The organism is Streptomyces sp. NPDC047014 (assembly GCF_040644195.1).
In the GTDB taxonomy this organism is placed as follows: Bacteria; Actinomycetota; Actinomycetes; order Streptomycetales; family Streptomycetaceae; genus Streptomyces.
Map to the genome: position 1 here is coordinate 172,031 of NZ_JBEYVX010000001.1, position 56,435 is coordinate 228,465.

Consider the following 56,435-nt stretch of genomic DNA (forward strand, 5'->3'; position numbering starts at 1 on the left):
GTGCAGGTACGGGTAGTAGGGCGAGCCGTCACCGAGGAGGATGGCCGTCGCCAGTCCCGACGGCTGGTCGATCACGTCGTCCGCGGTGAGCTCCGTCCGGCCCTCCGCCCACGCGTCGGCCGCCGGAGCGCAGGACTGCTCCTGAACCATGAGGAACCGCGGCATCCGGTCGAGTTCGCCGAGGGCCAGGTACTCGCGCATCCCCTTGTGTGCGGCGAGCATGCCCATACCGCTGCTCACGGCCTGCACCACGACGTCAGGGGTACGGTCCATCGCGTCCAGGGCCTCCAGGTAGGCCAGCTTGAGACCCTCGCGCCGGGCCCAGTTGAAGAACCCGGCGTCCAGGTGGAGCCCGCGCGCGGCGGCGAACCGGCGGGCCTCGGCGGACGCCGCCACATAGCTTCCCGCGACCACGGTCAGTGAGGTCCGTTCGTCCTGCGCCACGGCGTGGTTGCGGACGAAGTCCTCGCCGCAGAAGAAGTTCCCGCGCATCGCGGGATCCATCTGCACCGCCCGCGCGAGAGCGGTCGAGCTGTTCCCCGTGCTCGACGCGACGAATTCCTTGACCCCGAACTGACGCAGCACGGCCGGCACCAGCGCGGCGAGACGGTCCTTGGTGGTACGGGTCGGCTGCTGGGACTCGTCCTTGACCCACAGGTCCGGGACCCCGATGGCCGCGCCCAGCCGCGGCGCCGGCCGGCAGGGCGTCCGCCTGGTGACGCCGCTGTCGAGGAACTCCCGCGCCGTCAGCGGCAGGAGGTCGAAGTAGACCTGCTCCGGATCCGCGTGCTCGTACCGGGTCAGCCGGTCCAGCGTGTACCGGGGCTCCAACGCGCCCGAGCAGCTCGGACATCGGTACACGAGGGCGGGCGGGAACACGCTCTCGCAGAGCAGGCAGACCAGGTCGAACTTCTCGGCCGCTTCGACGTGCTTCGTGGCAACCATGGAGGTGCGGGGTCCCTTCGGAGGGGTGCAGCGGGGCACAAAGGAGGCAGGGAAACGAGAACGCCCCCCGGTCCTGGCCGGGAGGCGTTCTCGTGGAGGGAGCGGCTCAGCCTTCGCCGTTCCAGGAGCGCCACAGGGCGGCGTAGGGCCCGTTCGCGGCGGTGAGCTCGTCGTGCGTACCGAGCTCGACGATGCGGCCCGCCTCCATGACCGCGACGCGGTCGGCGTCATGGGCGGTCTGCAGGCGGTGTGCGATGGCGATGACGGTGCGGTCCGAGCGGACGGCGGCCATGGCCCGCTCGGCCTGACGGGCGGTCGTGGGATCCAGCAGGGCCGTCGCCTCGTCGAGGATCAGCGTGTGCGGATCCGCGAGCTGGACCCGGGCGAGCGTGAGCTGCTGCGCCTGGGAGGCTTCCAGCTCGACCCCGCCCGCGCCCAGTACGGTGTCGAGCCCGTCGGGGAGGTCCCGTACCCAGTCGGCCTCCATCATGGCGAGCGCCTCGAGGACGGCCTCGTCGTCGGCGTCCGGGGCCGCCATCGTCATGTTCTCCCGGAGGGTGCCGATGAACACGTGGTGTTCCTGAGTGATCAGGACGATACGGGTGCCCAGCTCGCCGGATGCGGCCAGATCGGCGACCTTCACACCGCCGACCAGCACGTCACCGGCGTCCGGCAGGTCCACCCCGGACAGCAGCCTGCCGAGGGTGGACTTGCCGGCTCCCGAGGGACCGACCACCGCCAGCCGCTCACCCGGTCGTACCTGCAGGCCGACATCGCTCAGCACGTCCCGAGCGCCCGTGTAGGAGTAACGCACACCGCTGACCGTGATGCGGTCGTCCTCAGGCTTCCGGACCTCGGACCGCGGCTGCTCCGCCACCAGGCCGACGCCCTTGATCCGGGCGAAGGACGCACCGCTGCGCTGGAGCTGCTCGACCCAGGCGAGCGCACGGTCGAGGGGGTCGACCAACTGCCACATGTACAGGCTGCCGGACACGACCGCGCCCAGGCTCAGCGTCCCGTTCAGGTAACTGAGGCCGCCCACCAGCAGGATGAGCGCCATGGGCAGCGAATGGGCGAACTCGGTGACGGGAAACAGCACGGTCCGCAGCCGCAGGGTGCGCACGCCCGCGGCGTACGTCGTGTCGACGGCCTGGTCGATCGCACCGTTCTGCCGGCGGCGCAGCCCGAACGCCTCGACGGTCCGGGCACCGTGGGCGGTGGAATTCAGGGCTTCGGCCACGCCGCCCGCGGCCGCTCCCTCGGCGAGGTAGGCGTCCCGCGCACGGGCGAGGTACCAGCGGCTGACCCACCACACCATCGGCAGGCCGACGAGCGAGCAGAGCCCCACGAGGGGGTCGAGGAGGAACACGGCCACGAAGATGAACAGCACCTGGACGCCGGCGATGAACACATCCGGCGCCGCGTTGCGCAGCGTGGCGGCCACCGTGCCGACGTCGAGCGAGGAGCGCGTCACCAGGTCGCCGGTGCTCACCCGGTCGACGACACGCGCCGGGAGCGCGAGCGCGCCGTCGATGACCTCCTCACGGAGCCGGGCGAGCGCGCGCTCGCCGAAACGGTGCGAGAAGTAGCGTGCGTAGCGGATCAGGACCAGCTGCGCCAGGGCGAAGGCGAGCACGGCGGCCGCCATCCCGTCCACCTGCGAGACGGTCATGTCCCCGGCCTCGATCCGGGTGACGATCCGGCCCAGCAGCCAGGGGCCGGCCAGTCCCGCGAGAGAGGCGAGGCAGGTCAGGACGAGAATGCCCGCCATGGACCGCCCGTCGTCCTTCAGGAGCCGCCAGCTGGCCCGGCGTACCGTCGCGGCATCGGCGACCGGGAGGGTCCTGGCCTCGTCGGTACGGCTCATCGGGAGTCTCCTTCTCGGGCGGGCGCCGTACTGGCCGCGGGGACGCCCTCGCTGTCACCGCGGAACACGAGCGCCGCGTATCCGGGCTGGGTGGCGAGCAGTTCGCCGTGACTGCCGGTGGCCGCCACCTTGCCGTCCACCAGGTGGACGACCTCGTCCGCATGTCCGAGCAGGAGTGGGGACGTACCGACGACGAGGGTGGTGCGCCCCTGGCGGAACGCGCCGACCCGGGTCGCGACCGTGGCCTCGGTGTGCGCGTCCAGGGCCGAGGTGGGCTCGACGAGTACCAGTACCTCGGGATCGGCGAGCAGCGCCCGCACGAGACGGAGCCGCTGGCGCTGTCCGCCCGAGACGTTGCGGCCCTGACTGTCCAGAGGGGAGTCGAGGCCGTCGGGCATCGACGCCACGACGTCCTGCGCCACGGCGGCGTGCAACGCCCGCTCGATCTCCTCGGGGGAGTGGTCGTCGTGAACGGACAGGGCGGTCCGCAGCGGTCCGCCGAAGAGGTAGGAGTCGTTGTCGGACACCAGGAGCCGGCGCCGCAGCGAGGCGAGCTCGATGTCGGACAGCCTCGTGCCGCCCCAGGTGGCGTCGGATTCCTGATAGCCCGCCAGCCGGTCGACCACGGCCCGCGCCTGGTCGGGCCGGGCGCTGACGAGGGCGGTCAGCCGCCCGGGCCGCAGGGTCAGCCCGGACGCCGGGTCGTGCAGTGGGGCGGGTCCGGTGGGCGCGGCCACCCGGGCGTCGTGCCGGTCGGAATCCGGCGCGAGCGCCAGGATGTCGACCACCCGCCGGGCGGACACGAGGCCGCGGGGCAGGTCGTCCGCACCCTCGATGAAGAAGGAGACCGGGACCAGGAGCGCCGCCACGTACCCGTACACGGCCACCAGTTCACCGACCGTGATCGAACCCTCGGCCGCCATGCGGGCGCCGAGCCATGTCACCAGTGCCAGGAAGAGGAGCGGCAGACAGGCGCCGAGCGCCTGGACCCAGCTCGTGAGCGCGGCCACCCGGTATCCCAACGGAACCAGGGCCTGCGAGCGTTCGCGGTAGCGCCGTGCGAAGAGCGGCTTGCCGCCCATGCCGTTCAGCACGCCGAGCCCGGTGACCATGTCACCGGCGAGGGCGGTCAGTACGCCCTGCTGTTCCCGGTAGTCGCCCTCGGCCCCGTGCAGCCGTTCCAGGAGGGGGCCGACGGTCACCGCGAGCAGCGGGACGCCGAGCAGGACGACGACCGCCAGCACGGCTGAGATGTTGAACAGGAGGACGGCGGTGGCGATGTAGGCGACCGCCGCGCCGACCCCCGGGCCCGTGATGGTCAGGGTCTGCGCGATCCGGCTGATGTCGCCGGCCTGCAGATGGGTCAGCTCGCCCGCCGAGACATGGCGCGGGAGGGTGGAGCCGAGTCGGGTGACATGCCGGGTGATGACCTGCACGGTCCGGTAGGCCGCGTCGACCCGTATGAAGGTCATGGTGCGGTGCCGCAGGATCCCGAGGACCGCGATGGCGGCTCCGGCCACGAGGACCGCCGCCACCCAGCCGGCCAGCGCGCCGGTGTCCCGGGCCCGCAGCCCCTCGTCGATCGTCCTGGACATGAGGTAGGGGGGCAGCATCAGGGCGCACATCCAGGTGCTGCCCCACAAAGAGCCGAGCAGGACCCGTTTGCGCTGCCGCACCGTCAGCCACCACAGGTAGCGCATCGGGCTGCGGTGATCGGGCTCCCCGGGATCGCTGTAGGGAACCCGGTGCGCACCACCGGGCAGGTCTGGTCCGTCGGTCATCGCGGTCGTCCTTGGGTTGGTTCGGATCGGCCGATACCGCTGTGTCGGCACGGGCCGCGGGAGCGAGTCTGTCCGGGAGTGACGGTCCGGTCCCGCTGCGGCGGGGACGGAGACCGGCAGGTGCCGGCAACAGGCGGCAGGGGACATGAAGACGTCACCGCCGGCCCCGTCGTCCCTCGCGATGAGGACGACGGGGCCGGCGGTGACGGAGGAGGGGCGCGGGCGATGCCCGGCGGAAGGAGGCCGGCCCGACAGGGCGGATCACGCACGGCCCCGGAACGCTGGAGAGCGGTCTGACGGAGCCGAGTTCCTGCGCTGCGCACAATGCGCCAGCTTGCGATCCATATTCTTAGTGCGACCCGAGCTTGTCAACGCCTGATTTGCGGTGAGCGGCCGAAGGGTGCTGCGCGGGCGCCTGCGGCTCAGTGGGCGCCGGGGGCCCCGGTCGGGGCGGGAGCGACCACGTCGCCCCGCTCGAGCCCGCTCCCGTCGGGCGCCTCCGCAGGGTCGTGTCCGGTCAGGGACACCCGGTTGCGCTCGTCGACGAAGACGACCCGCGGCTTGAGCCCACGGGCCTCCTCGTCGGGCACCTGGGCGTAGGCGATGATGATGACGAGGTCTCCCGGGCTGATGAGCCGGGCGGCGGCCCCGTTGATGCCGACTATCCCGGAGTCCCGGGGTCCTTCTATGACATAAGTGGACAGGCGGGCGCCGTTGTTGATGTCGACGATGTCGACTTTTTCGCCCGGCAGCAGATCGGCCTCCTCCATCAGATCGGCGCTGATGGTCAGGGACCCCACGTAGTGGAGGTCGGCCTGGGTGACGGTCGCCCGGTGGATCTTGGACTTCATCATGGTGCGGTACATGCTGGTCAACCCTCGAATCGTGACTGGGATGAACGGGCCGTCGCGCTCGACGGCGACGGCGTGGAAGACGCGGCGGGCCCGCACGGGAAGTCGCGGGACGGGCCGCTGGGCGCAAGGGTGCGCCTCTGGCCAGGTGGAGTCCTGCCCGCGGATTCCCGGGCCGGCGTGCGGCTCGGGACCGGTGTTCGGCAAAGGGCAGGAAGACGCAGTGGGCGGCGGTCCGGCCCACGGGAGCCGACTATAACCGGCGGTGTGAAGGTGCCCGGCCGCCCGGCCGCGGCCGCCCGATCGGCGACGGGCCCCCTTGACAGGGCCGCGGGCGGCCTAAGAATATGCACGTCAAAGTGGCCCAGCTGTGCCGCCGTTCGGTGGCGCGCGGTGCGGCCGACGGCCCGCGCAGCCTCGCGCCTGCGCGCCGATGCGCTCCCTCGTGCCGCGATCGCGGCCGTCCCCGCCTCCCGGACTCGCCGATTCCGGCGGGGATCCTCACAGGTGCCGGAAACTCTCCGAAGATCAGAAAGTACCTCTGTGTCCAAGTTGTCTCTTGTCTGCGTCCCCTTCGCGGGTGCCGGTGCCTCCTACTACCGCTCGTGGCGGGCTCACGCGGCTCCCGACATCGAGCTCGTGCCCGTACAACTCCCGGGCCGGGAGCGCCTGATCGAGCAGGAGCCGGTACGGAGCATCAGCGAGGCGGTGGCCACCGTCCTGCCCCAGCTGCTGTCGAGCGTCGAGGGAACCCGGGTGGCGCTCTTCGGGCACAGCAGCGGAGGCGTCCTGGCCCTGGCACTGGCCCAGGAGCTCGCGACGCGCACCGATGTCGAGGTGGCCCGGCTCTTCGTCAGCGGAGCGCCTGGGCCGGGCCTGCGCCGGGCCCGGCGCGCGACGGGCCTGCCGGACGAGGCGTTCATCGAGCGCGTCGAGGAGTTCGCGGGCTACCGCCATCCGGCTCTGGGCAACCCCGAGATGCGGGAGCTGATCCTGCCCGCGCTCCGCGCCGATGTGGAGATGTACGAGGGATACGCCCACGATCCGGCCGTCGGCCTCCCCGTGCCGATCACGTCGCTGCGCGGCCGGGACGACGACAACGTGACCCTCGACGAGGCACAGGACTGGCGGAACGCCACCAGCCGCGGCTTCGAGTTCGTGGAAATGGAGGGCGGCCACATGTACCTCAACCAGGCGGCACCCGAGGTACTCCGCATCGTCCGTCAGTCCACCGCGCTCACGGCCTGACCCCGGCCCGTCGACCCGACGGCGCCTGACGGACGAGAACCCGGTCCAGGCGCCGTTTCCTGCGCGCTCGGAAGAGCCCCACCTGGCTTGGGGCGGACCGGTACCGGAGATCAGGCCGCGACGAGTTCCTGCTCGCGGTCCGGTGCCTTCGCCCTGGGCTTCCTGTTCGGCAGCGAGAGCCGGAAGACCTTGTGCCACGCGGAGAACACCTGCTTGGGCAGCGGCCCGGTGACGTACTCCAGCTCGTACTTCTCGAACAGTGCGCGGACCTTCACCGCGACCTCGGCGTACCGGTTGCTCGGCAGGTCCGGGAACAGGTGGTGCTCGATCTGGTGCGACAGGTTGCCGGTCATGAAGTGCATGGCCTTGCTGCCGCTGATGTTCGCCGAGCCCATCATCTGGCGCAGGTACCACTGGCCGCGGGTCTCGCCCTTGATCGACCGGCGCTCGAAGACCTGCACGCCCTCGGGGAAGTGCCCGCACATGATCACCGAGTGGGTCCAGATGTTGCGGACCAGGTTCGCGGTGAACGTGGCGGCGAGCGTGTGGAGGAACGACGGGCCCGACAGCAGCGGGTGGATCACGTAGTCCTTGAGCACCTGCTTGCGGATCTTGCGGCCGACGGCCCTGGCCCGCGCGCGGAACTCGGGGTTGTTGCGGCGGCGCTTGTGCAGGTTCTTGCCGAGCTCCAGGTCGTACGCCGCGATGCCGTACTCGAAGAAGCAGGCGTTGATGAAGTTCCACAGCGGCTGGCCGAGGTGGAACGGGTGCCACTTCTGGTCCTCGTCGACGCGCATGATGCCGTAGCCGAGGTCGTTGTCCTTGCCGATCACGTTGGTGTACGTGTGGTGCAGCTCGTTGTGCGAGTGCTTCCACTGGTCGGACGGCGAGACGTGATCCCACTCCCAGGTGGTGGAGTGGATCTTCGGGTCCCGCATCCAGTCCCACTGTCCGTGCAGGATGTTGTGGCCGATCTCCATGTTGTCCATGATCTTCGCCACGGACAGTACGGCGGTGCCGATCAGCCACGCGGGCGGGAAGATCGAGAACAGCAGTACGCCCCTGCTGACCAGCTCCAGCTTGCGCTGCGCGGAGATGACCTTGCGGATGTAGGCGGCGTCCTTCTCCCCCCGGCTGGCGATCACCTCGTCACGGATCGCGTCGAGCTCGCGGCCGAGCTCCTCGATCTGCTCCGCGGTCAGGTGCGCGGTGGGGTCGATGGCGGTCAAGGTGCTCCTACCGTTCGATGTCGCAGGGGCCCGCCGCGGCGGACACACAGGTCTGGATGAGGACGCCCGGCTCGGCCTCGGTGATCTCGCCGGTGCGCAGGTCGCGGACGGAGCCCGCCTTGAGCGGCGTGACGCAGCCGAAGCAGATGCCCATGCGGCACCCGGACGGCATGAGCACGCCGGCCTCCTCGCCGACGTCCAGCAACGGCGTGGCGCCGTCCGCGTCGACGGTCTTGCCGGTGGTGCTGAACGTGACCTCGCCGCCGTCACCGGCGACGACGATGCCGGCGCGGAAGCGTTCGGTGTGCAGGCGCTCCGGCACGCCGTGTGCGCTCCAGAACTCCTCGGCGGCGTCGAGCAGGCCCGCGGGCCCGCAGGCCCAGGTCTCGCGCTCGGCCCAGTCGGGTACCAGTGCGTCGAGACGGGTGACGTCGAGTTTGCCGTCCGTGTCGGTGTGCACCTCGGTGAGCCGCAGCTTCCTGTCCGCGACCATGCCGTGCAGTTCGTCGCGGAAGATCACGTCCTGCGGCCGTGGCGCGCAGTGGACCATGACGACGTCGTCGAACTCGGTGTCACGCAGCATGCCCATCACCGGCGTGATGCCGCTGCCGGCCGTCAGGTAGAGCACCTTGGCGGGCTTGGTCTGCGGCAGTACGAAGTCACCGGTCGCCTGGTCGAGCTGGACCAGCGTGCCCGGCTTCGCCCGGCGGACCAGATGGTTGCTGACCTTGCCGTCCGGGATCGCCTTCACGGTGATCGTGACGCGGCCGTCCCGGCGGTCGGTCGGCGAGGTGAGGGAGTAGGCGCGCCACAGGCGCCTCCCGTCGACGTCGACCCCGATCCGCACGTACTGACCGGCCGTGTGACCGCGCCAGCCCCGTCCCGGCCTGATCACGATGGTTGCGGCGTCACCCGTCTCGGGGTGCACGGCCTCGATGCGCCCCCGCAGGTCGGCGCCCGCACGTAGCGGGCTGACCAGGTCGAGGTAGTCCGACGGCAGCAGCGGCGTCGTGACCATCTCCAGCAGTTTCCACGCCCCACTGCGGAGGGCTGCACTCGTCATGAGCTCAGCTTGGTCTGCCTCAGGGCGTAAAGTCCTGACCGTAGGACGTGAATCTGGACAGCTGATTTGTTCGCAGGGAATAAAACATGAGCAACCCCATCCGGAGGGTCACCGAACTCGCACTCGATGAGACGACGGTCACCGCACTCCGGGCCGCGCTGAGGACCACCGCCGACGAGGTGGTCCAGGCGATCATCGACGAGGTCCCGCCGTACGCCAACGCCCTGTCGGGCCGCATGGGCGTCACCATCCGGCGAGCCGTCCGCACCGCCCTGGGGCACTACCTGGACCTCGCGAGCGGGCACGCCACGGGCGGCGATGCCGGTGACGCGGCCTACGAACTCGGGCGCGGCGAGGTGCGCGACGGCCGCTCGATGGACGCCCTGCTCGGCGCCTACCGCGTCGGCGCCCGCGTGGCCTGGCGATGCCTGGCCGCGGGTGCCGTACCCGCGGGTCTGCCCGCCGCCGAGGTCGCCAGGTTCGCCGAGCTGACCTTCGCCTACATCGACGAGCTCTCCGCCGCGAGCGCCGCGGGCCACGCCGACGAACTGGCCGCCCGGGGCCGGGAGCATGAACGCCACCTGGAACACCTGGCCCGCGACCTCCTCGCCGGCGCGAGCCCGGACGTGCTGCTGGCCTCCGTCCAACGGGCCGGGTGGCAGCCGCCGGCCTCGCTGACCGCGGTCCTGCTGCCCGCCGCCCATGCCCGGCCCGCCTACCGCGTGCTCGACCCGGGCACCCTCGTCCTCGACGATCTGCCGGACGCCTCCGGTGTGCTGCTCGTCCCCGATGCCGACCGGCCGCACCTCCTGCGGCAGCTGGCCGGCCGCGCCGCCGTGGTCGGTCCGGCCCGGCCGTGGACGCGTGCGTCCGCCTCGTACGAACGAGCCGCACGCGCCCGCTCCCTCTCCTCCGACATCCGCGACACCGAGGACCACCTGCCCGAGCTGGTGCTGAGCGCCGACGTGGACGCGTTCGCGGACCTGCGCGCCCGAGCCCTCGCACCCTTGCTGACCCTGCCCGCAGCGACCGCACGGCGGCTGGAGGAGACGTTGCGGGCGTGGCTGCTGCACCAGGGCAGGCGGGAGGAGGTGGCGGCGGCGCTGTTCGTCCACCCCCAGACCGTCCGGTACCGGATGTCGCAGGTGCGGGAACTGTTCCCGGATCTCGCATCGCCCCACCGGGTCCTCGAACTGACGCTGGCGGTCGGTCTGCCCGACGGGCACTAGCCCCGTCAGGCGCCGCTCCTCGCGCTCCTAGAAGAGGCCGACCTGCTGGGGGGAGTAGCTGACCAGGAGGTTCTTCGTCTGCTGGTAGTGCTCCAGCATCATCTTGTGGGTCTCGCGGCCGATGCCCGACTGCTTGTAGCCGCCGAAGGCCGCGTGCGCCGGGTAGGCGTGGTAGCAGTTCGTCCAGACGCGGCCCGCCTGGATCGCCCGGCCCGCGCGGTAGGCCGTGTTGATGTCGCGGGTCCAGACGCCCGCGCCCAGGCCGTACGCCGTGTCGTTCGCGATGCGGATCGCGTCGTCGAAGTCCTCGAAGGAGGTCACCGACACCACCGGGCCGAAGATCTCCTCCTGGAAGATCCGCATGCGGTTGTCGCCCTCGAAGACCGTCGGCTGGAGGTAGAAGCCGCCCGCCAGTTCGCCGCCCAGGTCCTGGCGCCGGCCGCCCGTGAGGATCTTCGCGCCCTCCTGCCGGCCGATCTCCACGTACGAGAGGATCTTGCGCAGCTGCTCCTCCGACGCCTGCGCCCCGATCATCGTCTCCGTGTCCAGCGGGTGCCCCGGCGCGATCCGTTCCGTACGAGCCACCGCCGCGTCCAGGAAGTCCCCGTACCGGCCGCGTTCGATGAGGGCGCGAGAGGGGCTGGTGCAGACCTCGCCCTGGTTGAGGGCGAACATCGTGAAGCCCTCCAACGCCTTGTCGCGCAGGGCGTCGTCCGCGGTCCAGATGTCGTCGAAGAACAGGTTCGGGCTCTTGCCGCCCAGCTCCAGCGTCACCGGCTTGAGGTGCTCCGCCGCGTACCGCATGATCAGCCGGCCGGTCGAGGTCTCCCCGGTGAAGGCGATCTTCGCCACCCGGGGGCTGGACGCGAGCGGCTTGCCGGCCTCCTCGCCGAAGCCGTTGACGATGTTGACCACCCCCGGCGGCAGCAGGTCCGCGACCAGGCTCAGCCAGTGGTGCACCGAGGCGGGCGTCTGCTCGGCGGGCTTGAGGACCACCGTGTTCCCGGCCGCCAGCGCCGGCGCCAGCTTCCACACCGCCATCAGGATCGGGAAGTTCCACGGGATGATCTGCCCGACCACGCCCAGCGGTTCGTGGAAGTGGTAGGCCACCGTGTCCTCGTCGAGCTGGCTGAGCGCCCCCTCCTGGGCGCGCAGGGCGCCCGCGAAGTAGCGGAACTGGTCGATCGCGAGCGGGATGTCGGCCGCCAGCGTCTCGCGCACCGGCTTGCCGTTCTCCCAGGTCTCCGCAACCGCGAGGGATTCCAGGTGCTGTTCCATCCGGTCGGCGATCCTCAGCAGGACGGCGGAACGCTCGGCCGCCGGCGTACGCCCCCACGCGCGCGCGGCGGCGTGCGCCGCGTCCAGCGCGCGCTCCACGTCCTCGGCCGTGCCGCGCGCCACCTCGGTGAACACCCGCCCGTCGACGGGGGAGGGGTTCGCGAAGTACCGGCCGCGGACCGGCCCGACGTACTCGCCGCCGATGAAGTGGTCGTAGCGGGACGCGTACGACATCACGGAGCCTTCGGTTCCGGGCGCGGCGTAGCGTGTCATGAGTCCTCCGGTCGCCGGGCGCCGGCCGCCGTCGGACAGCGCTCGGGAGGAGGCTAGGAGCCGGTGGGTTGCGGCGAGGTTGCGTGCCCGGCACCCAGTTCCTCGTCCAGGGCGCGTACGCGGGCCAGCGCGGCCGGCCGTCCGCCCGGCGGCAGCGCCGCGGCCAGCGCCCGCCACACCTCCAGGTCGTCCGCGCCCCGCGGCCCGCAGACCCAGTCGGCCAGCAGCCCCGGATCGGCGCGGGCGATCACGGCGGCCCGCGCCTGGTCCTCGATGCGGCGGCGCAGCCGGACGATCCCCGGCGCCGTGGAGGCGGGCAGCAGCGGCCCCGGATAGCGGTCCAGCGCGGCCGGCACGGCACCCGCGGCGAGGTGCCGGGTCACGGCGGTGAAGTCCGCCTCCAGCGGGGCGGCCGTCCGGTACGGGCGGGAGAGCAGGGCCCCCGCGCCCAGCAGCCCGCGCAGCCGCGCCAGCTCCGCCCGCAGGGTGACGGGGCGGACCGACTGGTCCTCGTACAGGGCGAGCGACAGCTCCTCGCCGGACAGCCCCTCGGGGTGCTGCGCGAGCAGCGCCATGATCTCGCTGTGCCGCCGCCCGAGCGGGATCCGCCGGCCCCCGCGGGTCAGCAGGGCGGTGTCGCGGCCCAGGGCGGTCAGGGTGTCCGGGGCGCCGGCCGGAGCCGGGTCGAGCAGGGCGAGCTGGGCCTCCGCCGCGCGGGCCACCGCCTGGACGAACGCCAGCGAGTGCGGGTGGGCCAGCCCCTCGCCGCCCGTGATGTCCACCGCGCCGAGCACCCGGCCGGTCCGGGGATCGCGGACCGGCGCCGCCGCGCAGGTCCAGGGGTGGACCCGCCGGCTGAAGTGCTCCGCCCCGAAGATCTGCACCGGCTCCCCGAGGGCGACCGCCGTCCCGGGGGCGTTGGTGCCCATGGCCGACTCCGACCAGCGTGCGCCGGGCACGAAGCCGAGGGCGTCGGCGCGCCGCAGGGTGCCCGGCTCGCCCTCCACCCACAGCAGGCTGCCGCGCGCGTCGCACACCGCCAGCAGGTGGGAGCCGTGCGCGGCGAAGGCCCCGACGAGATCCCGGAACAGCGGCAGCACCCGCGCCAGCGGATGGTCCTGCCGGTAGGCGCGCAGATCCGCCTCCGCCAGGTCCACGCCGGGCGCGCACTCCGGGCTGAGCCGGGCCCGCGCGCACCGCCGCCAGGACTTCGCGACGACCGCCCGCACCGGGGGCTCCATCCGCCCGTCCCGCGTGAACACGGCGTGCGCCCGGCGCAGTTCCCGCGTGCGTGCGGCCGGATCGGCCCCGCCGGGCAGCGCCACCGACGGATCACCCATGCCGTCCTCCCCGAGGTGCCGTGGTCCCGGAGCCCCCCCATCGTGGCCGCGCCACGGGTCCCCGGCAAGCGGTACGACGACGGGCGCGGCGGCGGGAACGCGGGCGGGGGGCGGAGCGTTGAGGGGGTAAGGGTCGACGGCAGGAGGAGGTGTCCGCGGATGTCCACCAGCGGAAAGGTCGCGGTTGCCGGGGTCGTGGCAGCCATCGTGCTGTTCTGGACGGTCGGGTTCTGGGCGGGGCTTCTGGTCCTCATAGGCGTGCCGGCCGCGGCATACCTCCTGCTGGATTCCTCCCAGCGCCGACGGGTGCGGGGGCTGTCCAGGAAGCAGCTCGGCCGCTGAGCCCGTGCCTGGCCCGCGGGCCCGGTGCGCGCGTGTCCGGGCCCCGCACCGCGGTGGGTGCGGAGCCCGGCAGGCGTTGATGCCGGCCGGGCCTGGGCGTGCGGGGTGAGAGCGGGTTCCCTCCGGGCGCCCGGATCAGCGGGATCAGGCCGCGCCGGCGACCTCGGGGAGTTCGGCTTCGAGGAGCATCTGCGAGGCGTGGTCCACGAGGTGGCGGAGCATGGGCTGGTAGCCCGCGTCCCCGCCCAGCTCGTCCAGGATCCGGTACGCCTCGGCGCGGAAGCCGTCGATCTCCGCGCGGTACGCGTCCAGCGCGGCGGGCGTCCGCATCAGGCTCGCCAGCTCGGCCCTGGCCTGCGGCGAGCGGCCCGCGGCGGAGTGCAGGTCCATGATGCGCGCCCGGGAGAGCGGGGCGGCGTCCTCGACGACGGAGGCGAGGAGATAGGTCACGGTGCCGTTGAGCAGGTCCTCGTCCCGCCCGGACAGGATGTCCTCCTGGTCGTTGAACAGCTGCCAGAGGATCCCGAAGACATAGCCGAACTCACGCCACAGCTCCACCCGCTCGTCCGTGGCCCCCGAGAAGATGGCCGCCATGGCCGTAATCATTCCGAAGGGCGCACCGGATTTGCCGCGGTAGGTTTCGACCAGCGATTTCCGGGACGCGCCGGTGATGTCGCCGCGCATGTCGTCCAGCTGGCCGTCGACCCCGATGATCCAGCCGTTCAGGAACTCGTTGATCAGCGCACGGCGGGCCGGCTCCGGCAGGTCCTGCGACAGGATGATCCGGATCGGCAGCGCGTTCCCGGTGATGACGGAGGCGAGCAGCGCCTCGTCCTCGGTGAGCTCCCCGGCGATGGACCGGTCGTCGGCGTCGGCCAGGTCGTCGAGGTAGCAGGCGGAGGTCCACCAGAGCAGGTGCAGGGCGGACAGCGGCACGGCAGGGCGGGGATCGCCCGTCTCTATCGCATGGGTGAGCAAGGGCAGTACTGACAGGGGATGTCTCAGTTTCCGGTGCTCCAGGAGCTTGGCCACCGAGAGGCGGGTCGTGGCCGCCAGCGGCCCGAGGCGGTCCAGCGCCGTTTCGATCTCGGCGTCGATGTCCTGAGCGACCTCGCCGTGCAGGTCCAGGTACGACATTGAATTCAAGAGTGGCCTCCATGAGGAATGAGCCGGGGCGGGGTGCGCACCTTTGAGCCGCGTGACTGGCCGATTCGATCATTCCGGAGGAGGGGGATCCAGAGCGATTTTCAGCCGATGTGACCGAATCTCCTGTGTCAAAGACGCCCACTACCGGTCATAACCGATATGCGGACGCCCCTGCGCCGCTCAGTAGTGATCACATGCAGGTCATGCGCCGAACCCGCCCGATCGGCCGCACCCGCCGCTCACACCGGCCGGACCGCGACCCCGTCCAGCGCCGCCAGCAGCTCCGGCAACTCCGGCAGACCGGCTGGCCCCGCCACCCCGCCCCGCGGCACCGCCAGCACCTCGCCCGGCTCCTCGTCCAGCAGCACGAAGGCCGCCTCGCCGGTGCGGGCCACCAGCGACCACCCCGGCCCGTCCACCCGCAGCGTCCGCGCCCCCTCACCCGCGAACGAGGACCGCACCCGCCCCGGTGGCGGCGCGGTACGCGTGTACTCCGCCGCCTCCTCCAGGGCGCGGGCCAGCCCCGGGTGCGCCGCGGCCGCCGCCCCGCCGTCCGTGGCCACCCGCTCCCGCCAGTCCGCCCACTCCCGGGCGATCTGGTCGGCACCGAGCCGCCGCTGCACCGGACCCCACGCCTCCGCCGACGGCGGCGCCAGCGGCACCCGCCCCGTACCGTCCGCGCCCTGCTCCGGATCGTGCGGCTCCGGAATGCCCGGCGCGGCCACCGACAGCTCCACCGGCCAGCCCGCCAGCGAGACCACGATGGTCCGCTCGTCGGGGGAGAGGTCGTACTCCATGCCGCAGTCCCAGGACGCGATGGCCGCGGCCACGAGCGAGACGTCGTCCACGACGACCGTCCAGCGCGCGCCCTCCTCGTCCTGCCCCAGCACCAGCCCGTACCCCTCGGCCGTGGGCGCCACGCCCAGCAGGCCGCACGCCTCCGGGAAGTCGTCGCCCAGGAAGCCGGGGAACTGGGCGGGGGTCAGCAGTACGGCGGTCAGCACGAACAGCGAGCCGCCACCCTCGTCGTCGGACACCCGGACCTCCCGCTCGCTCTCTCGTCGGCGCACCTTAACTACTCGGTAACCCGCCCGTCGAGAGCCCGCGGGCCACGATTTCCAAGGCCGCTACCTGCACGTAGAGTTGGGAACCCGCCACAGAAAGGTAGACCCGGTGCAGCGTTACGACCGGCTCAGGGAGATCCTGCGGCTCGACCCCGACCAGGACTTCCTCGCCATCTACCGGCTCACCGCCACCTACGAGTTCCCCTGGGACTTCACCCGCGCCCTGGAGCTCGCCCTCTTCCGGACGTACGCCGTCCCGAGCATCGGCAGGCTGCTGGCCGAAACCGCCGAGTTCACCGACCGGGCGCAGAAGCGCTACGACGACACCGCGCTGCTCCTCGACGCGGTCGTCGAGCACGGCTTCGACAGCGACACCGCGCGCACCGCCATCCGCCGCGTCAACCAGATGCACCGCAGCTACGACATCTCCGACGACGACATGCGCTACGTCCTGTGCACCTTCGTGGTGATCCCGTCGCGCTGGCTCGACGCCTACGGCTGGCGCCCGATGACCCACCACGAGCGCCGGGCCTCCGCCAACTACTACGCCACCCTCGGCCGCCATATGGGCATCACGGACATCCCGGACTCCTACGAGGAGTTCGAAGCCACCCTCGACGCCTACGAGGAGGCCCACTTCGGCTGGGACGAGGGCGGCCGGAAGGTCGCCGACTCCACCCTCGACCTGATGGCTTCCTGGTACCCGGCGCCCCTCGCGCCCGCCGTGCGCCGCGGCGGCATCGCCCTCCTCGACGACCCGCTGATCGACGCCTTCCGCTACGAGACCCCGAACCCCGGGATCCGGAAGCTGGTGCAGGGCGCCCTGCGGCTGCGGGGCCGCGCGGTGCGGCTGCTGCCTCCGCGCCGGGAGCCGCACTACGCCCGCCAGAACCCGGAGATCAAGGGCTATCGCGGTGGCTACGACGTGGGTGAGCTCGGCACCTTTCCCGTGCCCGGCTCGCGCGGCTGCCCCGTCCCGCATCCGCGCCGGCCCGCCGGAGCCGAGGCACAGCCTCCGGCCTGATCCCGGGGGCGTCCGCAGGCGCGGGGTGAGGGGCCGACGTACGACTGTCTGTCAGTCAGTTTGTCTGTCTGTGTGGGTGCAGGGGGCTCGGGCTCAGGGGCGGCGCGTGGCCAGGACCAGGAAGCGGTGGTCCTGGTCGGCGTACGAGATCATCTCCCAGCCCGAAGAGCCCAGGAGCGGGCCGATGTTGTGCTCGGCCCGCAGGTCCTCCGGGGTCAGCTCGCGGCCGTGGCGCGCGGCCAGGGCGGCCCGCCCGATCGGGTGGAAGAGCGCGAGCCGGCCGCCGGGCCGGACCACCCGGGCCAGCTCGCGCAGGTTCGCGCCCGGCTCCGGCAGGTGGGCGATCAGCCCGGCGGCGAACACCGCGTCCAGGGCGGCATCGCGCAGCGGCAGCCGGGCCACGTCGGCGAGCAGAAGGGCGCCCTCGGCCGCCCGGCCGGCCCGTTGCGCGGCGGCCAGCATCTGCGGGGTGAGGTCCACGCCGAGCACGGTGCCCTCCGGGCCGACGGCGGACCGGAGCGCGGGCAGCGCCCGCCCGGTCCCGCAGCCGGCGTCGAGCACCCGGTCCCCGGGACGCAGACCGCTTTCGGCCACGGCGGCCGCGAAGGCGGGGCCGTCCTCGGCGAATTTCCGGTCCCAGTCGGCGGCGCGCGCCCCGAAGAACTCCTGCACCTGGGTCCGGTCGTGTGTCCGGTCTTCGCTCATGGGGCCATGATCCCGCAAGGTTGCGGGTGTGGCTGTCCGCGCACTGTGCGCAAGGAGACGCGTGGGGTGATCGAAGGTGGACGCCGCCCTGTCATATTCCGGCACTTCCAGCTGCTTTCGAAATGCGCCCCCTGTTCGCGCCCTCACCCGGACTAGCGTCCCGTGGCCATGGGACACCTGGGACATCTGGACCACGCCGCATTCGGCTGGCTGACCCCCGTGCTGTCATATGTGATGGCATCGCTCGGCGCCGCCCTCGGGCTGCGCTGCACCGTCCGCGCGCTCGCCACGACGGGAAGCTCCCGCCGCAACTGGCTCCTCGCCGCCGCCTCCGCCATCGGGACCGGCATCTGGACCATGCACTTCGTCGCGATGCTCGGCTTCGAGGTCACCGGCACCGAGATCCACTACGACGTGCCGCTCACGATCCTCAGCCTGCTCGTGGCGATGCTGGTCGTCGGCGCCGGGGTCTTCGCCGTCGGCCACGGCCGCTCCCTCGTCCTCGGCGGCCTCACCACCGGACTCGGCGTCGCCAGCATGCACTACCTCGGCATGGCGGCCCTGCGGCTGCACGGCCAGATCTCCTACGACCCCTTTACCGTCGGCCTCTCCGTCACCATCGCGGTGGTCGCGGCGACGGCCGCCCTGTGGGCCGCGCTCAACATCAGGTCGCCGCCGGCGGTGGCGGCCGCCTCGCTTGTCATGGGCGCGGCGGTCAGCAGCATGCACTACACGGGGATGACGGCCGTCAGCGTGCGGGTCAGCCCCTCGGACGCGGCACTGCCCGGAGCCACGGCCATGCAGTTCATCTTCCCGCTGGCGGTGGTCCTGGGCTCGTACCTCTTCATCACCGCGGCGTTCGTGGCCCTCTCCCCGTCGGCAGGCGGGGGCGGGGGTGGGGGCGGGGCTTCCGCTCCAGCTACGGGGCCGGTCTCCGCCCGACGCCTGAGCGATCCGCCCACCGCCCCGGCGCACTGACCGCCGCCTCCCCACCGCAGGATCCGCCCGCCGCACGACTGCCCGTAGGCACCGCCCCGGAACGAGGAACACATGCGCATACCCCGCAGAAGACCCAAGGCAAAGGCCCCGGGGCAGGCCACACCGGCGGACGGCAGCAACACGGGCACGGCCCGCCAGATCCCCGGCGGGCCACCGACCGAGCAGCCGACGGCCCACCGGTCGGGGCAGGACAGACCTGTCCGGGAGCATCGGCAGCCACAACAGTCCCGCGAAACCGGGAAGTCCCCACAGCCCCACAGGCCCGAACAGTCCCACGAGCCGCTGGACCAGGAGTGGCGGCAGACCCTGCCGTACGGGGAGTCCCAGCAGGCCGGGCAGGCTCGTCAGAGCTGGGAGTCGCCCCGGTCCGCTCAACCCCACAGGCCCGACGAGCCCCATGGACCGGTGGACCAGGAGTGGCGGACCCAGCAGGCCGGGCAGGCTCGTCAGAGCTGGGAGCCGCCCCCGTCCGCTCAGCCCCACAGGCCCGTTCAGCCGCAGGAGCCGGCGGACCAGCGGTCGCGCCAGGAGCGGGAGGCCCAAGGTGACCGGCGGGACGGGCCGTCCCAGCAGGACGGGCAGACTCGCGGGACCTGGCAATCCGGCCGGCTCTCTCAGCCCCATGAGGCCGACCAGGCCCACGAGTCCGTGGAGCAGTGGTCGCGGCGGGCCCGGGAGACCCGCAAGGACCTGCGGGAAGGCCAAACCCGATCGGACCGGCAGACCCGGCGCGACGGGGAGACCCCGCAGGCTCGGCAGTCCCGCGAGGCCCAGCAGTCGACCCGGCCACGCCAGTCCCGCGAGGCCCGGCAGTCGCCCCGGCCCCACCAGCACCAGGGGGCCCACCACTCGCACGGGCCCGACCCCTTCGGCGGGGCCAGCCAGAGCCGCCGCGCCCGCACACGCCGCCCCCGCCTGCGCCCCGCCACCGTGCGGGCGAAGGTGGTCTCCCTGCTGATGGTTCCCGTCGTCTCGCTCCTCGCGCTCTGGGGCTTCGCCGCCGTCGGGGCCGCCCAGGACATGGCGCGGCTCAGCCGGGTTCAGCGGGCCGACGCCGAGGTGCGGGCGCCCGTCGCCGCCGCCGTGCGTGAGGTCCAGGCCGAGCGGCGTGCCGCCGTGCGGCTGCTGGCCGACCCCGCCGCCGCCCCCGGAGACCTGGACCGGCAGGCCCTCCGTACCGACGAGGCGGTGCGGCGGCTGCGCCTCGGCGACCGCCACACCGTCGCGGACTCCGGCGACTACGGCTCGGACGTCGCGGTCCGGCTCGACGCGTTCGTGGCCGCCGCCGAAGCGCTGGAATCGGCCCGCAAGGACGTCACCGGCCGCCGCGCCACCCCCGAGGCGGCCGTCGCGATCTACACCCGAGTGATTGATTCCGCCTTCGCCGTCACGGGGGCCCTCACCGGGGCCCTCACCGGGGGCGAGGCCCCCGTCCTCGGCCCCGACGCCCGCGTCCTCCTCGAATTCACCCGCGCCGCGGAACTCCTCGCCCGGGAGGACGCGTTGCTCTCCGTACCGGGCCCGCGTACCGCCGAAACGCTTCGGCAGCTCACCGGCACCGTGGAGTCCCGCCGCGCCCTCACCGACAGCGCCGCCCGCGACCTCCCCGAAACGCAGCGCTCCGCCTGGCAGTCCGTCGCCAAGAGCTCCGCCTACGCCGACCTCACCGCCGCCGAGGACCGAGCCCTCGCCGCCGGCACCTCCAAGGAGGCCCGCGGCGCGCCCGCGGGATGGGAGGCCGCGCACACCGGAGTCGGCGCCGCCCTGCGGGAGATCGCGGAGGCGGCGTACACGGAGGCGGCGGAGCGTTCCGATCCGGTTGTCGCGGGGGCCTTCGGCCCGGACGGAGCCGCCGTCCTGCTCGGACTGCTGGCCGTCTGCGCCTCGCTCCTCATCTCCGTCCGCGTCGGCCGGACCCTCGTCGTCGAACTGGTCGCGCTGCGCGACACCGCCCTCGACATCGCCCACCGCAAACTCCCGCACGCCATGCAACGGCTGCGCGCCGGCGAGGACATCGATGTCAGCGCCGAGGCCCCGCCCGGCCCGCCCGCCGAGGACGAGATCACCCAGGTGGGTGAGGCGCTGAACACGGTCCACCGGGCCGCCCTCGGAGCCGCGGCCGAGCGCGCCGAACTGGCCGGCGGCGTCTCCGGCGTCTTCGTCAACCTCGCCCGCCGCAGCCAGACCCTCGTCCACCAGCAGCTCAGCCTGCTCGACTCGATGGAGCGGCGTACGGACGACCCCAACGAGCTGGGCGACCTCTTCCGCCTCGACCACTTGACCACCCGCATGCGCCGCCACGCGGAAAGTCTGATCATCCTCTCGGGCGCAGCCCCCGGCAGGGCCTGGCGCATGCCCGTCTCCCTCACGAATGTCGTACGGGCGGCCGTCTCCGAGATCGAGGACTACCCGCGCGTCGAGGTACGCCGGCTCGCCGAGGCGGGGGTGACCGGCGGCGCCGTGGCCGACCTCACCCACCTGCTCGCCGAACTCATCGAGAACGCCACCCAGTTCTCCCCGCCGCACACCCCCGTCCGCGTCAGCGGCGAACCGGTCGGCAAGGGCTACGTCCTGGAGGTCGAGGACCGCGGCCTCGGCATGGGCCCCGCCTCGCTGGCCGAGGCCAACCGGCGCATCGAGCAGTCCGCGTCGCTGGACCTCTTCGACGGCGACCGGCTCGGGCTCTTCGTGGTCAGCCGCCTCTCCGCCCGGCACGGCGTCACGGTGCACCTGCGCACTTCACCCTACGGAGGGACCACCGCGGTGGTACTCCTGCCGCACTCCCTGCTCCAGGGCGCCGTCCCGGCGGGCCCGCCGCCCGAAGCCGGGCCCGCGCAGCGGCGGGAGGCGGCCGTGGCCCTCGTACGGGAGCAGGCGCGCGGGCCGGCCCCGGCGCGCGGCCCGCACCCCACCGCGGCCGGGGCGCCGGAGGCGGTGCCGCCCGCGGCGGAGGAGCCCGCTCCGGCTCCGGTGGCCGCGCTGAGGCCGCGTACCACCGGGGGCGCGGGCGCCCGTACCCGGGGCGATGGGGCCGCTGCGGCGCCGGTGACGGAACTGCCGCGACGGGTCCGGCAGGCCAGCCTCGTCCCGCAGCTCCGCGAGGTTCCGGACACGCAGGACCCCGACGCGCAGGCGCCGGCGGCTCAGGCATCCGGGGAAGCCCGCCATGCGGAGCGGCCGCTCGGGCGCAGCCCGGAGCAGGTCCGGGACCGGATGAACGCCTACCGCGCCGGATGGGCCCGCGGCGCACAGGAGAACGCCCCGCACGGCGGCAGCGAAGGAGAACGGTGATGATCGAACACCAGCGGACCGGCCACGACGGCATCCGCGGAACCGGCGATGCGGACTGGCTGCTCGACCAGCTGGTGCACCGCGTCCGGGAGGTCCGGCACGCGGTGGTGCTCTCCGGCGACGGCCTGGCGGTCGGCGCCTCCAGCGGGCTCGGCCGGGAGGACGCCGAGCACCTGGCAGCCGTGGCCTCGGGCTTCCACAGCCTGGCCAAGGGCGCGGGACGGCATTTCCGCGCCGGAGGCGTGCGCCAGACGATGGTCGAGATGGACGAGGGATTCCTCTTCGTCGCGGCCGCCGGGGACGGCTCCTGCCTGGCCGTCCTGAGTGGCGCCGGAGCCGATGTCGGGCTCATCGCCTACGAGATGGCCCGCCTGGTGAAGCGGGTCGGTGAACACCTGCGCACCTCGTCCCGGTTCGCCGCGCGGCCGCCGGTCGCGGGCTGAGGGCGGCGGTCCGGCCGATGGAGGGCCAGTGGTACGACGCCGAGGCGGGCCCGCTCGTCCGCCCGTACGCCCTGACCGGCGGGCGGACGGAACCGGGCGCGTACGGGGTCCGCTTCGACCTGATCGCGCTGGTCGCGGTGGATCCGGAGGCCCCGGACGAGGCGGCCGAGCCGTTGCTCGGGCCCGAGCACCGGGCCCTGCTCGGGCGGTGCCGGGCGGAGACCCGGTCGGTGGCGGAGCTCGCCGCCGACGCGGACCTGCCCGTGGGGGTGGTGCGGGTGCTGCTGGGGGACCTGCTGGAGGGCGGGCAGGTGCGGGTCAGCCGGCCGGTGCCGCCGGCGCGGCTGCCGGACGAGCGGATTCTGCGTGAAGTCATCGAGGGATTGCGAGCGTTGTGATGGGACTGCAGGACTACGGGCCCGAGGGCACGGACGGACCGACCGAAGTGGACCTGGGCGGATCGGCGGAGGTGGCCACGGACGGGTCGGTCGAGGAGCACACGGACGGGGCGGTCGAGGAGGACACCGAACTGGCCCCGCTGGCCTTGAAGATCCTGGTCGCGGGCGGCTTCGGGGCGGGCAAGACCACGATGGTGGGCGCCGTGAGTGAGATCCGGCCACTGCGCACGGAGGAGGCGCTGAGCGAGGCGGGGACCGGGGTCGACGACACGGGCGGCGTGGAGCAGAAGCGGACCACCACCGTGGCCATGGACTTCGGGCGGATCACGATCAGGTCCGGGCTGTCGCTGTACCTGTTCGGCACGCCGGGGCAGGACCGGTTCTGGTTCCTCTGGGACGAACTGGCGCAGGGCGCGCTCGGCGCGGTGGTACTGGCGGACACTCGGCGGCTGGAGGACTGCTTTCCGGCGGTCGACTACTTCGAGCACCGGCGTATCCCCTTCGTGGTGGCCGTCAACTGCTTCGCGGACGCGCGGCGCTTCGGGGCGAACGACGTATCGCACGCGCTGGATCTGGAGCAGGGGACTCCGGTGGTGCTGTGCGATGCGAGGGACCGGGATTCGGGCAAGGAGGTGCTGATCAGGCTGGTCGAGTACGCCGGGCGGGTGCACACCGCCCGGCTGCTGGACTCGGTGGCCCCGCAGGCCGGTCCGGTATGAGCCGAGGGCGCTACGGGGCGGGGTGGTGGGCCGGTGGGAGGGCTGGTGGGTGGGGCCGGTCAGTCGGAGACGCCGGCGGTGGCGATCACCTTGTCGACCGGGACCCGGACCAGCAGCTCGCTCGGGACGGCGTTGCGGCGGCCGAACGCCTCCGCGTGCTCCTCGCCCATGTAGCGGGCGGCGATCCGGGTCGCCCAGGTCAGCATGGCGTCGGGGTCGTCGTCGTAGCCGCTGATCTCGGCGCGGCCCTGGAGCACGACGTAGGCGAAGGGTGGCCGGTCGTCGTCCACGCAGAGGGCGACCCTGCCGTCCCTGGCCAGATTGCGCCCCTTGACGGTGTCCTTCCCGGTGTTGAAGACGAAGGAATCGCCGTCGAGCACGAACCATACGGGGGCGACGTGCGGGCTGCCGTCCTCGCGGACGGTGCAGAGCTTTCCGGTACGGGTGGAATGGGAGACGAATGCCCGCCATTCCTCTTGAGTCATCTTCTTCGCCATGGGCACATCCTCCTTGCCCGAAAGGCGCTGGTGGGGAAGGCTGGCGGCACGAGTACGCGGGGTGGCGGCGCGGTCACGCGACCGTGTCGACGGGGAGGGGCCTGGGAATGGCGCTGGACAAGCAACTGGACTGGCTGCTGGACGACCTGACCCGCAGGGTCCAGCAGGTGCGGCACGCGGTGGTGCTGTCCAACGACGGCCTGGTGACGGGCGCGAGCGCGGGCCTGGCGCGGGAGGACGCCGAGCACCTGGCGGCCGTCGCGGCCGGGTTGCAGAGCCTGGCGAAGGGGTCGGGGCGGCACTTCCGGGCGGGCGAGGTCCGGCAGACGATGGTCGAGTACGACGACGGGGTGCTGTTCGTGATGGCGGCGGGCGCGGGCAGTTGTCTGTGCGTGCTGAGCGCGGCGGAGGCGGACATCGGGCAGGTCGCGTACGAGATGACGCTGCTGGTCAACCGGGTGGGGGAGCACCTGGGGGTGGCGGAGCGGCGGATCACCGGCGGCTGAGGGGCCGGGTATCTCTGATCGCGCTGTTCGGGGCGGTCGGGAAGTTATCCACAGGGCTCGCGGGCTGTCGTTGCACGGAGTTACGGTCCTCACACAGAGTAATCAGTGCTCGTGGGGGAGGACCGTGATGATGCAGAGGACGACCGCGCTGCGGGACAGGGACATGACCGGCGGCGGGTGTGCGGCGGCGGATCCTGAGGTGGCCTCGGGTGGGCTGCTGAACAGTGGCCGCGCCGCGGGGGAGTTGGGCCTGAGCCGGCCGGAGTTCGCCCGGGCCGTACAGCTCGGGATCGTCCGGAGTACCGGGCTGCCGGGCTCGGCCGGGGCCGCGCGCTTCGCGCGGGACGAGCTGGAGCGGGTCAGGGCGGCGGTCGGCCGGCCGGAAGCGCTGCGCGAGCGGGTGGAGACGGTGGCGGGAGCCGCCGGGGCGGCCGTCGTACTGGGGGTGGGGCCGAGCCGGTTCACCCGGCTCGCGCGCTGCGGGCACCTCACGCCCGTCGCCTACCGGATCAACCGGTACCGGGCCGTGGTCTGGCTCTATCTGGCCGCGGAGCTAAGGGAGTTCGCCGCGCGGGAGCCGGGGATGCTGCGGAACCGCGCGACCGAGGCCGACCGCGAACTGCTCGCGGCCCGGGGGGACCTGCGGCCGCGCAGGTGGCGCGGGCGGCATGTCGGGCTCCTGCTGAGACGGACGGCCGACCCCTGGCAGCGTGCCGCCGTACTGGCCTGCGTACTGCCCGAGGAGGAGGTGCGGGAGGCGGTGCCCGATCCGGCGGAGCGGATCGTGCTGGCCGCCCTCGCGCCGCCCCCGCCGTACGGCCATCCGCAGGTCCCGGCGGCCGCGGCGGTGGCGGAGCCGCTGCTCAAGGCCGGGCCGCCGGAGGAGGTGCACTGGTACCGCACCAGCCTGGACTTCGCGCTGACGGGGGCGCGGGCGGCGCCGGCTCAGCCGAAGTCGACGGGGGAGAGGGGGCCGACGTAGACCCAGGCCCCGGCCTCGCGGGCGAAGCTGCTGTGCTCGTGCATCGATCCCGTGTGCCGGCCCTCGCGGTAGTGGGCGCGGAACTCCACCGACCCCTCCGTCTCGAACATCCCGCCGCGCTCGGTCGCCAGGATCTCCAGCCGCTCCCAGCGCTGCCCCGGGTCCAGATCGAGGCGGGCGGGGCGGGTGGAGGGGTGCCAGGACCGCAGCAGGTAGGCGGTGTCACCGACGGCGAAGGCGCTGAAACGGGAGCGCATCAGCAGTTCGGCGGTGGGTGCCTGCTGTGCACCGGAGTGGAAGCGGCCGCAGCACTCCGGGTAGGCGGCGGGCAGCCCGCAGGGGCAGGGCTGGGCGGGGGTGGGCATGGGTCTGCTCGGTTCCTCGGGACGGGATACGGGGCGGGGCCGGGGCGGCGGGGCTACTCGGCGGACCGGGGCGGCTTCGCCGGGTAGGGGCGGAAGAGACCTTCCTGGACCACGGAGACCAGCAGCCTGCCCTCCAGGTCGTAGATCCGGCCGCGGGCCAGGCCGCGGCCACCGTGGGCGATGGGGGACTCCTGGTCGTAGAGGAACCACTCGTCCGCCCGGAACGGCCGGTGGAACCACATGGCGTGGTCCAGGGAGGCCATGTCGAAACCGCGCATGCCCCACAAGGGCTCCACGGGGATGCGCACGGCGTCCAGGAGGGTCATGTCACTGGCGTAGGTGAGGGCGCAGGTGTGGACGAGCGGGTCGTCACCCAGCGGGCCGACCGCCCGCATCCACACCGCGCTGCGCGGATCGGCGTCCTTGAGCTCCTCGGGGGTCCAGCGGAGCCGGTTCACGTAGCGGATGTCGAAGGGCTGGCGGCGGGCCATCCGCTCCAGCGCCTCCGGCAGCGCCCCCAGGTGCTCGCGGATCTCGTCCGCGACCTTGGGGAGCGTGTCGGGATGGGGGAAGTGCCGAGGAGGCAGCTGGTGTTCGATGCTGCCCTCCTCCGGATGATGGAAGGAGGCGGTGAGATTGAAGATCGTCTTGCCCTGCTGGACCGCGGTGACCCGGCGCGTGGTGAAGGACCGCCCGTCGCGCACCCGCTCCACCTGGTACACGATCGGCACCCCGGGAAGGCCGGGGCGCAGGAAGTACGCGTGCAGCGAGTGGACCGGTCGGTCGCTGTCGACCGTCCGGCCCGCGGCCACCAGTGCCTGGCCGGCGACCTGGCCGCCGAACACGCGCTGGAGGGATTCCTGCGGGCTGGCTCCGCGGAAGATGTTGACCTCGATCTGCTCCAGGTCGAGCAGATCGACCAGTCTCTCGGCGGGGTTCGTCATCAGAGGATCTCCACTGTCGGGTCCGGGCGGGCCGGGCGGTCCGGACGGGCCGGGGCTTCGGAACGGTCCGGGCGGTCCAAGCGGTCCGGCGGTGTGCCGGAGCGGGTCAGAGGGCGCCGAGCTCACCGACCGAGGTGACCCGGACGACCGCCCGGCCCTCCTCGTCGGAGGCCGCGAGGTCGACCTCGGCGCTGATGCCCCAGCCATGGTCGCCGTTGGGGTCGGCGAAGGTCTGCCGGACGCGCCACAGGCCGTGCGCCGGGTCCTCCTCGATCTGGAGCAGCTTCGGGCCGCGCGCGTCGGGGCCGGTGCCCAGGTCGTCGTACTCGTCCCAGTACCCGTCCATCGCCTCGCCCCAGGCGTCGGCGTCCCAGCCCGACTCGGAGTCCAGCTCGCCCAGCACGTTCACGTGGTCCAGGGCGGCCAGCTCCACCCGGCGGAACATGGCGTTGCGGACCAGGACGCGGAAGGCCCGCGCGTTCGCGGTGACCGGCTTGACCTGGTCTGCCTTCTCCTGGGCCTCCTCCGCCGTCTCCACCTCCGGGTTCGCCAGCTGCTCCCACTCGTCCAGCAGGCTGGAGTCCACCTGGCGGACCAGCTCGCCGAGCCAGGCGATCAGGTCCTGCAGGTCCTCGGACTTGAGGTCGTCGGGGATGGTGTGGTCCAGCGCCTTGAAGGCACTGGCCAGGTAGCGCAGCACGATGCCCTCGGTGCGGGCCAGCTCGTAGAAGGAGGTGAACTCGGTGAAGGTCATCGCGCGTTCGTACATGTCGCGGATGATCGACTTCGGGGAGACGGGGTGGTCGCGGACCCACGGGTGGCTCTTGGAGTAGACGTCGTAGGCGTGGAGGAGCAGTTCCTCCAGCGGCTTGGGGTAGGTGACGTCCTGGAGCCGCTCCATGCGCTCCTCGTACTCCAGGCCGTCGGCCTTCATCTGGCCGACCGCGATCCCGCGCTCCTTGTTCTGCTGGGCGGCCAGGATCTGCCGCGGGTCGTCCAGCGTGGACTCCACCACGGACACCATGTCCAGCGCGTAGGAGGGGGACTCCGGGTCCAGCAGGTCGAAGGCGGCCAGCGCGAAGGTGGACAGCGGCTGGTTGAGCGCGAAGTCCTGCTGGAGGTCGACGGTGAGCCGGATGGTGCGGCCCTCCGCGTCCGGCGTGTCCAGCTTCTCCACGACGCCGCCGTCCAGGAGCGAGCGGTAGATCGCGATGGCCCGGCGGATGTGCCGCAGCTGGGCCTTGCGCGGCTCGTGGTTGTCCTCCAGGAGGTGGCGCATCGCCTGGAAGGCGTCACCGGGCCGGGCGATCACCGAGAGCAGCATGATGTTGGTGACCTTGAAGCGCGAGGTCAGCGGCTCCGGGTCGGCGGCGATCAGCTTCTCGAAGGTGGTGTCCGACCAGGCGACAAAGCCCTCCGGGGCCTTCTTGCGGACCACCTTGCGGCGCTTCTTCGGGTCGTCGCCCGCCTTCGCGAGCGCCTTCTCGTTCTCGATGACGTGCTCGGGCGCCTGCGCCACCACGAAGCCCGCCGTGTCGAAGCCCGCCCGCCCGGCGCGTCCGGCGATCTGGTGGAACTCACGGGCGCGCAGCGTGCGGACCCGGCTGCCGTCGTACTTGGTGAGCGCGGTGAAGAGGACCGTGCGGATCGGGACGTTCACGCCGACGCCGAGGGTGTCCGTACCGCAGATGACCTTGAGCAGACCGGCCTGCGCCAGCTTCTCCACCAGACGCCGGTACTTGGGCAGCATGCCGGCGTGGTGCACGCCGATGCCGTGCCGGACGTAGCGGGAGAGGTTCTGGCCGAACTTGGTGGTGAAGCGGAAGTTCCCGATCAGCTCCTGGATCTTGTCCTTCTCCTCGCGGGTGCACATGTTGATGCTCATCAGCGACTGCGCCCGCTCGACCGCCTGGGCCTGCGTGAAGTGCACGATGTAGACGGGTGCCTGCCGGGTCTCCAGCAGCTCCGTGATCGTGTCCGTGATCGGCGTGGTGACGTACTCGTACGACAGCGGCACCGGACGGGTCGCGGAGCGGACCACCGAGGTCGGCCGGCCCGTGCGCCGGGTCAGGTCCTCCTCGAAGCGCTTGACGTCACCGAGGGTCGCCGACATCAGGACGAACTGCGCCTGCGGCAGCTCCAGCAGCGGGATCTGCCAGGCCCAGCCGCGGTCGGGCTCGGCGTAGAAGTGGAACTCGTCCATCACGACCTGGCCGATGTCGGCGTACTTGCCGTCGCGCAGGGCGATGGAGGCCAGGACCTCGGCGGTGCAGCAGATCACCGGGGCATCCGCGTTCACGGAGGCGTCGCCGGTCAGCATGCCGACGTTCTCGGTGCCGAAGATCTTGCACAGGTCGAAGAACTTCTCCGACACGAGCGCCTTGATCGGGGCGGTGTAGAAGGTGACCTTGTCCTGCGCCAGGGCGGTGAAGTGCGCTCCCGCCGCGACGAGGCTCTTGCCGGAGCCGGTCGGGGTGGAGAGGATCACGTTCGCCCCGGAGACGACCTCGATCAGCGCCTCCTCCTGCGCCGGGTACAGGGTGATGCCCTGGTCCTCCGCCCACGAGGAGAAAGCCTCGAAGAGGGCATCGGGGTCGGCGGTCGGCGGGAGCTGATCAATGAGGGTCACGCCCCCATCTTGCCTGGCTTCCCCCCGGATCAGGGAACCGGAGGACGGAATGAAGATCACCGCCGGTACGCTGTGCCGTCGATGCGGCCCCAGGGAACAGGTCACCGGGGCCCGACACACACCAGCGGGGCGGGGAACGACCATGATGGGTCCGGCGCACTCACTGTCCGGGGCGGCGGCGTGGCTGGGGGTGGGCGCGGCCACGGCGGCCGCGGGCCATCCCATGCCGTGGCCGGTCCTCATCGTCGGAGCGCTGATCTGCGCGGGCGCCGCGCTCGCGCCCGACCTGGACCACAAGTCGGCGACGATCTCGCGGGCCTTCGGGCCGCTCTCCAAAGGGCTGTGCGAGGTGGTCGACAAGATCTCCTACGCGGTCTACAAGGCCACCCGCTCCACCAAGGACGCCCGCCGCACCGGGGGCCACCGCACCCTGACCCACACCTGGCTCTGGGCGGTCCTGATCGGCGCCGGCTCCTCCGCGCTGGCCGTCACGGCCGAGCGCTGGGGGGTGCTCGCACTGCTCTTCGTGCACCTGGTGCTCGCGGTCGAGGGCCTGCTGTGGCGGGCGGCCCGGATGTCCAGCGACGTCCTGGTCTGGCTGCTCGGCGCGACCAGCGCGTGGATCCTGGCGGGCGTGCTCGACCAGCCCGGGAACGGGGCGAACTGGCTGTTCACCGAACCGGGCCAGGAATACCTGTGGCTCGGCCTGCCCATCGTGCTCGGGGCCCTGGTCCATGACATCGGCGACGCGCTGACGGTCTCGGGCTGCCCGGTGCTGTGGCCCCTGCCGATCGCCGGGAAGCGCTGGTACCCGCTCGGACCGCCGAAGATGATGCGCTTCCGCGCCGGCAGCTGGGTGGAGCTGAAGGTCCTGATGCCGGTGTTCGTCCTGCTGGGCGGCTTCGGCGGAGCCTCGGCCCTCGGCTTCATCTAGGGCCTGTCCGGCGGGCCGAGCCAGACGCCATGCGTCCGACCCGGCCCGGTACCGGGATCAGCCGTGCCAGGAGCGCCACAGGGCCGCGTAGGCGCCGTCGGCCGCTACCAGCTCTTCGTGCGAGCCGAGTTCGCTGATCCGGCCGCCCTCGACCACCGCGATCACATCCGCGTCGTGCGCGGTGTGCAGCCGGTGGGCGATGGCGATGACCGTACGGCCGTCCAGGACCCGGGCCAGCGAGCGCTCCAGGTTCCGGGCCGCGCGCGGGTCCAGCAGCGAGGTGGCCTCGTCCAGTACCAGCGTGTGCGGGTCCGCCAGCACCAGCCGGGCCAGCGCCACCTGCTGCGCCTGCGCCGGGGTCAGCGCCGTGGCTCCGGAGCCGACCTCGGTGTCGAGGCCGGACTCCAGGGCGCGTGCCCAGCCGTCCGCGTCCACCGCGCCCAGGGCCGCCCACAGCTCGGCGTCCTCGGCGCCGGTCCGCGCCAGGCGCAGGTTGTCCCGCAGCGAGCCCACGAACACGTGGTGCTCCTGGTTGACCAGCGCCACGTGCTCGCGCACCCGCTCGGCCGGCATCCGCGACAGCCGCGCCCCGCCGAGGGTCACCTCGCCCACGCGGGGCTCGTAGATGCCCGCGAGCAGCCGGCCCAGGGTGGACTTGCCCGCGCCCGAGGGGCCGACGAGTGCCATCCGGGTGCCCGGCGGCACGGACATCGACACCTGGTGCAGGACGTCCACGCCCTCCCGGTAGCCGAAGCGGACCTCCCGCGCCCGGACGTCCCGGCCCTCGGGCGCGATCTTCTCGTCGCCCGCGTCCGGCTCGATCTCCCGCACGCCCACCAGGCGGCCCAGGGAGACCTGGGCGATCTGGAGCTCGTCGTACCAGCGCAGGATCAGGCCGATCGGATCCACCAGCATCTGCGCCAGCAGGGCGCCCGTGGTCAGCTGCCCCACCGACATCCAGCCCTGCATCACGCAGAACCCGCCGATCATCAGCACCGAGCCGAGGATCGTCACGAAGGTGACATTGAGGACGGGGAAGAGGATCGTGCGCAGGAAGAGCGTGTAGCGCTCCCAGGCGGTCCATTCCTTGATCCGCCGCTCCGACAGCGCGATCCGCTCCGGGCCCAGACGGTGCGCCTCGACCGTGCGGCCCGCGTCCACCGTCTCGGTCAGGGCGGCGGCGACCGCCGCGTACCCCGCCGCCTCCGACCGGTACCCGGCGGGGGCCCGCCGGAAGTACCAGCGGCAGCCGGTCACCAGCACCGGCAGCGCCACCAGCGCGGCCAGCGCCAGCGGCGGCGCGGTCACCGCGAGCGCGCCGAACAGCAGCCCCGCCCACACCACACCGATCGCCAGCTGCGGCACGGCCTCGCGCATCGCGTTGGCCAGCCGGTCGATGTCGGTGGTGATCCGCGACAGCAGGTCACCGGTACCGGCCCGCTCCAGCACGCCCGGCGGCAGCTTCACCGACCGGACGAGGAAGTCCTCGCGCAGGTCGGCGAGCATCTCCTCGCCCAGCATCGCCCCGCGCAGCCGTACCAGCCGCACGAAGAAGGTCTGCACGGCGAGCGCCGCCGCGAACAGCAGGGCCACCCGCCCGAGGTGCAGCTCGCGCGCCCCGGCCGTCAGGTCGTCCACGACCCCGCCCAGCAGGTACGGGCCCACCATGGACGCGATCACCGCGACCGCGTTGACGCCCACCAGCACCACGAAGGCCCGCCGGTGGCGCCGGAGCAGCCCGCGCACATATCCCCGTACGGTCGCCGCCGTGCCCACGGGCAGGGTGGTGGCCGTCTCGGGGGCCGCCGGGTCGTACTCCGGCGGCGCTACGCCGATCATGCGGATTCCTCGATCTCTGTGAGTGCTTCTTCGCGCTTGGTCAGCCCGACCCCGGCGAGACGCTGTTCCTCGTCCGTCTCACGGGTCACGACCGCGCGGTAGCGGGGCTCCCGCTGCATCAGTTCGTGGTGGGTGCCCACCGCGGCCACCGTGCCGCCGTCGATGAGCACGACCCGGTCCGCCCGGTCCAGCAGCAGCGGGGAGGAGGCCAGGACCACCGTGGTGCGCCCCGCGCGCAGCCCCGCCACGCCGTCCGCGATGCGCGCCTCGGTGTGCGAGTCGACGGCGGAGGTCGGCTCGTCGAGCACCAGCACCTCCGGGTCGGTGACCAGGGAACGGGCCAGCGCCAGCCGCTGGCGCTGCCCGCCGGACAGCGACCGGCCGCGCTCGGTGATCCGGGCGTCCATCGGGTCCTCGATCCCGTCCGGCGCGGACTGCAGGACCGCGTCCAGCACGTCCGCGCACTGGGCCGCGCGCAGCGCCGCCTCCGGCTCGACGGAGCCCGAGGCGGGCACCTCGAACAGCTCGCGCAGCGTCCCCGACAACAGCACCGGATCCTTGTCCTGTACGAGGACCAGCCGCCGCGCGGTATCGAGCGCCAGCTCGTCCAGCGCGACCCCGCCGAGCAGCACCGACGGCAGCTCGTCCGCGCTCTCGGCCTCGTCCGCGTCGGTGTTCGCGCCCTCGGCCCCGTCCTCGGGCTCGTCCCCGCCCGCGGCATGGCCGCCGAGGCGTTCCGCGAGGCGGCCCGCCTGGTCCGGGTCCCCGCACACGACGGCGGTGAACCGCCCGGCGGGGGCCAGCAGCCCGGTGTGCGGGTCGTACAGGTCCCCGCCCGGGTCCGGTTCCGCCACCGGGCCGGGCCGCTCGGCGGCGGCGGTCCGGGTCAGCGACAGCACCCGGGCGGCCCGCTTGGCGGAGGGCCGCGAGAAGGAGTACGCCATGGCGATCTCCTCGAAGTGCCGCAGCGGGTAGAGCAGGGTCGCCACGGCGCTGAACGCGGCGACGAGCTCGCCCACCGCGATGCTGCCGTCCAGGGCGAGCGTGGCTCCGTACCAGACCACGGCGATCATCAGAGCGCCCGGCAGCACCACCTGGATCGCCGAGATCAGCGCCCACATCCGGGCGCTGCGCACGGCGGCCTTGCGGACCTCCTGGGATGCCTCGCGGTACCGGCCGAGGAACAGCTCCTCGCCGCCGATGCCGCGCAGGACCCGCAGGCCCGCCACGGTGTCGGAGGCCAGCTCGGTGGCCTTGCCCGCCTTCTCGCGCTGGACGTCGGCGCGCCGGGTGGCGCGCGGCAGCAGCGGCAGGGAGGCCAGGGCCACCAGCGGGACGCCGATCGCGACGACCAGGCCCAGTTCGGGCGCGTAGAACAGCAGGCCCACGCAGACGAGGGCGATGGAGAACACGGCGGCGAGGAAGCGGGAGATCGCCTCGACGAACCATCCGATCTTCTCCACGTCGCCGGTGGATACGGCGACCACTTCGCCCGCCGCGACCCGGCGGGTGAGGGCGGAGCCCAGTTCGGCCGTCTTCCGCGCGAGCAGCTGCTGCACGCGGGCGGCAGCGGTGATCCAGTTGGTGACGGCCGTGCGGTGGAGCATGACGTCGCCGACGGAGATGGCGATGCCGATCAGGACGAGCAGGGCGCCGACGAGCAGCAGCCGGTGGCCGTCGTGGTCGACGACCGCGTCGATGCCGAGCCCCACGGCGTAGGGAAGGCCGGCGATCCCGCCGAAGTGCAGCATGCCCCAGCCCAGGCTCTTGAGCTGTCCGCCGAGCTGACCGCGCCCCAGCCACAGGAGGAACCGGGGGCCGGACCGGGCGTCCGGCACCCCCGGATCGGGATACGGAAGATCGCTGATCTGCATGACGCCCCATGACTGTACGAGTGGTTCAAACCGTGCAAGGTTCGCGTCCGGAACGACGCCGGGCAATCGATTTTCCGGCGGCGGGAGGTCTTCTCGGGGGGTGCGGCACGTCTGTTCGCGGAGGTGAGGGGCCTGTGGCCGCGGCCGCGCCGCATCACCCGGACGGCCGTGTCAGCAGCCGTATTCCGCCGGGGCGTCCGACAGGGTGTTCAGCAGGCCGCCCAGCACCTCGCGCTGTTCGGGGGTGAGCGGGGCCAGGATCTCCTCCGCGGCGTCCGTCCGCGCGTTGCGCAGGCGGCGCAGCGTGGCGCGGCCGGTGTCGGTGAGCTCGATCCTGATGACGCGGCGGTTCGCCGGGTCGGGCACGCGCCGTACGCACGCGGCCGCCTCCAGGCCGTCCACGAGGGTGGTCACCGCGCGCGGCACCACTTCCAGGCGCGCCGCGAGATCCGCCATGCGGGGCGGCTGTTCGCCCTCGTAGTGCGAGACCAGACGCAGCAGCCGACTCTGGGCGGGAGTGATCCCGAGCGGTTCCATGTGCCGCTTCTGGATCCGGTGGAGCCTGCGCGTCAGGCGCAGGAGCTGTTCGGCGAGGAGGCGATCGGTGTCGGCGGCGGAGCTCATGCGGGAACGATATCAGGACCCCGTACATTGTGAGTATAGGTAACAATGATCTATGCTCAGTGGAGTGGCAGCGCAGCGACCCCGACCCTGACTCCTGACCCTGGAGGGTGCCCATGCCTCGCGACGAACTGAGCTGGACCCCGGCGAAAGACCCCCTCGATCCGAACCGGCCGCCTCCGGCCGAGCAGCCGCGCGAACTGCGCCGCATCGTGGCGCTGTTCCGGCCCTACCGCGGCCGGCTCGCCCTCGTCGGCCTGCTCGTCGGGGCCTCCTCGCTGGTCGGCGTCGCCTCGCCGTTCCTGCTCAGGGAGATCCTGGACGTCGCCATCCCGCAGGGGCGGACGGGCCTGCTGAGCCTGCTCGCGCTCGGCATGATCCTCACGGCGGTCGTCACCAGCGTCTTCGGCGTGCTCCAGACCCTGATCTCCACCACGGTCGGCCAGCGCGTCATGCACGACCTGCGCACCGCCGTGTACGCGCAGCTCCAGCGGATGCCGCTGGCCTTCTTCACCCGGACCCGCACGGGCGAGGTGCAGTCCCGCATAGCCAACGACATCGGCGGCATGCAGGCCACCGTGACCTCCACCGCCACCTCGCTCGTCTCGAACCTGACGGCGGTCGTGGCCACCGTGGTCGCCATGCTCGCGCTGGACTGGCGGCTCACCGTGGTCTCGCTGCTCCTGCTGCCGGTCTTCGTATGGATCAGCCGCCGGGTGGGCCACGAGCGCAAGCGGATCACCACGCAGCGGCAGAAGCAGATGGCCGCCATGGCGGCGACCGTGACCGAGTCCCTGTCGGTGAGCGGCATCCTGCTGGGCCGGACCATGGGCCGTTCCGAATCCCTCACCGCCGCCTTCTCCGCCGAGTCCGAGAAGCTGGTGGGGCTGGAGGTGCGCTCCAGCATGGCCGGGCGCTGGCGGATGTCCACCATCGGCATCGTCATGGCCGCCATGCCCGCGCTCATCTACTGGGCCGCCGGCATAGCCCTCCAGACGGGCGCCCCCGCGCTCTCCCTCGGCACCCTGGTCGCCTTCGTCACCCTCCAGCAGGGGCTGTTCCGGCCCGCCGTGAGCCTGCTGTCCACCGGTGTGCAGATACAGACCTCGCTCGCCCTCTTCGCCCGCATCTTCGAATACCTGGACCTCCCGGTGGACATCACCGAGCGGCGCGATCCGGTCCGGCTGGACCGTGCCAAGGGCGAGGTCACCCTGGAAGATGTGCACTTCGCCTACGACACGAAGAGCGGCCCGACCCTCACCGGGATCGACATCACCGTCCCGGCCGGCGGCTCCCTCGCCGTCGTCGGCCCGACCGGCTCCGGCAAGAGCACCCTCAGCTACCTGGTGCCCCGGCTCTACGACGTCACCGGCGGCCGCGTCGCGCTCGACGGGGTGGATGTGCGCGATCTCGACTTCGACTCGCTGGCCCGCTCCATCGGCGTGGTCTCCCAGGAGACCTACCTCTTCCACGCCTCGGTCGCGGACAATCTGCGCTTCGCGAAGCCGGACGCCACCGAGGAGGAGATCGTCGAGGCGGCCCGCGCGGCCCAGATCCACGACCACATCGCCTCCCTGCCCGAGGGCTACGACACCCTGGTCGGCGAGCGCGGCTACCGGTTCTCCGGGGGCGAGAAGCAGCGGCTGGCCATCGCCCGCACCATCCTGCGGGACCCTCCGGTGCTCATCCTCGACGAGGCCACCAGCGCGCTCGACACCCGTACGGAGCACGCCGTGCAACGGGCCATCGACCACCTCTCCGCGGGCCGCACCACCATCACCATCGCCCACCGGCTGTCCACCGTCCGCGATGCCGACCAGATCGTGGTCCTGGACGCGGGCCGCATAGCCGAGCGCGGCACGCACGAGGAACTGGTGAAGGCCGACGGCCGCTACGCGGCGCTGGTCCGCCGGGACCGTGATGCCGCGCTCGCCCCCGAGCCGCCCGAGGGCCGCGCGCTCGCTCCGGTGAATGTATGACCGTATGACCGGTGCGCGGGTGTCATGCCGGAGATGTGCACTGATGAGGGTTTAGCGTTCCCGCATGAGTCACGAGTACCGGCCGCCGCAGCGCCGATCCCGGCTCACCCGCCGGGGCCGGCTGACCCTCTTCCTCGGCACCCTGATCGCCCTCGGCGTGGCCGTCCTGATACCGCTGCTGAAAGATGCCCAGACCCCCGAGCAGCCCCGCCGCCTGGTGATCCCCGAGGGCTGGCGCGCGCCCCAGGTGTACGCCGCCGTCGACCGCGCACTGAAACTGCCACCCGGCTCCACGAAGGCGGCCGTGCCCGCCGCCGCACTGGCGCTGCCCGAGGAGGCCAAGGGGAACCCGGAGGGCTACCTCTTCCCGGCGACGTACCCGGTGACCGAGAAGTCCACCCCGGCCGTGCTCCTCGCGTACATGGTGCGCACGGCCAACGAGAGGCTGGCCACCCGGGCCGTCGCCGCCGGAGCGAAGACCCACGGCATGACCCCGTACCAGACGGCCACCATGGCGAGCATCATCGAGGCGGAGGCCGAGACGAAGGCGGACATGGGCAAGGTCGCACGGGTGGTGCACAACCGGCTGGCGAAGTCGATGCCGCTCCAGATGGACTCCACCGTCAACTACGCCCTGGGCCGTACCACCTTGGACACCACGCTGAGCGACACCCGGATCGACAGCCCCTTCAACACCTACGAACGCCAGGGCCTGCCGCCCACCCCCATCGACAGCCCGGGTCTGGACGCCATGGCAGCCGCGGTCGCACCGACTCCCGGCACCTGGCTGTACTTCGTCACCGTCAAGCCCGGGGACACCCGCTTCTCGACCACCTACGACGAACACCGCAAGCACGTGGCCGAGTTCAACCGGCTCCGCGCCCAGCAGAGCGCCCACCCCACCCAGGGAGCCCCCACCACGAAATGAACGGGCGCCGGACCGCGCGGCCGACCTACGATCGACGGCCTGCCGTGTACGTGCACCGAGGGGGCGAACCGTGAAATGGCCATGGGGAGCTGTATCGAGGAGTGACCGGAAGGCCGCAGCGGGAGCCCGCGCCGAAGCGGACGCCGGGCCCGCCTTCGACGAGGAGCCGATCGAGAGGACCGTCCAGCGGCGCCTGGAGGAGAGCAGGCGGGCGGCCGAGGCGGCCGAGCGGGAGGGTCATCGGCGGATGGTGGACCGCTGGGGGAGCGATGTGCTCGGCTGGCGCGACTGGCTGGCCCGTTCCCCCGTCGGCGTGGACCTGCTCCAGTGGTGGCACGCCGAGTCCGAACTGACCGCCCTGGTCGGGGAGGAGCGGTACGTGGAACGCCTCGGCGAACTGCTCTCGCAGGCGTCGGCGCGCGATGTCGCGGCCATGGGCCTCGGCTGCACCCGGCGGGTGGACCGGGCCTGCCGCTTCGCGGAGACATGCAGTCAGGATCCCGTGCTGCCGCCCGGCGGAAAGCTCGCGAGTTACCGGCACGGCGGAGTCGCCGGGGCGTGCAGCAGCTTCAGCGACTGCTACTCCAAGCAGCAGATCGACGTGACCTTCGCCGACGGCGACCGCCACCGGTCGGTGCTCCTCTACCGGGACCATCCGGCCGAGGCCCGGCTCTGGGTGGACGGCGTCCGGGTGGGGGAGGGGAAGTGGCTGGACAAGGGCGGCTTCTGGGAGGCGGAGCGCTTCTTCTTCATCCGGATCGAGGGCCCGGAGAACCACCCCGAGCAGGGCCCCGGGGAGATCGGCACATACCTCTACAACATCGTCTCGCTGCTGATCCACGACGCGGAGCGCGGCACCTCGCGGATCCTCGTCCCGGAGGACACCGAGAGCTGGACCGATCCCATGCTGGCCGTGCGGGACGGCATGGCCTACGTCTACCCGACCCGGGAGGACCGGGCCGCCGAGGGCACCCCCGACCGGGTGTTCCCCGTGGAGGGGGCGGAGACCGGCTGAGGTCCCGCCCGCCTCGCCGCCCACCCGTCCGCTCAGGCTGGCACCGGCTCCCCGGCCCGCTCCCGCGCCAGCAGCCGCCGGATCTCGCGGACCGCCGCCCCGCCCGCGCGGTTCGCGCCCACCGTCGAGGCCGACGGGCCGTAGCCGACCAGGTGGATCCGCTCGTCGCGCACCGCCCGCGTCCCGTCGATCCGGATGCCGCCGCCCGGCTCGCGCAGTCGCAGCGGGGCCAGGTGGTCGACGGCGGCGCGGAAGCCGGTGGCCCAGAGGATCACATCGGCCTCGACGCGGGTCCCGTCGGCCCATTCGGCGCCCTCGGGGGTGATCCGGTCGAACGCGGGACGGCGGTCCAGGACGCCCGAGGCCAGACCGGCCCGGACGGCCTCGTTCAGCGGGAGACCGGTGACGCTGACCACGCTCTGCGGCGGCAGCCCCCGGCGTACCCGCTCCTCCACCAGCGCCACCGCCGCCCGGCCCTCGGCCTCGCCGAAGCTCCCGTCGCGGAAGACCGGGGGCCGCCGGGTCACCCAGGTGGTCTCCGCCGCGACCTCGGAGATCTCCAGCAGGTGCTGCACCGCCGAGGTGCCGCCGCCCACGACGATCACCCGCAGCCCGGCGAACGCCTCCGGCCCCGGGTAGTCCGCGGTGTGCAGCTGGCGGCCGCGGAAGGTCTCCTGGCCCCGGTAGCGCGGCCAGAACGGCCGGTCCCAGGTCCCGGTGGCGTTGATCAGCGCCCGCGCCGCCCAGACGCCGGCCGAGGTCTCCACCCGCAGCCGGCCGCCCTCGCCCTCGCGGACAGCCGACACGTCCACCGGACGCCGTACGCGCAGCCCGAAGCGCTCCTCGTAGGCCGCGAAGTACTCCCCGATCACCTCCGACGAGGGCCGCAGCGGGTCGGCGCCCGTCAGCTCCATCCCGGGCAGCGCGTGCATCCCGTGGACCTTGCCGTAGGTGAGCGAGGGCCAGCGGAACTGCCAGGCGCCGCCCGGCCGGGGCGCGTGGTCCAGGACGACGTGCCCGATGCCCGCGCGGGCCAGGTGGTAGGCGCTGGACAGGCCGGCCTGCCCGGCGCCGATCACCACCACGTCGACCGCGGTCTCCGGTCCGGCGCCCGCTTCGGTGTTCCACGTCAGATCGTTCACGGTTCTACCAACCGGCGGCGGCCGCGGGATCTTCCCGCCCCCGGCGGCCGCTCAGCGGCCGGGGCGGCGCAGCGTCGCCGGAACCGGCCGGTCGGGCTGGAGGGTCAGCCCCGGGAACACCCCGGCGCGCCCGCTCCCGCTGTCCAGGTGGAAGCGCTGCCCCAGGACGGCCAGGATCAGCGCGGCCTCCACCAGCGCGAACCGCGCGCCCAGACAGGCCCGCGGGCCGCCCCCGAAGGGGAACCAGGCGTGCTCGGGCACCGGATGCGGAGCGTCCGCGTCCCACCGCTCCGGGCGGAAGCTCTCGGGCTCGGGGAACCACCGCGGGTCGCGGTGCATCGACCACGGGCTGGTCCACACCCGCGTCCCCGCCGGGACCGCCCGGCCGCCCAGCCGCGCCTCCGGCCCGGCCACGGCCGTGATCAGCCAGATCGGCGGATACATCCGCAGCGCCTCCTGGACCACCTGCCGGGTCCACGGCAGCCGCGCGTAGTCCTCGTACGAGGGCAGGCGGCCGCCGAGCACCCGGTCCAGCTCCTCCGTCAGCCGGGCCCGGGCCGCCGGGGCGCCGGACAGCAGCTGCCAGGCCCAGGTCAGAGTGGTGGACGTGGTCTCGTGGCCGCCGACGTACAGGGTGATCGACTCGTCCCGCAGCCCCTTGCGGGTCAGCGGCGCGCCGTGCTCGTCGCGTGCGGCCAGCAGCCGGCTCAGCAGGTCGTCCCGGTCCACGCCGCGCGCGGAGGCCGCCTCGTGCTCCCGGATGACGTGCGCGATCTCCCGGTCGAGCACGGCCACCGCCTTCCGCATCCGGCTCCGCCCCGGAGTGCGCACCCACGGCGGCAGGAACATCGTCAGCCCCCGGAACTCCGCGCCCAGTTCACGCTGCGCGGTGGCCATGGCGGCGCCGATGGGGCCCTCCCGGCCGGCGGCGTCGCTGCCGAACAGGGTGCGGACCGCTATCCGTTGGGTGAGCCCGCCCATCTCCCGGTGTACGTCGATCCGCGCGCCCTCCCGCCAGCCGCCCGCCAGGGCGTCCGCGCACTCCACCATCGTGGCGGCGTACGCGCGCACCTGCCGGGGCCGGACGGCCGGCTGGACCAGGGCCCGCTTGCGCCGCCAGTCGTCCCCGGTGGCGACCACCACCCCGTCGCCCAACAACTGGTGGACGGCCCAGCCCAGTTCGGTGGGCCGGAAGGTGGACTCGACGGCGCCGAGCAGTTCACCGGCCAGCTCGGGGCGGGAGACGAGCACATTGCGCTGCGGGCCCAGCGTCCAGGGCACCCAGTCGCCGTAGTCGTCGCGCAGCGACGTGAAGAAGGCCAGCGGATCGCGGGCGAAGGCGGGCAGGTTCCCGAGCAGGGGCCACCCGCGCGGGCCGCCGTTCCGGGTGCCCGGGGGCAGGGTCGCGGTCACGCAGGCATGGTGACAGCCGTGCCCGCAGGGCACCAGAGTGCGGACCGGGGAGGATCAGGCGGTACGCGGACGCGGTACGGACGGCCCCGCGCCCCGCGTCAGCCCCCCCCGGGCCCCGCCCCCGCCCCCGTCAGCCCACCCCGCGCCCCGCCCCGTACGCCGACAGCCACGCGTGGGCCGCCTCCGCCGTGAACTCCGGCTGCCCGCCCCGGAACAGCAGCCCCGCCGAGGCGAAGGCCGGGTCACCGGCGATCTCCGCCGCGTACGGCACCACGATGCAGCCCATCCCGGCCGCGTGCGCCGCCCGCGCCCCCGGCGCCGCGTCCTCCACCACCACGCAGTCGGCCGGCTCCGCCCCCAGCCGCCGCGCCGCCTCCAGGAACACGTCCGGCGCGGGCTTGCCCCGCGCCACCTCCTCGGCGGAGACCAGCGTCGTCAGCAGGGCGTCCAGACCGGTGCCGGCCAGCACCGCCTCGATCGCCTCCCGCGAGGAACCGGAGGCCACCGCCAGCGGCACCCCCTCGGCGCGCAGCCGCTCCACGAACTTCCGCATCTGCGGGAAGACCTCGGTCCGGGTGCGGGCCAGCTCCAGATAGGCGGCGTTCTGCTCGGCGAGCAGGACCTCGACCGGTGCGCGCAGCCCGTAGCGCTCCTTGAGGATCTCCAGCGTCTCCATGGTGCCGATGCCGATGAAGCGGGAGTGCTGCTCCCAGGTGAAGTCCGGGACGCCGTGCCGTTCCAGGGTGAGGCGGCCCGACTCGTAGTAGTTGGGCTCGCTGTCCACGAGGGTGCCGTCGAGATCGAATATGACGGAGATCATCCGCTGTGCCCGTCCTGCCTGTCGTGTCCGGTACCGGCCGTGCTGTCAGCTTGTGCGGGCGTTCCTCCCCACGGCCTCCACCAGCGGCAGCAGCCGGTGCGGGACCCGCTCGCGCAGGGCGACCTCCGTCCGGGTGCGGACCACGCCCGGGAGCTGGATCAGCCGCTGGATCACGTCCTCCAGGTGGGCGTTGTCCCGGGCCGCCACCCGGGTCAGCAGGTCCCCGCCGCCCGTGATGGAGAAGGCTTCGATGATCTCCGGTACGGCGGCCAGCGCGTCGCCCACGTCGTCCAGATGGCCCTGGGTGACCTCGATGTGCACGAAGGCCAGCACCGGATGGCCCAGCGCGGCGGGGGAGAGCACCGGACCGGTGCCGGTGATCACCCCGGTGCGCTCCAGCCGGTCCAGCCGCGCCTGGAGGGTGCCGCGCGCGACGCCGAGGATCCGCGCGTACTCACGGACGCTCGTGCGCGGCTGCTCGATCAGCAGGCGCAGGATTCTGGTGTCGAGCTCGTCCACCGCCATGCGGCGACTGTACCAATGGCACAGTTCAGCCCGATCGTTCCCGGCCGGGCGCCTGCTCCGTGTGGAGGGGCGGCTGGCCCCGGTAGAACAGGCCCACGACCAGCACCGTCGCGGCCGCCGGCAGCAGCAGCCAGCCCGCCGTCCAGCCGGCCCCCACCAGCAGCGCCCCGAGGAAGCCCCCGGCGAACAGGGCCAGGACGGACACACCGCGCAGGGTCCACCCGGCCGTGCCGAAGCCGTACAGGTGCTCGTGCCCCATGGCGGAGCCGCCCAGGAAGGCGGTCATCGAGCGGGTGACCAGCGTCGTCGGCACCCCCGGCACATTGGCCCGCATGATCGTGGTGTTGCGCGTCCCCATGGCCAGCGCCAGGACGGCCGTCGCCGCCAGATGCCGCGGGTGCGGGGACCCGTACTGGGGTGTCAGACCCCAGCCGACGGCCGCCGCGGCCAGGATCAGCCCGGACTCGACGAACAGCCCGAGGACGAACCAGCTCCGCCCGCGCTTCTCCGTCACGGACTCCAGACGGGCCCCGCAGACCACCCCCACGACGAACGCGGCCAGCGAGACCCCGGGCGCCAGGCTCTCCAGCCGCCCGACGCCGGCGGCGCCGAAGGCCAGGAAGAGCACATTGCCCGTCTGCATCGCCGTGAAGGCCGGCCCCAGCGCCAGCAGGCTCGCCGCCTCGACCAGCCCCGTCACGGCCGTCAGCGTGACCATCAGCGCGGGCATGCGCGGCGGGAGGGCCGGACCGGCCGTCCGGGCGGCCCCGCGGTTCTCGTCCATGACGCCCGACAGTGACACGCCCGGGGGGTCGGCCGCCGCCGACATGCCGCGAGGCAATAGGGTCCGGAGGGTGAGTGACCTGATGCTGGTGAGACACGGTGAGACCGCCTGGAGCGCGAACGGGCGGCACACCGGACGCACCGATGTACCGCTGACCGCACGCGGGGTCGAGGAGGCCATCTCCCTGGCCCCCTTCTTCCGCGACCGCCACCCGGCCCTGGTGCTGACCAGCCCGCTGCGCCGCGCCGTGGCCACCGCCGAACTCGCCGGGCTGCCCGGCGCCGGCATCGACTCCGACCTCTACGAGTGGGACTACGGCGGCTACGAGGGCGTCACCACGGCGGAGATCCAGCGCACCACCCCCGACTGGTCCCTGTGGACCCACGGGGTCCCGCCCGGCGACGCCGACCACCCCGGGGAGAACGCCGCCCAGGTGGGAGCCCGCGCCGACCGCGCCCTCGCCCGGATCGCCCCCGTCCTGGAGGCGGACGACGGCGACGTGGTGCTCGTCGCCCACGGCCACTTCCTGCGCGTCCTCACCGCCCGCTACCTGCGCCTGGCGCCCGAGAACGGCCGGCTGTTCCTGCTGCGCACCGGCACCGTCAGCACGCTCTCCACGGAGCACGCCCTCCCGGTGATCGCGGGCTGGAACACCCGGCCCTGACCCGGCCTGACCGGCCCAGCCCGCCTCGCGCGCCGCTGCCGCGTGCGTGACCATTCGTACATGAGCCATGACGGTGCGGGCGACGGGCCCGGGACGGCCACCCAGGACGCGGGGCTCAAGGCCAACGCGATCGGTTTCCTCGACGCGCTCGTCATCGGCCTGAACTCCACCTCGCCCGCCTACTCCCTGGCGGCCGTGCTCGGGCCGATCGTCGCCCTGGTCGGCATCTACGCGCCGGGCGTCATGCTGGCATCGTTCGTGCCGATGCTGCTGATCGCCGCCGCCTTCTACTACCTCAACAAGGTGGACCAGGACTGCGGGACCACTTTCTCCTGGGTGACCCGGGCCATGGGCCCCTGGGCGGGCTGGCTCGGCGGCTGGGCCATCGCGATGACGGGCGTGCTGGTCATCGGCTCGCTCGCGGACGTCGCCGTCAACTTCGGGCTGCTCGCCCTCGGGCTCGACGACTGGGCCGCCAATGCCTGGATCCGGCAGGGCCTCACCGTCGCCGTCATCCTCGCCATGACCGCGGTCTGCGTCATCGGCACCGAGCTGTCGGCCCACCTCCAGGACATCCTGATCCTGGCCCAGGTCTTCTTCCTGCTGGCCTTCGCCGTCGTCGCCATCTACCGCGTCTACGCCGGCACCAGCACCCTGGAGGAGATCGAGCCGAGCATCAGCTGGCTCAACCCCTTCGGCGCCGGCGGCGCCGCCCTCACCGGCGGACTGCTGCTCGGCGTGTTCATGTACTGGGGCTGGGAGTCCGCGGTCAACCTCACCGAGGAGGTCGAGAACTCGGCGACGGCGCCCGGCCGGGCCGGCATCTGGTCCACGGTCATCCTCCTGGTGACCTACCTGTCCGTGGGCTTCGCGGTCGTCGCCTACGCGGGCACCGCCTTCCTCGCCGAGAACGCCGCCGAGGAGGAGGCCATCTTCGCCGTCCTCGCCCACGAGGTGATGGGCGGCTGGGACTGGATGGTGCTCCTCGCCGTCTGCACCTCCGCGCTGGCCTCCACCCAGACCACGATCATCCCGGCCTCCCGGACGGCTCTGTCCATGGCCCGCCGGCACGCCCTGCCCCCGCACCTCGCGCACATCCACCCGAGGTTCCGCACTCCGGACGTGAGCACCTGGTGGGTGGCCGGGATCGCCATCGCCTGGTACCTCGTCGTCAACCAGATCAGCGAGAACGCCCTCCTGGACTCGCTCACCGCGCTGTCCCTGCTGATCGCCTTCTACTACGCGCTGACCGGCCTGGCCTGCGCCGTCTACTACCGCCGCCACCTGCTCGACGGGCCGCACAACCTGCTGCTCATCGGGGTGGGGCCGGTGGTCGGGGCCGCCCTGCTGATCTGGCTGCTGATCGAGTCGATCGGTGACATGTCGAACCCGGAGAACTCCGCGAGCGGCGTCTCCTGGTTCGGGCTCGGCCCGCCGCTCGTCATCGGGATCGCGATCGCCCTCGTCGGCGTGCTCGTCATGTGCTTCTGGCGGATCCGCGACGGCCGGTTCTGGCAGGAGCGGCGCGGCGTGGTCGACCCGGCCCTCGTCCACACCCGCAAGCGCTGAGGAGTCCCGATGTCCGTGGTCCTCGGATACGACGAATCACCCGGCGCCGAGCGGGCCCTGCAGGTCGCGCTGGAGGTGGCCACCGCCTTCGGTGAACCCCTCGTCCTCGTCTACGGGGCGGCTGCCCCGGGCCCCACCGGCGAGGAGTCCCGCGCCCACCGGGAAGCCGTCCGCCAGGCCGGCCGCAGCGCCCTCGCGCACGCGGTGGAGGAGGCCGACGCCGCCGGAGTGCCCTCGACGGTCGAGGTGGCCGACGAGAAGCCCGCCCAGGCCCTGCTCGACGCCGCCCGGCGCCACGACGCCCGCGTCATCATCGTCGGCAGCTGGGGCGACAGCCCGATGCGCGGCGCCCTCCTCGGCTCCACCCCGCACAAGCTGCTGCACCTGTCCCCGATCCCGGTGCTGTGCGTACCGACGGAGAGCGCGCCGCGCTGAAGCGGGTGGGCGGCCTGGTGCTCGCGGCGGACTCGTACGGGCTGCGCACCCTGCGGGCCGCGGCCACCGTCGACAACGCCGGATCGCGCGCGGTCCTGCTGTGCACCGGGTTCCTGCCGGTGGGGGAGACCGTCCTGGACGGCCGACCCGCGATCCGCTACGAACGGGACCTGGCGGCGGTACGGCAGCAGCCGGCGGGCGCCTGAACATCCGTCAGGCACCCGCCGGCCGGGTCCGGCCGTCAGGGACGGGAGAGGGCACTCTCCGGCGGGGCCGGCGCCCCTTCGGGCGACGTCACCTCCTCGGCGCGCAGCCGGGTCAGCGCCGGGCTGGTCACCGCCGTCGTGACCAGGGCCATCAGTACCAGCATGGTGAACAGCTGCGGGCCGATCACACCCAGTTCGAGGCCGACGTTCAGTACCACCAGCTCGGTCAGCCCCCGGCAGTTCATCAGGGCGCCGATCGACAGGGCCTCCCGCCACGGTCTTCCGCAGGCGCGGGCCGCGCCCGCCGCGCCGCCCCACTTGCCGAGGACGGCGACCGCGAGCACCGCGAGGGTCCAGAGCCACAGCTCGGGCGAGGCCGTCAGCCCCCCGATGTCCGTGCGCAGCCCGGTGTGGACGAAGAACAGCGGCAGCAGCACGGGCACGGTGAAGGCCCGCAGCCGGGCCGCCGAGACCTCGATACGCCGCCCCGTGCGCGGGGTGACCACGCCGAACAGGAAGGCCCCGAACAGGGCGTGCACCCCGATCAGGTCCGTGACCAGCGCGGACAGGCTCAGCCCGCTGAACAGCGCGACCAGCACCGCCGCGTCCCCCCACCGGTCGGCGCGCACCGCCCAGCGGGCCAGCAGCGGCCGCACCACGTACAGCATGGCCAGGGCGAAGGCCGCGGCGAGCACGGCCGCGGTCGCCGCCTCCATCGGGGACCCGGCGGAGGACAGCGCCACGACCAGGGCCAGCAGGCACCACGCCACCACGTCGTCCACGGCTGCGCAGGCCATGGCGAGCGCCCCGAGCGGGGTCCCGTACAGCCCGCGGTCGATGAGGATGCGGGCCAGGACGGGGAAGGCGGTGATGCTCATGGCCACGGCGATGAACAGCACGAACGGCACCCGCCCCACCCCCTCCGGCGCGAAACCGCCGTACAGGGCGAGCGCGAGTACGGCGCCCAGGGCCAGCGGCAGCAGCATGCCGGCCTGGCTCACGGCCACCGCGATCCGGGTGTGCCCGCGCAGGCTTTTCAGGTCCAGCTCCAGCCCGACCAGGAACATGAAGGCCAGCAGGCCGAGCTGGCCCAGTACCGAGGTGTACGGGAGCACGCCCGCCGGGAACAGCGCGTGCTGGGCCTGGGGCCAGAGCCAGCCCAGCAGGGAGGGCCCCAGCAGGATGCCGGTGGCGATCTCGCCCACCACGGGCGGCTGGCCGAGCCGCCGGCAGAGGGCCGCGCCCGCCTGGCAGGCCAGGATCACCACGGGCACGGCGATCAGCAGGGCGGGCAGGGGATCAGCGGCGGACACGGGTGCCTCCCTCGGGAGCGGCGTTGGACAGGGCGGTGCGCGGGGCGGACGGGGCGGCGGCCGACGGGGCGGCGGGCGGCGGGGCCGTCGAGGAGGCCCCGGACCACAGGGCGTAGCGGCGCAGCCCGTACAGCAGCGGCTGCGGGTCGTCCCGGACGGTGACCCGGCCGACCTCGGCGAAGACGGCCGTGTGGTCCCCGAAGCCGACCGTCCTGACCACGGTGCAGTCCGCCACGGCGTGCGCGTCGGCCGTGAGGTGCGGTCCGCCGGCGCCCAGCGGCAGCCGCCACTCGACCCGCTCGAAGCGGTCGGGCGCGCCCGAGGCGAACAGGTCGGAGGTGGCGCGGGCCCGCTCGTGCAGCAGGTTGAGGGAGAAGGCACCCTGGGCGAGCACCACGGCGAGGGTCGGGCTGGCGGCCCGCACGCAGACCACGATCGTCGGCGGGTCGAGGGCGACGCTCGCCAGGGAACTGCAGGTCAGGCCGTGCGGCACGGTGTCGGCGTCCAGGGTGGTGACCACGGAGACACCGGTGGGGAAGGCGGCCATGAAGGGCCGGATGTCCGCCTGCCGCCGGGCGGGTTCTTCCGGCGCGGCGGGCTCGGTCGCGGAGCGGTGGGGCATGTCTGACTCCTGGAGTGGCTGGGAACGACGGGGTACGGCTGGGAACGACGGCGGCCCGGCAGCCGGCGGGAGAGCCGTGCTGCCGGGCCGTGGAGGCGTGCGGGCGTGCGGGCGAAGAGGTGGAGAGGTGGGGTGGTGGGGAGGTGGGGGAGAGGCGGCCGGGCGGGGCGGGCCGTTACGCGCCGTGCAGCTGGCGCAGGTAGTCGTAGGCGCTCGGCAGGGTCTCCAGCAGGTTCTGCTGCTGGCGCTTGACGGTGTCGAAGAGCGGTTCGGCGCCGGCCACCGACTCCGGCCGGTGCGCGAGGGTGGGCAGCGGGGCGTCCGGCTCCAGGCCGAGGCCGGAGAAGATGCAGTAGTAGCTGCCGTTGGTCCAGAAGTTGCGGAACTCGGCCTCGAAGTTGCCGTAGTACGTGGACTCGTCCGTGATCGGGGAGTTGATGGGCAGGCCGGCCTTGTAGGCGGAGATCTTCTGCTTGATGTTGTCGGGCAGCACCAGCTTCTTGTTGGCCTGCCAGAACGGGGTGTCGTTGCGCGGCGCGTAGTAGAAGTGCGCCTGGATGAAGTCGCGGGTGTCGTCGAACATCACCTCGATCTCGTTGTTGAAGCTGTCGATGAGACCCTTGTTGAAGGTCTTGTCCGGGAAGTGCTTGGCCAGCTGGTAGATCGCGGCGGTGATGAAGTAGATGCCGGTCGACTCCAGCGGCTCCAGGAAGCAGGAGGACAGGCCGATGCTCACCACGTTCTTCACCCAGGCGCGGCGGTTGCGGCCCACGCGGAAGCGGATGTGGTTGAACTTCGTCTCCTCCGGGTCCAGGCCCCACATGTCCGCGAACTCGCGGGTGGCGGTGTCCTGGTCGGCGAACTTGCTGGAGTACACGTAGCCCGTGCCGAACCGGCCCAGCATGGGGATCTTCCAGGCCCAGCCGGAGGACATGGCGATCGCGGACGTGTAGGGCTCCACGCCGTTCGCCTCGTCGTCGTGCGGGACGGCCGTCGCCACCGCGCTGTCGCACAGCAGGTGGTCGCTCATGTCGATGAACGGCTCCTGCATCGCCTGGTTGATCAGCAGACCGCGGAAGCCCGAGCAGTCCACGAACAGGTCGGCGTCCACGGCCAGTCCGCCCTTGGTGTGCAGGGTGGTCACATAGCCGCGGGAGTCCTGCTCCACCCGGACCATCTCGTCCTGCAGGTGGTGCACGCCCTGCTTCTCGGTGGCGAAGCGGCGCAGGAAATCGGCCACCAGCTGGGCGTCGAAGTGCCAGGCGTACCGGGTGGCCGGACGGCCGTCGAGCCAGCGCGGGGCCTTCATCGCGTCCATCACGGGGGGCTCGCGGAAGCAGGCGTAGTCGAAGGGCTCGGTGGTGCGGCCCTCGTACTTGCGCTTGAACCAGTAGTGCGACAGCGGGGTCTGGTCGTAGTCCGGGAGCAGCCCGAAGGGGTGGTAGAAGTGGTCCGGTCCGCCACCCGGCAGCTCGCGGGCCGTCGCCTCGCCCTGCCCGCCGGTCCGCCAGTTGACGAAGCGCACCGCCATCTTGAAGCTCGCGTTGCACTCCCGCATCCACTCGTCCTCGGCGACCCCCAGGTAGTCGAAGAAGGAGCGCTGGAGATTGGGCACGGTCGCCTCGCCCACGCCGATGCGCGGGATCGACGGCGCTTCGAGCACGGTGATGTCGACCGTTCCCTGCAGCGCCTTGCCGAGATACGCGGCCGTCATCCAGCCGGCCGTGCCGCCCCCCAGGATGACGACCTTCTGAAGCCGGGTGTCGGTGCTGGTCATGAAACAGCCCTCATTTCGGAGTCGGCGGTTCGGGTGGTCGTGCTCATCAGTGTCGAAAACCGCCCTATCACCGCCCTACACCGCAAAGATCCGGCCGTTGTAGGCCCGTTGTAGACCCTCCGAACAGACTCTTCGCAGGCAGAGCGGCAGGCGAACGAGCAACGGGAGGACGCGATGAGCACCGCAGCGACCGAAACGGCGGGGCCGGCGGTACGCGTCCGCTTCCTGGGCGACTTCGAGCTGACCGTCAACGGCGCCCCCGTCCGCCACTGGCGGGCCGGCAAGGCCCGCGGCCTCTTCCAGTACCTCGTCGTCCACCGCGGCCAGACCCTCACCCGCGAACGCCTCTACGCCTCCCTCTGGCCCGGCAGCGACAGCACCGCCGGCAGCTCCCTCAAGGTCGCCGCCCACGCCCTGCGCCGCGTCCTCGACGCCCACCCCGACCGGCCCGGCGACTCCGGGATCCGGCTGCTCTACCGCGACTTCGGTTACGTCCTGCACGTCGCCGGGCTCTGGTCCGACCTCGACCGCTTCCAGGACCTCGTGCACACCGGGCTGCGCGCCGCGACCGCCGGGGACACCCCGCTCGCCCGCACCCGGCTGCGCTCCGCCCTGTCCCTCTACGGCGGCGAGTTCCTGCGCGGCGAGAGCGCCGACTGGGTCGTCGAGCAGCGCGAATACCTCAGAGCCCTCGCCCTGCGGGCGCTCGGGGTGCTGCGCGCAGACGCCGAGGCCCGCGAGGACTTCGTCGACCTGATCGGACTGTGCAAGCGCACCCTTGAGATCGACCGCCACCACGAGGAGACCTACCGCGCCCTCATGGCCGCGCACGGCCGCCGCGGCGAACTGGCCTGCGTACGCCGCTGGTACGAGCTCTGCGCGCGCCGGATGCGCGAGGAACTGGCCGTGGCGCCCGATCCCGAGACCCAGCTGCTGCTGCGCACCCTGCTCCCGGCGGCCGCCCGCGAGAGCGCCCCCGCCGCCCTGGCCCCCACCGTCCGCGCCCTGCGCTCCCCGGTCCGCCGGCCCGGCACGCCCCCGTGGAGCGCGGAGGCCCGTACGCCGCTGCCGCCGCGCCCCGTCCGGCGGGCCCGGCCCGACAACCGGGCCCCCGCCGTCCGGATCCGGGCGGCCGACTGAGCCGGCCGGCCGGGCCCCGCACCGCCCGGCGACCACCGCGTCCGTGCCCCAGCCGTCCAGCGAGCCCCGCAACCCGCGACCGAGTGAGGACACCACCGTGACCGTGCTGACCGTTCCGACCGCGCCACAGGACTCCAGACCACCGGGTGCCGGGCCGCACACGGCCGCCCTGCCGCCCCGGTACACCGACCAGTTCATCGGCGGCGCCTGGGTCCCCTCCGACGCCGAGGCCCGCCTCGTCGTCACCGACCCCAGCACCGAGCGGCCCCTCGCCACCGTGCCCGCCGGCACCGCCCGCGACGCCGACCGCGCGGCCCGCGCCGCCGCCGCGGCCTTCGAGGGCTGGGCCGCCACCCCGCCGCGCGAACGGGCCGCCCTGCTGCGCCGGGTCGTCGCGGCCATGGAGACCCGCGCCGACCGCTTCGCCGAGATCATCACCGCCGAGGTGGGCGCGCCCGCCCGGATGGCCCGTCACACCCATGTCGGGCTCTCGCTGGGCATGGCCGCGCACTGCGTGGAGACCGCCGCCTCCCACACCTTCGAGGAGCGCGTGGGGCATTCGCTGGTCGTGCGCGAGGCCGCCGGGGTCGCCGCCTGCGTCACCCCGTGGAACACCCCGCTGCTGCTCACCGTCCAGAAGATAGTTCCGGCGCTCGCGGCGGGCTGCACCGTCGTGCACAAGCCCAGCGAGATCACCCCGCTGCACGCCCGGCTGCTCGCCGAGGCCGTCGCCGAGGCCGATCTGCCGCCCGGCGTCTTCAACATGGTCGTCGGGACCGGGGCCGAGGCCGGTACCGCGCTGGTCACCCACCCGCTGGTGGACGTGGTCTCGCTGACCGGCTCCACCCGGGCGGGCCGCGAGGTCTCCGCGCTCGGCGCCGCCCGCATCAAGCGCGTCCACCTCGAACTCGGCGGCAAGAACGCCAGCCTCGTCCTCGACGACGCCGACCTCCCCTCCGCCGTCGCCGCCTCCGTCGACCAGATGCTCTTCAACACCGGCCAGACCTGCCTGCAATGGAGCCGGCTGCTGGTGCCCCGCGAGCGCCAGGACGAGGCCGTGGCCCTCGCCCGCGCGGCCATGGACGGCTATGTGACCGGCGACCCGCGCGATCCCGCCACCGACCTCGGCCCGCTGGTCTCCGCCGCCGCCCACGAGCGCGTCACCGCGTACATCCGGCGCGGCACCGAGGAGGGCGGCGCCCGCCTGGTCCACGGCGGCCCCGGCCGGCCCGACGGGCTGGACACCGGCTACTACGTCCGCCCGACCGTCTTCGCCGACGTGGACCCGCTGAGCACCCTCGGGCAGGAGGAGATCTTCGGCCCCGTCCTGTCCGTCATCCCCTACGAGGACGAGGCGCAGGCCGTCCGCATCGTCAACGGGACCCGCTACGGCCTGCACGGCGCGGTCTGGTCCGGCGACGAGGCCCGCGCCGGGCGCGTCGCACGCCGCTTCCGCACGGGCCTGGTCGACGTCAACGGCGGCCAGTTCAACCCGGCCGCGCCCTTCGGCGGCTTCAAGCAGTCCGGGATCGGCCGCGAATGCGGCACCGCCGGGCTGGACGCCTTCCTGGAAACCAAGTCGATGCAGCTCCCGCAGGGCGGGCCCGGCCAGGTGGTGGGCCCGCGGCTGCGGGCCACCGCGGCCGCCGCAGGCCCCGCGGACACGGAGAGGAACGAGGGATGAGCCAGCCGCACGCCGCGCCGTCCGGGGCCGCCGCCCCGGACGCCCCGGCCGAGGACACCCCGCCGCCCGGCGCGGCGGAGCCGGCGCGGGGCGCGCTGCCGCCGCTCTTCGCCCGCCTGGAGCGGTGGACCCGCGAACAGCCCGACGAGACCGCCGTCAAGGCCGCCGACGGCTCCCTGACCTATGCGGCGCTCACCGCCCGCACCGCCCGCTACGCCACCGCCCTCGCCCGCGCCGGAGCCGGCCCCGAGACCCCGGTCGGGCTGCTGCTCGGCCGCTCCCGGGAGAGCGTGCCCGCGCTGCTCGCCGTCTGGAGCCTCGGCGCGACCGCCGTCCCCCTCGACCCCGCGCACCCGGTCGAACGGCTCGGCGGTGTCCTGCGCGACGCCGGGGCCGCCGTCCTGATCGCCCCCGGGACCCCCGCCGGACTGGAGGCGGGCGGGGCCGCCCTGCTCACCCCGCGCGAGGTCCGCCGCGGCGCCCCCGGCGCGCTCGCGGTGTCCGTGCCCGCCGCCGACGGCTGCGCCTACCTCGTCTACACCTCCGGGACCACCGGCCGCCCCAAGGGGGTCGAGGTCACCTACCGGGGCCTGGACACCTTCGTAGAGGCCCTGGGCGGACTCGGCCTGCCCGCCGGCGGGCTCGGCCTCAACGCCGTCTCGCCCGCCTTCGACGGCTGGCTCTGGTGCACCCTGCTCTACCTCGTGCACGGCCAGGGGGTGGCCCTCGCCGACCTCTCCCTGGAGGGCCTGCGCCAGGCCGCCGCCGAGGGCCGCGAGGCGCTGCCCGCCGGACTGCGCACCGTCTCCCTCACCCCCTCCCTGCTCGCCGCGCACGGCGCCGGGATCGGCTCCGCCGAGGTGGTCGTGGTCGCCGGGGAGGCATGCCCGGCCGCGCTGGCCGAGCGCTTCGCCGAGGGCCGACGGCTGCTCAACGTGTACGGGCCCACCGAGGTGACCATCGCCGCCACCTGGGCCGACAGCAGGAAGGGGGACGACGTGACCGGCATCGGACGACCGCTGCCCGGCTACCGGGCCTACGTCCTGGACGAGGACCTGCTCCCGGTGCCCGCCGGCACCGAGGGCGAGCTCTACCTCGGCGGCCCGGCCGTCGCCCGCGGCTACCGGGGGCGCCCCGGCCTCACCGCCCGGCGCTTCCTGCCCGACCCCTTCCAGGGCGGCGGCAGCCGCATGTACCGCACGGGCGACGTGGTGGTCCGCCGCGCCGACGGCGCCCTGGAGTACCGGGGCCGCCGCGACGACCAGGTCAAGGTGCGCGGCCACCGCATCGAACTGGGCGAGGTGGAACGGGTCGCCGCCGAGCTCCCCGAGGTCGTCGCCGCGGCCTGCTGCCCGCTCGCCGCGGGCCAGAGCCTCGGCCTCGCCGTCGTCGCCGCGCCCGGCGCCGGGCCTGCGGAGCTGGTGGCCCGGGTCGTGGAGCGCTGCCGCAAGCTGCTGCCCGCGGCGGCGGTCCCGGCGACCGTGCGCGTCCTGGAACGGATCCCCACCCTCAGCACCGGCAAGGCCGACCGCGAGGCGCTGGCGCGGGCTCTGGCCGCCCCGGAACGACCGGCCGGCGCGGACGCCGGGGGCGGAGGCGCGAGCCCGAGCGAGCGCGTGGTGATGACCGTGTGGGCCGAGGTGCTGGGCACCGAAGTGGCCGGGCCCGAAGCCGACTTCTTCGAGCTGGGCGGCCACTCCCTCGCCGCGGCCCGCGCCGTCTCCGAACTGCGCCGCACCACCGGACTGCGCCTCGGCCTCGGCGCCCTGCTGGCCCGGCCGACGGTGGCCGACGTCGCCGCCGAGATCGACCGGCTGGCCGCCGCCCCGGCCCCGCCCGCCGGAGCCGGCGTGTCCGCCGGTGCGACCGCCACCGCGTCCGTCGGCGCGTCCGCCGGTGCGGAAGGGGCGTAGACCATGGGCCGCTGGATCTCCACCTGGACCGACGACCCCGCCGTACGGGACCTGCCCGTGCTGCTCTGCCTGCCCCCGGCCGGCGCCGGCTGCCAGCAGTTCCGCGCGTGGCAGCCCGCACTGGAGGGCACCGCGCAGGTGTACGGCGTACAGCTCCCCGGCCGGGAGAACCGCTGGCGCGAACCCATGCCGGACACCTTCGACGAGGCCGTCGACGCCATCGCGGCCGAGCTGACGGCCACCGTCGGGGACCGGCCCGTGACCGTCTTCGGCCACAGCTTCGGCGGACTGCTCGGCTACGAGGTGGCCCGCCGGGTCCCGCCGCGCGCCCTGGTCGTCAGCGGCTGCCGGGCCCCCGGCCACTGGGACGGTGCCGGCCGCGGCATCGTCGACGACGGCGAGGAGCTGGACAAGCTCTTCGACACCGCCGGACTGGACCCGGCCCTGCTGGACGAGGACACCCGCGCCCTGATGGTCGGGATGCTCCGCAAGGACGCCCAGCTGTCGCTGAGTTACACCCACCGGCCGGGCGTGCGGCTGGACGTGCCCGTGCACGCCTGGGGCGCCGACGGGGACGAGACCGTCACCGCCGCCGACCTCGACGGCTGGGCCGCGGTCACCAGCGCCGGTTTCACCCGGCACACCACCACCGGCGGCCACCACGCCGTCCTGCGCCACCCCCGGCCCGTACTGGACCAGCTGACGGCCCTGCTGAGCGACGCCGCGCAGCCGCACCCCGCGCCCTGACCCCGGCGAAGACCACCGCCCACCCGCCCGAACCCGGAGGACACCGTGCCCACCACCCATCAGGTCCTCGTGAACCACGAGGGGCAGTACGCGCTGTACCCCGCCGCACGCGAGACACCCGACGGCTGGACCCCGGCCGGTTTCGACGGCACCGAGGACGAGTGCGCCGACTTCGTCGACGCCCACTGGCCCGACACCCGCCCCAACGGTCTGCGAGGAGCCTGAGATGGAGATCGACCTGCTCGACCCGGGCCCCTTCGGCCGCAACGACTTCTGGCCGGCCTTCGCCTGGCTGCGCGCCCACGACCCGGTCCACTGGCACCCCGAACCCGGCAGCGAGGACGGCGGCTTCTGGGCGCTGACCAAGCACCGCGACATCATGCGCGTCTACGCCGACAGCGACACCTTCCTCTCGGGCCGCGGGATGCGCCTGGGCAGCGATCCGGCCGCCGTCGCCGCCGTCGCCCAGCGCATGCTCATCGTCTCCGACGTCCCCCACCACACCCGGCTCAAGCGCGCCCTCCAGCAGGCGTTCGGCCCGCAGCAGATGCCGCGCCTGGAAGCCCTCGTGGAGCGGGTGGTCGGGGAACTGGTCGCCGAGTCCGCCGAGCACGACACCCTGGACTTCATCGACCTCGCCAAGCAGCTGCCCAACCGGGTCGTCTGCGCCGTCCTCGGCATCCCGCGCGCCGACTGGGCCTGGATCGGGGCCCTCACCACCGACGCCTTCGACTCCCCGGACGAGGCGGTGCGCAGCAGCGCCCACTCGGAGATCTTCCTCTACTTCATCGAACTGCTCGCGGAGCGCCGGGCCCGCCCCGGGGACGACCTGGTCAGCCAGATCGCCCACGACACCCTCGTCGACGAGGGCGACGGCGGCGAACGCCCGCTCAGCGACCACGAGATCGTCTTCAACCTCAACGGCGTGCTGTCCGGCGCCAACGAGACCACCCGCTACTCCGCCGCCGGCGCCGTCCACATGTTCGCCGAGCACCCCGACCAGTGGCGGCTGCTGCGCGCCCTCGGACCCGCCGGGATCGCCCCGGCGGTCGAGGAGGTCCTGCGCTGGACCACCCCCGGGGTGCACGCCCTGCGCACCGCCGCCCACGACACCGAGATCAACGGCGTCCCGGTCGCCGCCGGTGCCCGCGTCACCCTGTGGAACGTCTCCGCCAACCGGGACGAGGAGGTCTTCGCCGACCCGCACGCCTTCCGGGTCGACCGCCGCCCCAACCGGCACGTCGCCTTCGGCCACGGCCGCCACCTCTGCCTCGGCGCCCGCCTCGCCCGCTTCGAACTCGGTGCCCTGCTCACCGAGATGCTGGCCGTGCTG

At 73.2% G+C, this 56,435-nt stretch carries 50 protein-coding genes and 1 pseudogene (2 of these 51 running past the window's edge); 25 read left to right on the forward strand and 26 right to left on the reverse strand.

All coding sequences use genetic code 11. From position 1 onward, the window contains the following. The 4 genes from ABZ873_RS00630 to panD form a co-directional block, all read right to left on the reverse strand. Positions 1-945, reverse strand: the 5' portion of a protein-coding gene (locus tag ABZ873_RS00630; RefSeq protein WP_360863431.1) for a pyridoxal-phosphate dependent enzyme. Its footprint begins 222 nt before the window's first position; 945 of the gene's 1,167 nt are visible here — the first part of the coding sequence; it begins with the start codon at positions 943-945; its stop codon lies off the left edge, out of view. 106 nt (positions 946-1,051) lie between these two features. Further along, on the reverse strand, positions 1,052-2,812 hold the full coding sequence (locus tag ABZ873_RS00635; RefSeq protein ID WP_360863433.1) for an ABC transporter ATP-binding protein: 1,761 nt from the start codon (positions 2,810-2,812) through the stop codon (positions 1,052-1,054). Continuing rightward, complete coding sequence (locus ABZ873_RS00640) at positions 2,809-4,593, reverse strand: ABC transporter ATP-binding protein (RefSeq protein WP_360863435.1); 1,785 nt, start codon at positions 4,591-4,593, stop codon at positions 2,809-2,811. The genes ABZ873_RS00635 and ABZ873_RS00640 overlap by 4 nt, the downstream gene beginning before the upstream one ends. Before the next feature lie 422 nt (positions 4,594-5,015). Further along, positions 5,016-5,459, reverse strand: a complete 444-nt coding sequence (gene panD / locus ABZ873_RS00645; RefSeq protein ID WP_360863619.1) for an aspartate 1-decarboxylase — start codon at positions 5,457-5,459, stop codon at positions 5,016-5,018. Between the two features lie 528 nt (positions 5,460-5,987). Here panD and ABZ873_RS00650 point away from each other — a divergent pair. Then, complete coding sequence (locus ABZ873_RS00650; RefSeq protein ID WP_360863437.1) at positions 5,988-6,692, forward strand: alpha/beta fold hydrolase; 705 nt, start codon at positions 5,988-5,990, stop codon at positions 6,690-6,692. Positions 6,693-6,802: 110 nt separating this feature from the next. Here ABZ873_RS00650 and ABZ873_RS00655 read toward each other — a convergent pair whose 3' ends face one another. Together ABZ873_RS00655 and ABZ873_RS00660 are read right to left on the reverse strand one after the other, a co-directional pair. Beyond that, positions 6,803-7,921, reverse strand: a complete 1,119-nt coding sequence (locus ABZ873_RS00655; protein WP_360863438.1) for an acyl-CoA desaturase — start codon at positions 7,919-7,921, stop codon at positions 6,803-6,805. Between the two features lie 7 nt (positions 7,922-7,928). Beyond that, positions 7,929-8,984, reverse strand: a complete 1,056-nt coding sequence (locus tag ABZ873_RS00660) for a ferredoxin reductase (protein WP_360863440.1) — start codon at positions 8,982-8,984, stop codon at positions 7,929-7,931. Positions 8,985-9,070: 86 nt separating this feature from the next. On the opposite strand from ABZ873_RS00660, the gene ABZ873_RS00665 reads away from it, so the two are divergent. Next, positions 9,071-10,213 (forward strand): helix-turn-helix domain-containing protein, encoded by a 1,143-nt coding sequence (locus ABZ873_RS00665; RefSeq protein WP_360863441.1) that lies wholly within the window; start codon positions 9,071-9,073, stop codon positions 10,211-10,213. A gap of 27 nt (positions 10,214-10,240) precedes the next feature. Here ABZ873_RS00665 and ABZ873_RS00670 read toward each other — a convergent pair whose 3' ends face one another. Both ABZ873_RS00670 and ABZ873_RS00675 read right to left on the reverse strand, forming a co-directional pair. Next, positions 10,241-11,764 carry an aldehyde dehydrogenase family protein gene (locus ABZ873_RS00670; protein ID WP_360863443.1) on the reverse strand — a complete coding sequence of 508 codons (1,524 nt, stop codon included), beginning with the start codon at positions 11,762-11,764 and terminating at the stop codon, positions 10,241-10,243. A gap of 53 nt (positions 11,765-11,817) precedes the next feature. Beyond that, positions 11,818-13,104: a GAF domain-containing protein gene (locus ABZ873_RS00675; RefSeq protein ID WP_360863445.1), complete on the reverse strand. Its 1,287-nt coding sequence runs from the start codon at positions 13,102-13,104 to the stop codon at positions 11,818-11,820. A gap of 159 nt (positions 13,105-13,263) precedes the next feature. On the opposite strand from ABZ873_RS00675, the gene ABZ873_RS00680 reads away from it, so the two are divergent. Continuing rightward, positions 13,264-13,446: a hypothetical protein gene (locus ABZ873_RS00680; RefSeq protein ID WP_360863446.1), complete on the forward strand. Its 183-nt coding sequence runs from the start codon at positions 13,264-13,266 to the stop codon at positions 13,444-13,446. A gap of 144 nt (positions 13,447-13,590) precedes the next feature. Here the strand turns inward: ABZ873_RS00680 and ABZ873_RS00685 are convergent, their stop codons facing one another. Next, positions 13,591-14,583, reverse strand: coding sequence for a polyprenyl synthetase family protein (locus ABZ873_RS00685; protein ID WP_360863621.1), 993 nt, complete (start codon positions 14,581-14,583; stop codon positions 13,591-13,593). A gap of 248 nt (positions 14,584-14,831) precedes the next feature. Next, entirely contained in the window at positions 14,832-15,629 is a 798-nt protein-coding gene (locus ABZ873_RS00690; RefSeq protein ID WP_360863448.1) for a hypothetical protein, read from the reverse strand. A 136-nt stretch (positions 15,630-15,765) separates the two neighbouring features. On the opposite strand from ABZ873_RS00690, the gene ABZ873_RS00695 reads away from it, so the two are divergent. Then, positions 15,766-16,680 carry an oxygenase MpaB family protein gene (locus ABZ873_RS00695; RefSeq protein WP_360863450.1) on the forward strand — a complete coding sequence of 305 codons (915 nt, stop codon included), beginning with the start codon at positions 15,766-15,768 and terminating at the stop codon, positions 16,678-16,680. Positions 16,681-16,773: 93 nt separating this feature from the next. Here the strand turns inward: ABZ873_RS00695 and ABZ873_RS00700 are convergent, their stop codons facing one another. Continuing rightward, positions 16,774-17,385 carry a methyltransferase domain-containing protein gene (locus ABZ873_RS00700; protein ID WP_360863451.1) on the reverse strand — a complete coding sequence of 204 codons (612 nt, stop codon included), beginning with the start codon at positions 17,383-17,385 and terminating at the stop codon, positions 16,774-16,776. Positions 17,386-17,562: 177 nt separating this feature from the next. Here ABZ873_RS00700 and ABZ873_RS00705 point away from each other — a divergent pair, with 177 nt between their 5' ends. The 5 genes from ABZ873_RS00705 to ABZ873_RS00725 all read left to right on the forward strand — a co-directional run bounded on the left by ABZ873_RS00705 (position 17,563) and on the right by ABZ873_RS00725 (position 23,235). After that, positions 17,563-18,363: an MHYT domain-containing protein gene (locus ABZ873_RS00705; RefSeq protein WP_360863623.1), complete on the forward strand. Its 801-nt coding sequence runs from the start codon at positions 17,563-17,565 to the stop codon at positions 18,361-18,363. A gap of 951 nt (positions 18,364-19,314) precedes the next feature. Further along, positions 19,315-21,675: an ATP-binding protein gene (locus ABZ873_RS00710; protein WP_360863625.1), complete on the forward strand. Its 2,361-nt coding sequence runs from the start codon at positions 19,315-19,317 to the stop codon at positions 21,673-21,675. Continuing rightward, positions 21,675-22,118 (forward strand): roadblock/LC7 domain-containing protein, encoded by a 444-nt coding sequence (locus tag ABZ873_RS00715; RefSeq protein WP_360863453.1) that lies wholly within the window; start codon positions 21,675-21,677, stop codon positions 22,116-22,118. The genes ABZ873_RS00710 and ABZ873_RS00715 overlap by 1 nt, the downstream gene beginning before the upstream one ends. A gap of 17 nt (positions 22,119-22,135) precedes the next feature. Further along, on the forward strand, positions 22,136-22,516 hold the full coding sequence (locus tag ABZ873_RS00720) for a DUF742 domain-containing protein (protein WP_360863455.1): 381 nt from the start codon (positions 22,136-22,138) through the stop codon (positions 22,514-22,516). Positions 22,517-22,707: 191 nt separating this feature from the next. Then, positions 22,708-23,235: an ATP/GTP-binding protein gene (locus ABZ873_RS00725; protein WP_360863627.1), complete on the forward strand. Its 528-nt coding sequence runs from the start codon at positions 22,708-22,710 to the stop codon at positions 23,233-23,235. A gap of 59 nt (positions 23,236-23,294) precedes the next feature. Here the strand turns inward: ABZ873_RS00725 and ABZ873_RS00730 are convergent, their stop codons facing one another. After that, positions 23,295-23,732: a PPOX class F420-dependent oxidoreductase gene (locus ABZ873_RS00730; protein WP_360863457.1), complete on the reverse strand. Its 438-nt coding sequence runs from the start codon at positions 23,730-23,732 to the stop codon at positions 23,295-23,297. A 107-nt stretch (positions 23,733-23,839) separates the two neighbouring features. Between ABZ873_RS00730 and ABZ873_RS00735 the strand changes: the two genes are divergently transcribed. Both ABZ873_RS00735 and ABZ873_RS00740 read left to right on the forward strand, forming a co-directional pair. Beyond that, complete coding sequence (locus ABZ873_RS00735) at positions 23,840-24,238, forward strand: roadblock/LC7 domain-containing protein (protein ID WP_360863459.1); 399 nt, start codon at positions 23,840-23,842, stop codon at positions 24,236-24,238. Positions 24,239-24,365: 127 nt separating this feature from the next. Then, on the forward strand, positions 24,366-25,220 hold the full coding sequence (locus tag ABZ873_RS00740) for a DUF6397 family protein (RefSeq protein ID WP_360863460.1): 855 nt from the start codon (positions 24,366-24,368) through the stop codon (positions 25,218-25,220). On the opposite strand, the gene ABZ873_RS00745 is transcribed toward ABZ873_RS00740, so the two are convergent. The 3 genes from ABZ873_RS00745 to ABZ873_RS00755 form a co-directional block, all read right to left on the reverse strand. After that, positions 25,184-25,585, reverse strand: a complete 402-nt coding sequence (locus ABZ873_RS00745) for a YchJ family metal-binding protein (RefSeq protein ID WP_360863462.1) — start codon at positions 25,583-25,585, stop codon at positions 25,184-25,186. The genes ABZ873_RS00740 and ABZ873_RS00745 overlap by 37 nt on opposite strands. Positions 25,586-25,638: 53 nt before the next feature. After that, positions 25,639-26,529 carry an acyl-CoA thioesterase II gene (locus tag ABZ873_RS00750; protein WP_360863464.1) on the reverse strand — a complete coding sequence of 297 codons (891 nt, stop codon included), beginning with the start codon at positions 26,527-26,529 and terminating at the stop codon, positions 25,639-25,641. 106 nt (positions 26,530-26,635) lie between these two features. Next, entirely contained in the window at positions 26,636-29,218 is a 2,583-nt protein-coding gene (locus ABZ873_RS00755) for a DUF3516 domain-containing protein (RefSeq protein ID WP_360863465.1), read from the reverse strand. 82 nt (positions 29,219-29,300) lie between these two features. Between ABZ873_RS00755 and ABZ873_RS00760 the strand changes: the two genes are divergently transcribed. Then, entirely contained in the window at positions 29,301-30,092 is a 792-nt protein-coding gene (locus ABZ873_RS00760; protein ID WP_360863467.1) for a metal-dependent hydrolase, read from the forward strand. A gap of 57 nt (positions 30,093-30,149) precedes the next feature. Here the strand turns inward: ABZ873_RS00760 and ABZ873_RS00765 are convergent, their stop codons facing one another. The 3 genes from ABZ873_RS00765 to ABZ873_RS00775 form a co-directional block, all read right to left on the reverse strand. Further along, the gene (locus tag ABZ873_RS00765; protein ID WP_360863469.1) at positions 30,150-31,931 is read right to left on the reverse strand and encodes an ABC transporter ATP-binding protein; all 1,782 of its coding nucleotides are present in this window, start codon (positions 31,929-31,931) and stop codon (positions 30,150-30,152) included. Continuing rightward, the gene (locus ABZ873_RS00770; RefSeq protein ID WP_360863471.1) at positions 31,928-33,805 is read right to left on the reverse strand and encodes an ABC transporter ATP-binding protein; all 1,878 of its coding nucleotides are present in this window, start codon (positions 33,803-33,805) and stop codon (positions 31,928-31,930) included. The genes ABZ873_RS00765 and ABZ873_RS00770 overlap by 4 nt, the downstream gene beginning before the upstream one ends. A gap of 171 nt (positions 33,806-33,976) precedes the next feature. Continuing rightward, on the reverse strand, positions 33,977-34,429 hold the full coding sequence (locus ABZ873_RS00775; RefSeq protein WP_360863473.1) for a MarR family transcriptional regulator: 453 nt from the start codon (positions 34,427-34,429) through the stop codon (positions 33,977-33,979). 113 nt (positions 34,430-34,542) lie between these two features. Between ABZ873_RS00775 and ABZ873_RS00780 the strand changes: the two genes are divergently transcribed. The 3 genes from ABZ873_RS00780 to ABZ873_RS00790 all read left to right on the forward strand — a co-directional run bounded on the left by ABZ873_RS00780 (position 34,543) and on the right by ABZ873_RS00790 (position 38,348). Then, positions 34,543-36,405 (forward strand): ABC transporter ATP-binding protein, encoded by a 1,863-nt coding sequence (locus tag ABZ873_RS00780; RefSeq protein WP_360863475.1) that lies wholly within the window; start codon positions 34,543-34,545, stop codon positions 36,403-36,405. Between the two features lie 64 nt (positions 36,406-36,469). Next, positions 36,470-37,333, forward strand: a complete 864-nt coding sequence (mltG, locus tag ABZ873_RS00785) for an endolytic transglycosylase MltG (RefSeq protein ID WP_360863477.1) — start codon at positions 36,470-36,472, stop codon at positions 37,331-37,333. 70 nt (positions 37,334-37,403) lie between these two features. Then, on the forward strand, positions 37,404-38,348 hold the full coding sequence (locus ABZ873_RS00790) for a hypothetical protein (RefSeq protein ID WP_360863479.1): 945 nt from the start codon (positions 37,404-37,406) through the stop codon (positions 38,346-38,348). Between the two features lie 32 nt (positions 38,349-38,380). On the opposite strand, the gene ABZ873_RS00795 is transcribed toward ABZ873_RS00790, so the two are convergent. From ABZ873_RS00795 to ABZ873_RS00815, 5 genes are all read right to left on the reverse strand, one after another. Further along, positions 38,381-39,481, reverse strand: coding sequence for an FAD-dependent oxidoreductase (locus tag ABZ873_RS00795; RefSeq protein WP_360863629.1), 1,101 nt, complete (start codon positions 39,479-39,481; stop codon positions 38,381-38,383). Positions 39,482-39,541: 60 nt separating this feature from the next. Then, the gene (locus ABZ873_RS00800) at positions 39,542-40,903 is read right to left on the reverse strand and encodes a cytochrome P450 (RefSeq protein ID WP_360863481.1); all 1,362 of its coding nucleotides are present in this window, start codon (positions 40,901-40,903) and stop codon (positions 39,542-39,544) included. A 130-nt stretch (positions 40,904-41,033) separates the two neighbouring features. Further along, positions 41,034-41,723, reverse strand: a complete 690-nt coding sequence (locus ABZ873_RS00805; RefSeq protein ID WP_360863483.1) for an HAD family phosphatase — start codon at positions 41,721-41,723, stop codon at positions 41,034-41,036. Between the two features lie 45 nt (positions 41,724-41,768). Beyond that, complete coding sequence (locus ABZ873_RS00810; protein WP_360863484.1) at positions 41,769-42,248, reverse strand: Lrp/AsnC family transcriptional regulator; 480 nt, start codon at positions 42,246-42,248, stop codon at positions 41,769-41,771. A gap of 25 nt (positions 42,249-42,273) precedes the next feature. After that, positions 42,274-43,032 carry a YoaK family protein gene (locus ABZ873_RS00815; protein ID WP_360863486.1) on the reverse strand — a complete coding sequence of 253 codons (759 nt, stop codon included), beginning with the start codon at positions 43,030-43,032 and terminating at the stop codon, positions 42,274-42,276. A gap of 70 nt (positions 43,033-43,102) precedes the next feature. On the opposite strand from ABZ873_RS00815, the gene ABZ873_RS00820 reads away from it, so the two are divergent. The 4 genes from ABZ873_RS00820 to ABZ873_RS00835 are packed head-to-tail and all read left to right on the forward strand — an operon-like array spanning position 43,103 to position 45,906. Then, positions 43,103-43,696 carry a histidine phosphatase family protein gene (locus ABZ873_RS00820; RefSeq protein ID WP_360863488.1) on the forward strand — a complete coding sequence of 198 codons (594 nt, stop codon included), beginning with the start codon at positions 43,103-43,105 and terminating at the stop codon, positions 43,694-43,696. A gap of 60 nt (positions 43,697-43,756) precedes the next feature. Next, positions 43,757-45,265, forward strand: coding sequence for an APC family permease (locus ABZ873_RS00825; RefSeq protein ID WP_360863490.1), 1,509 nt, complete (start codon positions 43,757-43,759; stop codon positions 45,263-45,265). Positions 45,266-45,274: 9 nt separating this feature from the next. After that, complete coding sequence (locus ABZ873_RS00830) at positions 45,275-45,700, forward strand: universal stress protein (RefSeq protein WP_360863491.1); 426 nt, start codon at positions 45,275-45,277, stop codon at positions 45,698-45,700. Then, positions 45,670-45,906 carry a hypothetical protein gene (locus tag ABZ873_RS00835; protein ID WP_360863493.1) on the forward strand — a complete coding sequence of 79 codons (237 nt, stop codon included), beginning with the start codon at positions 45,670-45,672 and terminating at the stop codon, positions 45,904-45,906. The genes ABZ873_RS00830 and ABZ873_RS00835 overlap by 31 nt, the downstream gene beginning before the upstream one ends. Before the next feature lie 35 nt (positions 45,907-45,941). Here ABZ873_RS00835 and ABZ873_RS00840 read toward each other — a convergent pair whose 3' ends face one another. From ABZ873_RS00840 to ABZ873_RS00850, 3 genes are all read right to left on the reverse strand, one after another. Further along, positions 45,942-47,219, reverse strand: a complete 1,278-nt coding sequence (locus ABZ873_RS00840; protein WP_360863495.1) for a cation:proton antiporter — start codon at positions 47,217-47,219, stop codon at positions 45,942-45,944. After that, entirely contained in the window at positions 47,206-47,841 is a 636-nt protein-coding gene (locus ABZ873_RS00845) for a flavin reductase family protein (protein ID WP_360863497.1), read from the reverse strand. The genes ABZ873_RS00840 and ABZ873_RS00845 overlap by 14 nt, the downstream gene beginning before the upstream one ends. A 175-nt stretch (positions 47,842-48,016) precedes the next feature. Next, positions 48,017-49,618, reverse strand: a complete 1,602-nt coding sequence (locus ABZ873_RS00850; RefSeq protein ID WP_360863499.1) for a tryptophan halogenase family protein — start codon at positions 49,616-49,618, stop codon at positions 48,017-48,019. A gap of 174 nt (positions 49,619-49,792) precedes the next feature. Between ABZ873_RS00850 and ABZ873_RS00855 the strand changes: the two genes are divergently transcribed. The 6 genes and pseudogenes from ABZ873_RS00855 to ABZ873_RS00880 form a co-directional block, all read left to right on the forward strand. Then, positions 49,793-50,758 carry a BTAD domain-containing putative transcriptional regulator gene (locus ABZ873_RS00855; RefSeq protein WP_360863500.1) on the forward strand — a complete coding sequence of 322 codons (966 nt, stop codon included), beginning with the start codon at positions 49,793-49,795 and terminating at the stop codon, positions 50,756-50,758. A gap of 169 nt (positions 50,759-50,927) precedes the next feature. Then, positions 50,928-52,442 (forward strand): aldehyde dehydrogenase family protein, encoded by a 1,515-nt coding sequence (locus ABZ873_RS00860; protein ID WP_360863631.1) that lies wholly within the window; start codon positions 50,928-50,930, stop codon positions 52,440-52,442. Then, complete coding sequence (locus tag ABZ873_RS00865; protein ID WP_360863502.1) at positions 52,439-54,355, forward strand: non-ribosomal peptide synthetase; 1,917 nt, start codon at positions 52,439-52,441, stop codon at positions 54,353-54,355. The genes ABZ873_RS00860 and ABZ873_RS00865 overlap by 4 nt, the downstream gene beginning before the upstream one ends. Before the next feature lie 3 nt (positions 54,356-54,358). Then, positions 54,359-55,102: an alpha/beta fold hydrolase gene (locus ABZ873_RS00870; RefSeq protein WP_360863504.1), complete on the forward strand. Its 744-nt coding sequence runs from the start codon at positions 54,359-54,361 to the stop codon at positions 55,100-55,102. Between the two features lie 42 nt (positions 55,103-55,144). Next, positions 55,145-55,327 (forward strand): annotated as a pseudogene (locus ABZ873_RS00875) (MbtH family NRPS accessory protein); the annotation flags it as partial. Between the two features lies 1 nt (position 55,328). After that, positions 55,329-56,435: the 5' portion of a cytochrome P450 gene (locus ABZ873_RS00880; protein ID WP_360863506.1), read on the forward strand. 108 nt of this gene lie beyond the right edge of the window; only the first 1,107 of its 1,215 coding nucleotides appear in the window; it begins with the start codon at positions 55,329-55,331; its stop codon lies beyond the right edge, outside the window.

Excerpts from the sequence above, each read along its gene's own strand:
- ABZ873_RS00750 (WP_360863464.1), bottom strand. The coding sequence starts at position 26,529 with ATGACGAACCCCGCCGAGAGACTGGTCGATCTGCTCGACCTGGAGCAG.
- panD (WP_360863619.1), bottom strand. The coding sequence starts at position 5,459 with ATGTACCGCACCATGATGAAGTCCAAGATCCACCGGGCGACCGTCACC.
- ABZ873_RS00715 (WP_360863453.1), top strand. The coding sequence starts at position 21,675 with ATGATCGAACACCAGCGGACCGGCCACGACGGCATCCGCGGAACCGGC.
- ABZ873_RS00730 (WP_360863457.1), bottom strand. The coding sequence starts at position 23,732 with ATGGCGAAGAAGATGACTCAAGAGGAATGGCGGGCATTCGTCTCCCAT.
- ABZ873_RS00665 (WP_360863441.1), top strand. The coding sequence starts at position 9,071 with ATGAGCAACCCCATCCGGAGGGTCACCGAACTCGCACTCGATGAGACG.
- ABZ873_RS00740 (WP_360863460.1), top strand. The coding sequence starts at position 24,366 with ATGATGCAGAGGACGACCGCGCTGCGGGACAGGGACATGACCGGCGGC.
- ABZ873_RS00815 (WP_360863486.1), bottom strand. The coding sequence starts at position 43,032 with ATGGACGAGAACCGCGGGGCCGCCCGGACGGCCGGTCCGGCCCTCCCG.
- ABZ873_RS00850 (WP_360863499.1), bottom strand. The coding sequence starts at position 49,618 with ATGACCAGCACCGACACCCGGCTTCAGAAGGTCGTCATCCTGGGGGGC.
- ABZ873_RS00810 (WP_360863484.1), bottom strand. The coding sequence starts at position 42,248 with ATGGCGGTGGACGAGCTCGACACCAGAATCCTGCGCCTGCTGATCGAG.
- ABZ873_RS00680 (WP_360863446.1), top strand. The coding sequence starts at position 13,264 with ATGTCCACCAGCGGAAAGGTCGCGGTTGCCGGGGTCGTGGCAGCCATC.
- ABZ873_RS00825 (WP_360863490.1), top strand. The coding sequence starts at position 43,757 with ATGAGCCATGACGGTGCGGGCGACGGGCCCGGGACGGCCACCCAGGAC.
- ABZ873_RS00760 (WP_360863467.1), top strand. The coding sequence starts at position 29,301 with ATGATGGGTCCGGCGCACTCACTGTCCGGGGCGGCGGCGTGGCTGGGG.
- ABZ873_RS00635 (WP_360863433.1), bottom strand. The coding sequence starts at position 2,812 with ATGAGCCGTACCGACGAGGCCAGGACCCTCCCGGTCGCCGATGCCGCG.
- ABZ873_RS00735 (WP_360863459.1), top strand. The coding sequence starts at position 23,840 with ATGGCGCTGGACAAGCAACTGGACTGGCTGCTGGACGACCTGACCCGC.
- ABZ873_RS00830 (WP_360863491.1), top strand. The coding sequence starts at position 45,275 with ATGTCCGTGGTCCTCGGATACGACGAATCACCCGGCGCCGAGCGGGCC.
- ABZ873_RS00720 (WP_360863455.1), top strand. The coding sequence starts at position 22,136 with ATGGAGGGCCAGTGGTACGACGCCGAGGCGGGCCCGCTCGTCCGCCCG.
- ABZ873_RS00675 (WP_360863445.1), bottom strand. The coding sequence starts at position 13,104 with ATGGGTGATCCGTCGGTGGCGCTGCCCGGCGGGGCCGATCCGGCCGCA.
- ABZ873_RS00805 (WP_360863483.1), bottom strand. The coding sequence starts at position 41,723 with ATGATCTCCGTCATATTCGATCTCGACGGCACCCTCGTGGACAGCGAG.
- ABZ873_RS00660 (WP_360863440.1), bottom strand. The coding sequence starts at position 8,984 with ATGACGAGTGCAGCCCTCCGCAGTGGGGCGTGGAAACTGCTGGAGATG.
- ABZ873_RS00845 (WP_360863497.1), bottom strand. The coding sequence starts at position 47,841 with ATGCCCCACCGCTCCGCGACCGAGCCCGCCGCGCCGGAAGAACCCGCC.
- ABZ873_RS00700 (WP_360863451.1), bottom strand. The coding sequence starts at position 17,385 with ATGAGCGAAGACCGGACACACGACCGGACCCAGGTGCAGGAGTTCTTC.
- ABZ873_RS00685 (WP_360863621.1), bottom strand. The coding sequence starts at position 14,583 with ATGTCGTACCTGGACCTGCACGGCGAGGTCGCTCAGGACATCGACGCC.
- ABZ873_RS00725 (WP_360863627.1), top strand. The coding sequence starts at position 22,708 with ATGGTGGGCGCCGTGAGTGAGATCCGGCCACTGCGCACGGAGGAGGCG.
- ABZ873_RS00780 (WP_360863475.1), top strand. The coding sequence starts at position 34,543 with ATGCCTCGCGACGAACTGAGCTGGACCCCGGCGAAAGACCCCCTCGAT.
- ABZ873_RS00865 (WP_360863502.1), top strand. The coding sequence starts at position 52,439 with ATGAGCCAGCCGCACGCCGCGCCGTCCGGGGCCGCCGCCCCGGACGCC.
- ABZ873_RS00765 (WP_360863469.1), bottom strand. The coding sequence starts at position 31,931 with ATGATCGGCGTAGCGCCGCCGGAGTACGACCCGGCGGCCCCCGAGACG.
- ABZ873_RS00640 (WP_360863435.1), bottom strand. The coding sequence starts at position 4,593 with ATGACCGACGGACCAGACCTGCCCGGTGGTGCGCACCGGGTTCCCTAC.
- ABZ873_RS00870 (WP_360863504.1), top strand. The coding sequence starts at position 54,359 with ATGGGCCGCTGGATCTCCACCTGGACCGACGACCCCGCCGTACGGGAC.
- ABZ873_RS00670 (WP_360863443.1), bottom strand. The coding sequence starts at position 11,764 with ATGACACGCTACGCCGCGCCCGGAACCGAAGGCTCCGTGATGTCGTAC.
- ABZ873_RS00775 (WP_360863473.1), bottom strand. The coding sequence starts at position 34,429 with ATGAGCTCCGCCGCCGACACCGATCGCCTCCTCGCCGAACAGCTCCTG.
- ABZ873_RS00745 (WP_360863462.1), bottom strand. The coding sequence starts at position 25,585 with ATGCCCACCCCCGCCCAGCCCTGCCCCTGCGGGCTGCCCGCCGCCTAC.
- ABZ873_RS00770 (WP_360863471.1), bottom strand. The coding sequence starts at position 33,805 with ATGCAGATCAGCGATCTTCCGTATCCCGATCCGGGGGTGCCGGACGCC.
- ABZ873_RS00855 (WP_360863500.1), top strand. The coding sequence starts at position 49,793 with ATGAGCACCGCAGCGACCGAAACGGCGGGGCCGGCGGTACGCGTCCGC.
- mltG (WP_360863477.1), top strand. The coding sequence starts at position 36,470 with ATGAGTCACGAGTACCGGCCGCCGCAGCGCCGATCCCGGCTCACCCGC.